The following is a 57,671-nucleotide window of genomic DNA, read 5'->3' on the forward strand; positions in this document are numbered from 1 at the left end:
ACCTTAAGGCTAGCCTTAAAGCTAGATCCTCGTCGGATACCTGCAACTCAACAAGGCGGCCCACCCCGGAGGAATACTAACGAGCGTTTCGCCCGCGCAACGCATGCCGAAATGATTCGGAGTCACCGGCGTGACAATCGATTGATTGGAGAGATTGCGCTTTGGCAATCTAATCCGCGCGATGTTACTCACCGCGAAGCGTGCGGCGTTGTGCTCCATCGTCCAGCTAAAGCACTTCGTTTCGAGTAGGCCTGGTAGCGTAGCCTGCCCGAACTGTTTCGCGCTTCCTGTCCAGCTCAAGAGCCTGCTTTTGCAAGCATGCCTTGCATGCTCACCGCTAGTCGGCCGGCGAGCCCCACCTTGGCCTTGCTCATGTTGGCGATCCGCACCGGCCCAGCTCTTCAGTTGTGAACAGCCCCTGAGCGGCTTGGTAGCATGATATGGGCAACATCGTAGAGTGCCATGCGCAACGAACCATTGCCCAGCTTGCTGATCCGGCCCGTGTAGTCCGATCTCGCTGGACTGATGCTATTCCGGTGCTCAGGACAACCTCTTGACCCTAGTGGCGTTTGCATCTGCGCGCCGAGCGCATCGTGCAAGGCCTCGAAGGACGAAGGCACAGAAGCGCTTCGCTGGAAACGAATGTTGATGCGACCCGCTTCGCCGCAACTGACCGCGCGACGCTGGATCCCAGCACCTCAGGCGGTAGTTCGCCCTCGTGCATAAGGATCTCGGATCTTCTCCGGCAGCATCGCCGAGAAGATCCGCTTTGTCGGCGGGAGGCCTGATCGACCAGGTGCGCAGGGCGTGACCAAAGCGGCAGCTGATTGTTTCACCACGCGCCGCCGCCAGAAGGATACGACACGTCGGTCGGCAGGCGCGGAGTGACTCTCTCAATCGGTCAACGCCAGCGCCCTCGCTATCGCCCGCGCGATCGTGAACGGCGGCTTCCACGCTCGACTCGGGAACGAGCGAGTTGGAGTAGGCGCTGATCGCACAACGACTGACGCACCACGATCCTGGTTGCTCATCGGCTTGCCACTGTACAAAGGGCGGACCATACCGTCGTCATGGAAAGGGCCGCATCGTAGAACAGGTATGCATTCTGACCTCGCGCAAGGCACGTCTCTACGCTCTGCAATTCAGCCGCTGTCACGGAGAGGACCGCAAAGCCGCCTCGCTGATAGTTGCACCAGAACGGGCGTGCGGTTTTCCGAAATGGACGCAGGCGGGCCAGTTGTAAGCTGGCTCAGGCGGCACCCGACCATAACCGGACCTCATGCAAACTATAACTAATACGAGCGCGAATGCGTGATGAGCTACGACGGTCGAGGGACGGTCAGGAGAGATTGAGATGGACGATCTGGACGTACCAGCGAGTTGGCAAGCAAGGCATCGGCCACACGGAAACGTCAGTAGCAGACGTTTGTGTGTGGACGTAGTGCCGGGGGAACGAGCATTGACGCCGCCCAACGGGACGTTCGCTGCGGACGATCACAATTGTGCGGCCGAAGCTTACGAGCGTCATTTCCACGGCTGTCTTGAGCGCCTGCACGGGGAGCAACGTTATCGCGTCTTCGCCGACATCGAACGGATCTCCGGCCGCTTCCCAGCCGCGAAATGGCGCCGGTCTGACGGAACTGTTAGGGAAATCACGGTTTGGTGCTCGAATGACTATCTCGGTATGGGACAGCACCCGGAAGTCGTGAGTGCACTGACCGCAGCGGCACACCGCTGCGGCGCAGGAGCGGGTGGAACGCGCAACATCGCCGGCAATAATTCCCCCTTGGTTGATTTGGAGGGCGAGCTCGCTGATCTGCATGGCAAGGAGGCGAGCCTCGTCTTTACCTCCGGGTACGTATCGAATCAGGCCAGCATCTCGACGATCGGTAAGCTGATCCCAGGCTGCGTGGTCTTATCTGATGCAGATAACCACAATTCGATTATCGAAGGCGTCCGCCAATCAAATTGCGAAAAGCGGATTTTCCGGCACAACGATCTCGGTCACCTTGAGTCGTTGCTGCGCGAGGCAGGAGACCGCCCCAAGCTTGTCGTGTTCGAGTCCGTATACTCGATGGATGGCGATGTGGCGCCGATCGGCGCCATCTGCGACCTCGCGGACCGGTATGGCGCGATGACCTACCTCGATGAGGTTCACGCGGTTGGCCTCTATGGCGGTCACGGTGCCGGGATCAGCGAGCGTGATGGCGTGATGCACCGCGTGACCGTGATCGAGGGTACCCTCGCCAAGGGATTCGGCTGCGTTGGCGGCTATATCGCGGCGTCGCGATCGATTTGCGACGCGGTGCGCAGCTTCGCGCCCGGATTCATCTTCACGACGGCACTCCCTCCACCAATTGCCGCCGCAGCCCGTGCGTCCGTTCGTTACCTGAAGCACTCGTCTGCCGAGCGCGAAGCACACCAACGGCAAGCCGCTGCAACGAAGCGGGCGCTCAAATCCGCCGGGCTTCCAGTCTTCCCGACCGACACCCACATCGTGCCTGTGATTGTCGGCGATGCGGAATTGTGTAAGGCGGCAGCCGATCGTCTTCTAGAGCGCCACGCCATTTACATCCAGCCGATCAACTATCCGACCGTTCCCCGTGGGACCGAGCGTCTCCGCATCACGCCCTCGCCATATCACGGCGATAGCCACATAGCGGAACTCGCAGCTGCGCTCGCTGAGACTTGGGAGACCCTCTCTCTTGCCTGAGACCCGTGCTTGGGAGCGCCCCCTTCGCAACCGCCTCCCCCAACATTGTGCATCGGAGGGGCATCGGCTACCCGGCGGGCGCGGACCGCGCTGGGAAGGCCTCGCGCCTCCCAGGTTGCGGCCGAGGCCGCCAAGTTGGGGCGACGGACCAGCCAAAGAAAGCCGTTTGAGGAGAGACCCGCCCCTTTTCGACACGCTTTCGGTTAAAAGATGTGATGCGACCCAATCCACTCCTTCTATCACGCTGCTACGTTGCGTGGGTCATCGCGTGGCAGATCTTGCTGCTTACGATCACAATAGGGCTCGCATTCTTCTAATGGGCAGCCCCGAAGAATTGACCTTCGTCATCCTGTTGGGCGGTTCTCCCCAACGGCGCCGCCCTTCGTTCGAACATGCTGATCCAGAATCGTTCATTTCGATAAGCCCTCCAACCCGGCGTTCGAAAGCGATCCGAGCGAGACAACGGGCAACCGGAAATAAAAATGGATATCACGCAGCGGTGTCATCTCTTGATCGAGGATCTGTCCGTCGCGCGCGGCGAGCGCGTGGTGTTAGGCGGAGTGTATTTGCAACTTGGCTCGAGCCAACTCGCCGAGGTGACGGGTCCCAATGGCGTGGGCAAATCCACTCTTTTGCGCGCTATCGCCGGTTTCTTGCCATTGGGATCTGGTCGCATGTCACTGGTGGAGTCCGAAGCCATGGATTCAGCGCCCTTGGCAGAGCGCCTCCACTACGTGGGTCATCTCGACGGGCTGAAATCAGCGTTGACCGCTCGCGAAAACCTCGAGATCGGCCTGGGAATTTTGGGCCAAGGTCGGCTAACCCCGTTAGACGCGCTGGAGCGTCTGGAGTTAGCCCACGTTCTCGATCTGCCCGTTGGCTATCTCTCCGCGGGGCAGCGTCGCCGTGTCGCATTGGCCCGGCTCCTGGTTGCCGATCGCCCTCTATGGCTGCTCGACGAGCCGCTAACCGCGCTAGACCGGCACGCACGAGCCTTGCTCAAGACTATTGTCGCCGACCATCTCGGAAGCGGAGGATTGATGCTCGCCGCGACCCACGAACCACTCGGTCTGCCGGGGACAATCCAAGTCAGGCTCGGAGCGAGGTGAGTGTCTTCCCGCTGAGGGGCGGCCGGCATCCTTATAGCCGTCTGTCTCAAGGTCGGGGGAGAAGAGGTCACGCCGCTTTTCCGAGTTCCCCGGAATGGTCTCGACGCAATGGCGACGCCGGATCGGGGCCATGATCCGTATTCTCCTCGTCGTCTTTCTTCGCGACGTCACGCTGGCGCGTCGCATCGGCGGAGGCGGAGTTCTTGGCCTGGTCTTCTTCCTCAGTCTCGTAACTGTGGTACCTTTCGCGATTGGACCTGACCTGCGCTTGCTATCGCGCATCGGTCCAGCCATTCTGTGGATAGCGGCGCTCCTCGCGAGTCTATTGGGCCTTGACCGTCTGTTCCAGGCGGATCACGAGGACGGTTCGCTGGAGCAGATGTTGTTGTCGCCGACGCCGCTAGAACTCATTGTTCTGGTGAAGTGCGTGGCCCACTGGTTTGTTACAGGGCTACCGCTCGTTCTGCTCTCGCCTTTGTTTGGCCTGATGTTGGACTTGGACGGCTCGGCGCTCTGGGCGGTAGCAGCGACCTTGTTGGTGGGTACGCCAACTTTCACCTTCCTGGGAGCGATCGGTGCAGCGCTTACCGTCACGCTGCGGCGGGGTGGTCTTCTGCTTTCGATCCTCGTTGTACCGCTAGCCGTACCAGTGCTGATCTTCGGTGTCTCCGCCGCGCAGAGTGGCACAGCGCCCGTTCTGACACCCTTCCTGGTTCTCTGCGCTCTGGGACTTGCATCCATCGCCCTCGCCCCAATCGCCGCAGCCGCGGCACTTCGCGGGGCGGGAGAATGACAAGCGCATGCAGCGGAAGGGTTTGCTTGGGAGCTCCCCGTCGCGGAGCGACTCCGCACGCTTCCCAAGCTAAGACGACTTGATCATCGGGCAATGCCTATAGCGGAGTATCCGCGTCTAACAAGGCCGCGAGCCGATCCCGCTCGGCTTGGCTCAAGGGCGCCGCCGGCGTAGGTTGCAGGCGTCGCAATCTGAACAGGAGAGCGATCCCGCCCGCTGCGAGCACCAAAGCCGGCATTCCCCAGAGGAAGGTGGTTTCCAAGTCGAGCGGTGGTCTCAGCAGGATAAAGTTCCCATAACGCTTCACCAGAAAGTCGCGGACCTGCTCGTCGCTCTCGCCGAGGTTAAGGCGTTCGCGCACCAGCAGTCGGAGGTCCCGCGCGAACTCTGCTTTCGAATCGTCGATCGACTGGTTTTGGCAGACCAGGCAGCGCAGTCCGGCGGAAATATCGCGCGCGCGCGCCTCAAGGTAGGGGTTGGGCAGGACCTCGTCTGGCTGCACCGCCCTGGCCAAGCCAGGCGCGAGGCCTGCGAATACGATCGAAAGCAGAAGAATGCGACGAAGCGAAGTCATTCCGCGGCCTGCGGCGCTGCTGCGGGGTTAGCTGGGGCGCGGACGCGAACCGCGCGGCGCGCAAAGCCGATTCTGAGGCGTCTATCAGACAACGACACGATCCCTCCAAACGCCATGATGACACCGCCTATCCAGATGGCCGTCACGAGCGGCTTCCAGAACATGCGCGCATCGATCGAACCATCCGCGTGCTGGTCCCCAATCGAAATGTAGATTTGGCCAAAACCCAGCGTCACGATGCCTGCCTCGCTGACGGTAGTCTGTCGTACGGGAAAACTGCGCTTGGCGGGCTCGACGGTGGCCACGGCCGCGCCGCCCCGGCTTATGACCGTGTAGGCCAGGACTTCGGAGTAGTTCGGGCCCTGTCGCGATTGTAGATTTTCGATAGTCGCTTGATAAGGCCCGAGATCGATCCCCTGACCTAGCTTGACGGTCGCGATCCGCTCCACGCCCCAACCGGTCGCCGCCAAGCCCATAAGTGTCACGCCAAGGCCAGCGTGAGCGATAGCAGCACCCCAGGCGGAGCGCGGCAGCCCGACCGCGCGGGCCAGCATCACTCGAATGGGCTGCCCACGTGCCCAGATACGCGACATCACATCGGCGAACGAACCGACTATGAGATAGACGGCGAGGCCGAGGCCAACCGTGGCGAGGACAGGGCCGCCTCGGATGACGGCAACGAGCACAAGTGCGACCACGAGGCCCCCCAAGGCTGCAACCGTCGCCCGTTGCGCCGCGCCGAGCAGGTCGCCACGCTTCCAGGCGAGCGACTGACCGATCGGCATTAGCAGAACGATCAACGCTAGTAGCGGACCGAGGGTCAAATTGAAAAACGGTGCACCGACCGAAATCTTGTCCCCGGTCAGAGCCTCAAGCGCGAGCGGATAGAGCGTGCCGGTCAGGACCGTAGCGCAGCAGGCGGTGAGCAGCAGGTTGTTGACTGCGAGCGCGCTCTCGCGTGACACGGGCGCGAACAGACCACGTTGGCTCAGGGAAGGCGCACGCCAAGCATAAAGCGCGAGGGAACCGCCGATGAACATAGTCAGGATGATCAGGATGAAGACGCCGCGCGTCGGGTCGCTGGCAAACGAATGAACGGAGGTCAGCACCCCTGAACGCACCAGGAAGGTGCCGAGCAGCGATAGCGAGAATGTAAGTATCGCCAGGAACAGTGTCCAGATCTTGAGGGCTTCGCGTTTCTCCATAACGGCGGCCGAATGCAGGAGCGCGGTACCCGCAAGCCAGGGCATGAGTGACGCGTTTTCGACCGGATCCCAGAACCAGAACCCGCCCCAGCCGAGGGTGTAATAGGCCCAGTACGAGCCCATGGCTATGCCAAGCGTTAGAAAGATCCAGGCAATCAGTATCCAAGGCCGAACGTAGCGGGCCCAAGCGGCGTCCAACCGTCCGCTGATCAGCGCCGCCACCGCGAACGAGAACACGATCGAGGAGCCGACATAGCCGAGGTAAAGGAGCGGTGGGTGTATTGCAAGGCCCGCATCTTGAAGCAGCGGGTTGAGATCCTGGCCTTCAAAGGGCGCCGGAAACCGTCGCACGAAGGGATCGGAGGTGAACAGGATGAAGCAGAGGAAGGCAAAAGAGATCCAGCCTTGGACCGTTAGTGTATTGGCGCGCAATTCCTTTGCCATGCCGCGCCCGAGAATCGCAACTGCCGCTCCGAAGGCCGCGAGAATCAGAACCCAAAGCAGCATGGATCCTTCGTGGTTGCCCCAGACGCCGGCGAGTTTGTACACGAGTGGTTTGGTCGTGAGCGAGTTCTCGGCGACTGTCACGAGACTGAAGTCGGACACCACATGAGCGTAAGTCAGGGCCGCGAAGGCATAGCCCAACAGCAGGAACTGGGTGATTGCAGCCGGGACCGCAATGGAAGTCAGCCCAGAATCGCCACTGCGGGTCCCCCAGAGCGGCAGAACTGACTGAAGCAGCGCGACGGCGAGAGCCAGAGCGAGCGCGTAATGTCCGGTTTCGACGATCATCCTTTCGGTCCGTCCCGTTGTGGTGTTTCGTGGAAGGCCGCGCTATTGCGCCCACGCGGATTTTCGTTCCGCCAAATGCCTGATTGCTTGAGTTTGTCGGCTACGTCCTTGGGCATGTATCGCTCGTCGTGTTTGGCGAACACGGTATCGGCATGAAAGACGCCCGGTCCCTCCACCGTGCCCTCGGCTACGACGCCTTGTCCTTCACGGAAGAGATCCGGCAGCAATCCGGTGTAGCTGACCTGGATGTCGTACTTCAGGTCGGTCACCGCGAAGACGACAGTCGACGATCCACCATAGGTAAGTGAGCCACGTTTCACCAGGCCGCCGATGCGCAGACGGGTTCCTCGCGGCGGCGCCTTTTCGGCCATCTCGGTCGGCCCGTAGAAGAAGACGATACTGTCACGCAACGCAAACAGGACGAGCCCAACCGCGATGGCCAAGGTGAAGCCTGCTGCGCTGATGATAGCGATGCGCCTGCCCTTTCTGGTCAAAGTCTACCTCTTCAAACCAAGCTGACTGACGAGTTCATCGATGCGCTCTGGCGCTTGCGCATCTTCTGCTAACTGGGCGCGCGCACTTGCGACGGCCGCCTCGGCCTTCTGGCGTTCACCCAATACGACGTAGGACCTAATCAGTTGCAGCCATCCCTGAAGGTCATGGCCATCCTTCGAAAGCTTCTCGGCCAGTCCTCCCACCATCCCGCGGATCGCGTCTCTCCGCTGCTCCGGTGGAAGCGCCGCGACTTCAGCCCGGCTTCGGCCGGCTTCTGCTTTTGATTGAGTTGGCCTAGAAGACTTATCCAGGTGTTGGCGGACGGCATCCATCCACGGGGCGCCGGCTGGCGTATCGGCCTCCAGCGCCTCCCAAAGTTGTCTCGCCCGATCTGTGTCGCCATCTTGCTCTACTGCGAGCGCATGGAAGAATCGGGCCAGAGGCTGTTTGGGATCATCCACGAGCGCTTGGTCAATGGCACCGCGTGCTTCTGCAGTCACAACGCCGTCGGCAGCCATCGTCAGGGCCTGCCCAAGAGACGCACGCTCCTCCGCATTTTCGCCGAGCAGCCGTAGCGCCGCCCTATACGCATGCGCCGCATCCTGAAACCTTCCCATGCGCAGGTAAATTGGCGCGACAACCTGGAATCCGCGGCCATCATTGGGGTGGCCCTTCAGACGCGTCTCGACTTCGGAAATCGCGGCAGCGAGAGTGAAGTCCTCACCCGTGCGCCTCGATGCGATCGGCATATCAGGCTGGTTGGGAGCGCCGACCTTGAGATACGACGCGAGAGCCACGAGTGGCAGCACTAGGGCGATCGCCAAGGCCGCGGCAGTGCGTCTCGGCTGCCAGCGCGGCCACGCATGCGGCCGGCTCTCCGACGCGGAGTCGAGTGACGCAAGCAGCCGGCGCCCGATCTCGGCACGCGTGGCCATGGCATCCTCGGGCCCTACGAGTCCGCAGCGGACGTCATCATCCGCCTCGGCCAGAAGGCCGCGATAGAAGGCCACGTCGGAATCGTGATCGCCAAAGCTCTCACGCCGCTCGGAGAGCGACCGGGCCAGCGCCAGCACGATTGCAAAGGTCATCATTGCGAAGACGGCCCAGAGCACGTTCAAGGCCTCCGTCCGTTTTCGCCAATCCGTAACGTACCACGTTTTCGGGCATCCGGCGCGCTTGAAAATCGGACTGCTTCTATGTGTGCCGCTCCCATGGTCCGATCGGCCACTCCCGAATGATGTAAATGGACTTGCAAGGCAGTCGTCATGGACGCTCTGCCCCGGCAATTGCCGCCATCAAAGCAGGTCGACTTGCGTCCGAGATGCCTCCAACCAGCTTGTAGGCGATTGTGCCATCCCCCTTGACCACATAGGTCTCGGGGACGCCATAGACGCCGAAATCGATGCCCGTTCGGCCGGACAGGTCAGTGCCGACTTGTGCGAAGGGGTTCCCGTTCGCGGCGAGATAGGCTAGCGCGTTTCTGGGATCGTCTTTGTAGACGATGCCGGTAAGCGTCACCCCCTGCCGCTGCAGCATCCGGTCGCTCGCCAACGCCATCAGAGCCCCTTGTTCTTCCCGGCACTCGATACACCATGATGCGAACACGTTCACAATTGTCACGTGCCCCTTCCGCAGATCGGCGCTCGACAAGCCGGGTGGACCAGGCGTGCGAAGCCCCTCGAGCGGCTCCAGTGCAAACTGCGGTGCCGGCTTGCCGATCACAGCGGAGGGCACGAGCGACGGGTCTCCGGCGCCGAGCCGCACCAGGAATAATACCGCGATTCCGAAGAAGACTAGAAGCGGGATAATCACCCACAGGCGGGCCAGCGCGCGTTGACGGGCCGTGGTGCTCGCAGGGAGGTGAATCGAAGGTGTGATGTTGCTCATACGCGGCCGCGCGGATCCGAGTGACCAAGTCGCAGACGACGCAGGGTACGGCGCTGAACGCGATAGTCGATGAGGACCGCCGCGATCATCCCGGCAAGCACGGTGCCCGTCACCAGAAAAGTCATTGTGATGAATCCGCTATGCTGCATCACAATCTGCTCAGGACGCCATTTCGACAGGCAGTATGCAAGCCATGGCAGGTTCACCCGCAGCCGCCATCGTGATCGCAAGCCGCCGGATACGGCGTCGCATGATTTCGTTACGGACTGCCATTACGTGGAGAGTCACGAACAAAAGCGAGTATGCGAGCGCCATCACAATCAGCGGCCATAACATCGTGCCGGCAATCGCCGAGCCCTCCATGCGAAATACCGATGCCGGTTGGTGGAGAGTGTTCCACCAATCAACCGAAAACTTCACGATTGGGATGTTGATGAACCCAACCAAGGTCATGATCGAAACTGCTCGTGCCGCCCGGTTCGGGTCCTCGATCGTCTGCCAGAGCGCGATTAGACCGAGATAGATCAGAAACAGAACCAACACGGAGGTGAGCCGGGCGTCCCAAACCCAATATGCGCCCCACATCGGTTTACCCCAGAGGGAGCCTGTGACGAGGCAGATAAAGGTGAAAGCCGCGCCAAGCGGCGCAGCCGCCTTTTGTGCTGCATCGGAAAGTGGATGACGCCAAACTAAGGATCCGAGCGCAAACACCGCCATGAACGTGTAGGCAAGCATCGCTGTCCACGCTGCGGGAACGTGGATGTACATGATGCGCACCGTCTCGCCTTGCTGGTAGTCGGGTGGCGCGGCGAATGTTCCAAGCAGACCAACTGCGAAGGCGAACGCCGTCCAACCCCAAAGCCAAGGCAGCAGCCTTGCGGCGATACGCACGAAATTACCAGGATTGCTGTACGCAGTGAAGTTCAGACTCAAATTCCGATCTCCTCGAACTCAACCTGCAGGCCGGGATTGCTCGCGCTCCCGACGAAAGTTCGTGCCACTCGGGCGTCTACAAGCCGATGAGCATCGCATCACACCGGAGACGATTTCACAAATTACCTCCAGTTATTGTTTTGATGCCCGCTAGGCGCCCAGAGCTGAGCGGCTCCGATTTGTATACTTGGAGTGCCGAAATCGTCCCGTGCAGACGGCACAGCAATTCGAGAGACCGATAGTAGGTGGGAGCCGCGCGCTATTCGATCGCGTGCGACGTCGAGATAGCGGTTAATGCCGCGCTCGATGCTCGGCGTAATGAGCTAAAAGTGACGGCGCTCGTCTCGTGTAAGCGGTCCGCTTCAAAGGGCGCCTTCTTCGTATAGGTCCCTTACTCCGTTTGGATGCCCGACCCGTACGTAGGGTCAATTGAGCAACAATCGCGATCGTCGTATCTATAACGCGTGCGGTGGCCCTCCCAGCTATCGCTGCCCACCTTGGGCGTTTCCTCCCTAGACTTAGGCCGCTTGTGGCAACGCAGGCGGCCCTTTTTTTGTGTGCACTCATTTGGAATTGAACCGAGGTCTGGTCGACCTATACCTCGGCAGGGTCACTTCATACCCTCGCGCAATGGCAACAACTAAGCGCTCGGTGCTACCAGATGATACGGAGCGAGCAGCAACGGAACCGGCCCGCGAGCAGGCAGTTGCAGGACAAGGTCGGCCACGTAATGCTCGACCGGTCTTTCCCATCATCGAGCCGTATGTTGCCAGTAATTACTGTTTACTTCCATGGTTGCGGAGAGCCCCCCAATGATAAGCATCGCCGATCTCTTAATCCGGTTCCGGCAAGGGAGCCGGCCCGCGTCCAATGCTCAAGTTGCGGTTGTGACCGATCGGGATCGATCCAGCATGGCCGAGTTTGTCCGCATCCTGCAGGCCTACGATCAAGGCCGGTACGGCAGGAGTTAGAGGGCGACCGCGTCTCAAGCAGCGAAGAAAATCCGGGACACGGGACCGTCCACACTTGACTTCAATCAGTCATTTCGGTTTCGCAATGCAGGTGCCATCAGTTGCTAATCGGCGATCCGCTTTCGAGGCCATGATCGAATTCGTGACAAAGGATCGTCGCCCAACCACGATGAGCCGCGGCTAACGTTGTTGTGACCACGACAGCTCGGCGACGCGTTTCAGTCGCCCGGGTAGTAACTCGCAAGGCGAGCTGCTGAGGTGCCGTCGCCGCCGGATAATGGGAAATGCCCTGCGACTATCTATCCGATAGCCATTTATCATAAGCTTAATTCAGACGCGATCTTATCACGGCGGCGTTTGGCTGCCCTCACCACCTCGCCGTATGTTCAATCGGAGTTCTGTCCATCACCCTCAGATTCTTCCGGAACGTATCCATGCACTTGGCGAAAGGCACGGAGAAAGCTACTGTAGCTCCTGTAACCGACCGCCCGCGCGATCTGCTCAACTGAAAATGTCCTCGCGGCGAGCATATCGGCTGCACGCTTCATCCGTATTTGCCGGAGCGCTACCATTGGCGAACATCCTATCGTGCGCACAAAGCGCGCCATGAATGCGGATCGGCTCAAGCCGGCCTTTTGCGCCAAGGCCATGACAGAGTGATCGGCCGCCGGCCGCGCTAGCATATCGGCGAACGCAAGAGCGATTTGACGGTCACTCAAAATAGAGAAGCGTTCGAGCCAAACGCTGGTCGAATTGAGACTGCGACGGACGAGCGTGACGAGCACCTGCTTGAGAATGGCGGTTGTCATCGCCTGCATTCCAACCCGCCGGCCGCTGATTTCTGCCAACGCGGCCTGCAACTTTGACCCCACTTCATCGGCTGGTTCGAAGCGCTCGACAATCGGCGTGGAAAGGCCTGCAAAGAGGTCGATCGACGAGCCGTAGGTAGCGCGAAAGTACCCGCAGATCAGCATGACCATCGGGTCCAGGTCCCCGGCGACGAATCGCTGGATTCGCTCGCCGAAGCGCGGATCCCATTGCGCTTCGACCACATTCACTCTCTTGGCCGCTGTGCGGTCATCGACCTCGATGTGAAACGGCTTCTTGGCCGGTGTGATGACAAGGGTGTGAGGTACTAGAGGAAATGCGGAGAAGCCACCCACGACCATTCGTCCGGTCCCGGAAAGATTGTAGTGGATAGCCGGCGCCTCCGCGCTTCCGAATGACAGGCGCCAGCCTGGGCTAACCAAACACTCGATGAGCCCAATGACGTCGACATCCAAAGTTGCCATCAGCACATCGAGATGGGATCGAAGCAATGTAAGATTTGGACGATCGGACATGTGTTTCGGACTCTCGGATTGAGCTGATGTCCTAGTCTTAGGACAGGACAATTGCAAATCGTGGAACTGCATTATGGCTAGGATGATGCGCATCTGCTCGCCATGACCAACTGCCTAAGCGAAGTTGGGAACCTCTTCGACGAGCGTGAGCGTGCCGCGCTTCCCGCGGCCCTCATTTCACTGTCCAGAACTGACGCCTTAGGAGATCCCCAAATACAAAAAGCACTTAATGGAAAGGTAGGCGAGGCGATCCCAATGCAAACCTGACATTAAACTGGTCTCGCGTACGATGTTCTAGCAACCGCGACCTCAATAGGAAACAGCATCGATGCGAACGCTTTCAGCAAGACGCGGCCGGCAATTCCGAGCCGGCGCACAATACCTGTTTCCTCGGAAGCTCCGCGAGCAACCGCTTGATCATCACCCCTGCCTACTATGGCAACGAACCGAACGGCCCGTACCGCGGCAAATGTTTCGAGTATGACTATGCAGCTGCAACTTTATCAGGTGCGATATTTCTTAGCCCTAGCAAAGACGCTAAATTTTACGCGAGCTGCGGAGCAATGCAATGTGACGCAGCCGGCGCTGACAAAGGCGATACAAAAGCTGGAGCAAGAACTCGGTGGCGCGCTGATTCACCGTGAACGTCATCTCACCCAGCTCACCGATCTGGGCAAGATGATTTTGCCCACGCTGGAGAAAATATTTTCCGCCGCCGAGGCCGTACGGCTTCAGGCACGAGGCTATCAAAAGAAGACAATAGCCCCGCTTAAGATCGGACTGGTGCCGTCAGTCTCCGCCGCACTCATTACGGAATTGCTCGTGGAGCTCGCCAGGATCATCCCCGATCTTCGAGTCGATCTGCGCGAGGCCGATGCCAACGGGCTGGTTGCGATGCTTTTGGATGGCGAGATCAATGCCGCACTTGTCGGTGACGCCATGGAGCTGCCTGAGCGTATCGACCGCTGGCGCCTGTTCGAGGAACGCTGCGTGCTCATCTTGTCTCGGAAACATCCGATGGCCAGGCAAACCGTCATCCTGCTCGAAGACTTGCATGAGTTGGTCTTTCTCGAAAGGGTCGGATGCGACGTCGCAGACCGATTTAAGCGGGCTTGTTTTGCCGGCCACCCAGGCCCCAAGGTTGTGCACAGGAGCGATCAGGAAAGGCATCTTCAGCAAATGGCATTCGCCGGTTTGGGGGCCATCTTGGCGCCAGAGCACGCTCCCAGACTACCGTCGCTCGCCACTGTCGGAATTGAGGGCGACCCCGTCCGGCGCGAGGTGCAGCTTTTGGCCGTGGCGGGGAGGCAGTATTCGCCGGCGCTTGACGCCTTCATCAAGGTTGCTCGTGTTCGCGACTGGACGAGTGCGTTGGACAAACTCCGCCGCGCATCTGCCCCTGACTCGAACAAGGACAATGTTTGCACCGCTGATGCACAAGGTGCAGGTTCCTTGATCCAAATCACGGGCCCCGGCCCCGCCTCCTCATGCCCGAGCTTGGCACGGGCATCCAACCGTCGTTGCTGAAGTGACGCGAAGTCGTGGATGGCCAGGACAAGCCGGGCTATGACGCAGTTGCAGTGGCCCATGCGCAGCCTCTTGAATTGACTTGTCTCATTCCGGTCGGCCTCGAAGGACGAGGCTTAGGCCCATCCTATTTCGGACAGGGCAGCAAGTAAGGTTTCGGTCTGCGCTCCCGTGATGGAGTCCGGGCCGACAAACGCTCGACGGATGATCCCTCGTTGGTCGAGGACATAGATGGCCGGCATCGGCAACATCCAAAAGGAGAAGCCATGGGGAGCGCAGAGATCGAGTCCGAGCCGCAAGAGATGGCTCTTTACGTCCCCCGGCACCACGGACAACAGGCCGAACGAAAGGCTCACCCCAAGATCTAGGTCGGAGAGGAGTTCCAGATCCAGTCGGTGGTCGCGTTTGAAATTGCGCAGCAAGTCCCCTGTCTCGGGCGTTATCGCAATTACTCTGGCGCCAGCAGCGCGGATACTAGGGATGGCCCCGTGAAGAGCGCGTAGACCAGCTGCGCACATTGGGGACCAAGTCCCGTAAACGAAGATGACAATTAACGGTGCAGTTTGTCGCAATTCCAAAGATGAAACGAGCTTTCCATTTGCCTCGGGCAGAAGAAAATCGGGGGCAAGTTCGTTCGCCTTCAGGGCGCCGTCAGGAATACCGGCCTCTTGCAACCATGACGAAAGCAGGCGGTCGGTCCGGATGTCCAGCATGCGTAAACCGCTCAAGGTCTCCGCAGAGGGTTCGACCTGCGTACTAGCCGGGCGCCCCTTTGAAACTTCATCGCCCATTCTGGTCCTCCCCGGTGCGCCCACGGTACTTGGCAGCGGATGTTTCTTCCATGGTGACCGAGCGTTTTGGAAAGCGAAAATTCAACTTTGGAATGGTAACCGTCCACGAATAATCGTTAGGAATAGTCGCCGCCCCCAGTATCGCGATGCGCGCGGGCAGACGAACAAGTAGGCAGCAGCTTCCGTTGAGGAGGTCACGACCCTTTCACCGCGCCAGGGCTCCTGCATACCGAGCGACACGATCGAGGAGAGACAATAGCCAAGCATCGAGCTGGACGAGCTGGTACACCAAGAGTGTCCTTCGAACCGATACCTGATCGCTGCACGACGCATTGGGTCCCATTAGCGCGTGCCCTATTCGGCATTTTGTCAGGAGTGCTTCTGCAAGATGCAGCCGCGAGCCACGACAATCGGTGAGCAAGCCAACCTCCTCAGTCGAACATCTGTTGCTGATAACGTATGCCCCGACCGACAGAGGCGCCTTCTAGCCCGCACGGCGTTGAGGGAGACAGACGTAACCAAATTGAGGTTTGCTTGCCCGCCGCTTCAAAAATCAGAGTCGGTGAAGTGACGCCGCGCGCCAAATAGGTCGGAGCCGGGATATCCAAAAGTCGCAGCCCTGCTCCGCCAAAAGTCTAATCCCGTTTTGCCCTTTCTGTCAGACATGCAAACGCGAGTGCAATTGGCGACTTCCGTGTCGCAGGGCAGGCTCACCTCGCATCCCTTGTAGCAGCTTTCGGGGAGGATCTGCCGCTCGGCCCGGCGCGACGCCCTACTCCCAAAGCAGGCACCGCGATCGCGCAACGGTATGGATGAATGCAGTCCTGAATCGGAGTTCGAATTCCATGCGTCCAGCCAATGATGACCAGTTGATGCCACGAGTCAAATTCCAGCAGACGGGTGAAGCGATGTTGGAACGCCGCCGACCACTTTCGCCCTCCACGCCGCGACCCGAGCTCCAGCAAGTCCCTTTTTGCAAGGAGCTTGGAAAGCCACGCGATTGGCGCCACGGCCCTGAAGATCGGCAACAACTTTCAAGATCACGAATGTTGCTGCCGATAGCTCAATCTCCGATCATTGTTTGCGACCATGAGCCACTCATTTTCGATCCAACTCGCCAATTGGATGATCAGGTGCCGGCGGACTTGATCCATCCCGTTGTCGAAATTTCTCCTCGCGAGGCTGTGGCACGCCTCACCATAACGGGGCACGGCATGACGGCCGAATCTGTGCGATCCACAAATCGAGGCAAAATCCAACATCAGTATCGGGCTCCAATGCATATGCTCGTCATGTACGAGAAGGGGGAGCGCCGCGATGGAGAAACATTTGTGGAAGGTCTGCCGCCATCAGCCCTCCGGAACCTCGAGCGGAAGCTGACATTCGTTCCTGCTGGCCGCGAGTTTTACGATTGCCACGAGCCGCGCGGATCGCAGATGCGGCTCATGTACTTCTACTTCGACCCTGAGAGGCTGAGGGCTCTTTCTAAACGTGGCATCACCGGCCTGCCGGACTCCCCACGCCTACTGTTCGAAGACGAAACGCTATGGAACACCGCGCTCAAGCTGAAGACGTTCGTCGATAGCTCTGCAGGAGACCCGGTCTACTTCGAGAGTCTCGGTAGTTTGCTCATGCATGAAGTCGTGCGTTTCACTTGCGGGATGCCCAGCATTCAACGTCAACTCCAAGGTGGTCTTGCACAGTGGCAGCAACGGCTCGTCACAGCCTACATCCAGGAGCATCTCAATGAGCGGATACCGATTGGCACGTTGGCGCAGCTCGTTCGTCTTAGCCCGTATCATTTCTGCCGGGTGTTCAAGCAATCTCTCGGAATGCCGCCTCATCGGTACCAGACCAAACGTCGCGTTGAGCAGGCCAAATTACTGCTGGCAAACCGCGCAGGCTCTATGACGGAAATCGGTCGGGCGGTCGGCTTCAGCAGTCGTAACGCGTTCGCCACAGCGTTTCGGAAGGCGACGGGAATTGCTCCCGCGGAGTACCGCCGAAGCGTGGCTCCTCCGATAACCGTATGAATGAATTGCGCCGTCGCGCTCAACTTTGCCATTCGAAGGTAGCGTCTCGGTGTCACATTGCGATGAGGACGATCGGGCGTTGGATGCCCGTCAAGAAAGCAGGTTACGGACCTTAAGAAGGCATGCATCTGCCGCTGGTGGCGAAGAGAGGCAGAAAGCCTATCGCGGGACTTGGACAAAGCGACCGAAAGCAAGCGGCGCCGGGAAAAGGACCCGCCCAGAGCGATCCTAGGGACGTTTCGCAAATCTGTAGCTGCTGATAGGCTGGGCGCGAGACTAGGTCGATTGTAGTCATCACCCCTATTTTGGTCCGACCGATGAAAGGTCAGATCATCTTCACGCGCAAACGATCGCGTTCCACGCTGGAACTCGCGGAGTGTCATTTGTTGAATGGTCTTCGTGAAGATGATAGTTTTACACGGAATCGTCGGTTTTGGCGGAGTATCCCGTGGCGCAGCATTCAATTCAAAAGCGTGCGGTAGCTGAGGAGCCAACTATCGTCGTGGTTGACGACGACAACGACTTCCGCGCCTCACTCGGGGACCTGTTCAACTCGGTTGGCTTCAAGGTCAAGATGTTTGGCTCGGCAGCGGAGCTGCTGCAAGGCGAATTGTTGCCCGACGCGGTGAGCTGCCTCGTACTTGACGTCAGATTGCCGGGCCTAGGCGGTCTCGACGTCCAAGCCGAGCTGTCGAAAGTGAACGCTTCCATTCCCATTATCTTCATGACCGGCCACGGCGACATTCCGATGTCGGTCAGGGCCATGAAGGCAGGCGCTGTGGATTTTCTAACCAAGCCATTCCGCGATCAAGACATGCTGGATGCAGTCACGATCGCGCTCGAGCGCGATCGGACGCGGCGGAAGACCCAGCAGTGGCTCACGGAATTGAACTCGCGTCTTGAGCGATTAAGCGCGCGCGAGCGAGAGGTGCTGGCTCTCGTGACGACTGGCTTAAAGAACAAGCAGATCGCTTTTAAGCTGGAGATAGCTGAGATTACTGTAAAGGCGCACCGCGGTCATGTTATGCAGAAGATGGGTGCGCAATCGCTGGCCGAGCTTGTCAAAATGGCGGAGACGCTCGGTATAAAGTCGCCCCGGTCTTAATCGCTTCCTGCTTGCACGTGGGTCCATCAGCTAAGAGGGTTATTATTTGGGCAAATCAACTGACGGCTTAATCGCTTGCCGCCAGGCCCTGCTGCCGCGTCAAGCGCGACGGCCCGACATCAGCGCACGCGTTCGGACGCGGCCCAAACTGGGCTGAACTATTCACATGGTCTGCATCGATTATTCCTAAGTATAGCATCGGTTGTTCCAAAGTGTAGCACCGCCCGTCCGCCGTACAATCGCCAATTCAGACCCTTGTCGTTAGGGTCCAATGGTGTCCGCGCAGTGCGCTTCCTGAGATGGACACGGAACGCGAGATGCGGCGGGCCACCTCCCCAGTGATGAAGGCGGGGATATGTCTAGCGAGAGTCAAATTTCGATCATCGATGATGATGAACAATCTCGCTCAGCCTTAGCGGGTCTCCTGCAAGCGATGGGATTTACGACTGAGACCTACTCGTCCGCAGTGGAGTTTCTGGCGTCTCCAAACGTGCGCGATAGCTCCTGTTTGATCGTTGATGTCCACATGCCGCGCATGACCGGGACTGAGTTGCATAGCCGCTTGGTAGGATCCGGCTATAATATACCAACGATTCTGATCACCGCTTACCCCGACGACAGCGCGCGAACTCGGGCTCTGGATCAAGGCGTCGTTGGCTACCTGACCAAACCCATCGACGAAAAGGTTCTATTCGGATGCGTCGAATCGGCTCTACAGCGCGCGAAATCAGATGAAAATCCCTAATCAGCAATCGATCGGCTGCCGCGCAGGAAACGTACCCTTCAGCTCGAAAATCGTTGCTCTTTGAACGGGTCCCCGTAAATGTGAAATCCGTTAAATTCCCACAAGCCCGGCGATTCGCGATCCAAGAACTGGATCCCGCGCACCCATTTCACGCTCTTATAACCATAGAGGTTTGGAACCACGAGCCGGAGCGGGTAGCCATGTTCGGCCGTAAGGGGTTCGCCGTCATGCCGCAAGGCGAAAACCGTCGTCGGGAGCAGAAAGTCCGAGATTGGCAGGTTCGCCGTGTAGTTGTTCTCGCCATGGATCATCACGTGCCGCGCCTCTGGCCGCAACGTTACTCGCTTCATCAATTCTGCGGCGAGAATCCCTCCCCAATGGTTGTTGAACCGGCTCCAGCGCGAGACGGAGTGCAAGTCAGCAAACACTTCACTTTGCGGCAGTTTGCAGAGCGCTTCCCAGGAAAGCCGCAGCTGCTCCTCTACCAGGCCGAACACGCGAAAATCCCACGTCGTGGGAGCAAAGACCGGCACCGAGCCCACATGCAGCACCGGCCACTTGAGGGTCAGCGACTGCCCTGGGGGCAGCCGCCCAGCGTCACGCATCTCACGCTCCCGTTCGCGTCGCTCGTTCGGTTGCACGAATAGCTCCTCCGCAAAGTATGGCGCGGCCTAGTTGGCGCACGCGGTGATCTCCGGGGCATGAAGAGCGGTCACCCGGGTTGCGTCGGGCATCACGGAACATAGGTTCTTGGTACCCTACATTCCGAGAACCGAACTACCAAGGCTCTAGTCCAGCCCAAAGTGGCGAAGGAGGAGGCTCACTCCTCCCCGTCACCGATCTTGGAGTTAGAAATACTTGCAGGCTCGGAGAGTAAGCCAGGAACAGTCTTGCTGGTGTTGTGACGGAAAATGTTGACGGCTCCGATCACCTCGTCCTCGTCGTCGCGAATCGGAAAGACATTAACGAGGGCCAGAAGACGATTACCGTTGGGCTGTTCGCAGATGACATCGGCGTTCCGAACGGTGCCGCCGTTGTTGATCACCACGGAGGGGGGTGCAAGTTCGTGCGGCATCACTTCTCCCGAGGGGTAACGAAGAAGGTGTGACCCGCAATACTTTTCTGAGGTTCCCAGAGAAGGCGAGCGTCCCCAACCCGCGATTGCAGCTTTGTTGCACTTGACGACGGTGGCATCCTTTTCGAGAACGTACATCCCGACTGGGATAGAATCCATTGCCGCTTGGTCCGCAAGAATCCCTTTTGCGACGAGATGTCCGTCGACCAGTTCTCCTCGGAAGTCGATTTTGTCGAAGTCGCCATCCAAAATCATCTTGCTTGTTGCCATGTTCAACCTCCTTCTGCGAAAAAAAGCTCCAGTGCATTTAACGGAGTTTCCATTTCGCGGCCGTTGACTCAACCCCAACATGCTAACTTGCACAGCCGGCCGTCGGTACCTACCATTTTGTAGTCGCAGATAAACAATGAGAGGGCAGTCCTTTCGTTTCGTTTAGGCCAACTACGATCGGGTTCAGAACCCGGCCTCTTCGCTTATGCGACATTAGAAAAACGCCCGCTTCAGTTCATGAGCCCGCGCGGACCCGTGGGGCCTGGCAGCGGACTCATTGGGAGCGCAGATGGTGGAGCCATCCAAGTCTTGTGGTGGGGTCCAGATGAACGCCCGCATCACGCCCAATGGGTTCCTCGAAGATGGTCAAAGAGTCACTTCGTTATATCGCCGCGCCCCTTCTGTTTCCCTGTGACGTGCTTCGCCGTGCGGCTCATGCGAGGCAGTCCTTCCGGGTCCGCGGGGTTTTCGTCATCCGCCTTGAGCCGATCCGCAATTCGTACCAAATCCGCCAGCGAGCGCGCGTCCATTTTTTGCATAATTTGGCTACGATGAACGCGGACAGTTACTTCGCTGACGCCAAGTTGGCCGGCAATCTGCTTGCTTACGCGCCCCTTTGCAAGCAAAGTCATGATTTCCGTTTCTCGATCGGTCAGGCGCGCAAATCGCTCGTGGATTTGCGCCCGAGCGCGTCCTTGCGCGGCGAGCGCACGGTGGCGTTCAATCCCTTGGCGTACCGCATCGAGCAGCTCTTGCTCCCGGAAAGGCTTTGACAGGAACTCTATTGCACCTGCTTTCATGGCCCGCACTGACATCGCGATATCGCCATGGCCGGTAATGAAAACAATAGGCGTATCGACGTGAGCCGCGACTAGTTGTTTTTGCAACTCAAAGCCGCTTGCACCTGGAAGTCTCACATCCAGAACGATGCAGCTCGGTAGTACCGGAGGGTTGGTGCCCAAAAACGCCTCAACTGACTTGAAGAGCGCGACCTTCACTGAGATCGTCTCCAGAAGGGCACCCAAACTTTCGCGGACGAATTCGTCATCGTCTATGACGGCAACGACGGGCTGGTCACTCTCGTTCATGGTGCATCTGCAATGGGTAAGCTGAATTGAAAAACTGCTCCAAATGGAGCGCCTGGGGTCACCGAAATCTGTCCATCGTGGGCTTCGATTATCGAACGACAAATTGCCAAGCCCATACCCGTTCCGTTGTGTTTTGTCGTGAAGAACGCGTCGAAGAGTCGATCGATCACCGTGGAATCGAATCCAACGCCGGTGTCGTGGAATGAGATCTCAACCATTCTGTCATCCAGCACCCGAGACCTTATCGAAAGGGTCCTTGGACGATCCTTCACAAGCATCATTGATTCGATGCTGTTCAGTACGAGATTCAGAATGACTTGCTCCAATTGGACGCGGTCGCCGTTGATCCGCGGAACCGACTCGTGCAGATCAGCAAGCGTCGTTATACGGTGCTTGCGAAATTCCTCTTGCGTTAGCTTCATGACATCACGAATCGCCTCAATAATATCGAGCGGGGCCTTTCCAACCGGGGTTTTGTTCATCAACGCCTTAATGCGGGCGATTATATCGCTCGCGCGTCGCGCGTCCTTGGCCAACCGCTGGGCAGCCGCCCTCGCTCTGGTGAGATCCGGCTCCTCCGTGCTCAACCAGTGGAGGCACGTATCGCTATTGGCTGCAATGGCCGTCAGAGGTTGGTTGATCTCGTGAGCGATGGACGCAGACAGCTGCGCCATCGCAGTAAGACGGGTCACCCGGGTCAGCTCTTCCCGCGCTCCGCGTAGCGCCTCCTCCACTCGTCTCTGATCTGTCAAATCGCGCACAAACGCGGTGAAGTGCCAGGTTTCCAGCCGAATAGCAGTGACAGTCAGTTCGACGGGGAATTCATGTCCAGCGCTGTGGAGCGCCGTTATGTCGATGCGTCTGTTTAGTATCGGGCCTTGCCCGGTTGCGAGAAAATGCTCACACCCTCGCGAATGAGCCTCGCGATACTGCATGGGGATAATCGTATCCACGATCCGCCTGCCGACCGCTTCATCGCAGGACCATCCAAACATGTGTTCGGCGCTTTTGCTCCAGCCCGTAATTATATCACGCGCGTCAATCGTGATGACAGCGTCGAGGGAGGAATCCAAGATCAATCGCGTTTGGTCCTCGGCCAGACGAAGGTGTTCCGCCGCGCTTTTGCGTAGTGTGACCTCCGTCGTGATGTGGGCGGTCGCATAGATTCGACCGTCCGCATCGACGATTGGGAACTTCTGAACTGCGCCCCAGCGCGGACCTATATCGGTCGTAGCAAGCTCCTCAAGCATCACTTCGCCCGAACGAGGCACTTCTCGATCGTTCGTTCGAAGTGCGCCCGCTCCGCGCAATTTAGATAGGTCATCCTCGGTTTTACCAATAATTTGATTGCGGAAGACACCGGTGACCTTTTCAAATTCGCTGTTGACCAGCAAAAAGCGACCATCAGGGTCCTTAAGAAAGATCGGGTTGGGGCTACCATCGATGATTGCGAGAAGCCGTCTCTCCCTATCCACCAGCGCGTCCCTCTCCGACCTCAACTCCTGAATATCCGAACTAGAGCCGACGAACCGGAGTACCTTGCCCCGGGCGTCTCGCACCGGGACCGCACGATCAAAGTGCCAACGATAGGAACCGTCTGCATAGCGAAACGGTGCCTCAAACGTCCAGCCTCCGCCAGATCGGACACCGTCCCAAAATATGCGGGACACACGTTCCTTATGGTCCGGATGCAAAGCGGAAAGAAAGGGCGGAAGATCGCTTGGACTCTTTCTCCACGTTTTTAGCGGCGCCGTGCAATAATCCGCCGATAGGCCGGTCGCATCCAGATAGAATTGATTGACAAAGTCACAACTGCCATGCCGCGTAACTGTCCACGCGACCGCGGGCAATTTATGCAAGACCTCGAGTTGCAACCGTGATCGATCGAGGACTTGCTTATACTGGTCTATTTCGTACGAAAGGGCTTCCGAAGCGGTTTTAACCTCGCCCATGCGACGGCGTTGGGCTCGTCGTTGAGCCATGATGTTCTTCTTTACGCTGCGGATCTGCTCGGGCGTTAAACTGCCTTCCTCCCAAGGCTGCCCTTGACCCTGCCCACTTCCGCTCGGTTTCGAGGAACCGACGTGGCGATCATCGACAGCAATCTTCTTGGAAGGTCGCGCCCGTTGGCGCGTTGCATTTGCGCGTCCGATTACCGTCCGCGTTTTCTTCCTCGACTTGGACTTCAAACGAGTCATTTGTAGCTGATCTCGTGTCCAGTATCCGCGCAGGGCTATTTTGCCGTCACGCTTGCACTCAAGTTACACACTAATCTCTTTTCGGCGCGCCGGCTCTGTCCCGGGCGACCTACCATGAACCTGCCGAGGAGCAGGCGCAAATCCGAAGGGCCTTGTTGCGGGCATTGCCCTTAAACGGCAGCGATGGATCATAACAGATCGCCCATCAAGATGAATTGAAGCGCCGGATCAAACTGCCGAAAGCCTACATATAACCGCTGGAAAGTCGATACGGGATGCGCCAGTTGCTCGCCTATTCCTATCTCATGGAACCGATATTTGGCCAATCTGCAGCAGTCTCGCTGGGATGCCAGTCCCATTCGAACTGGTAGCTAGTGGCGCAGGCTGCGACGCGGTGGGGCACAGAATGCGAGGCCCGCAAGCGCAGATTCTTCCATCGCCGCGCCCTTCAGGTCTCGTCGCGCGATTCCGGCGGACTCGTTGGGATTTCCCGCGGACGGGCGGCTTTGCTGTATCGAGCTACACCACCACCGGGGACACGACCTCGCCACGGATGATCATCTGGTCACCATGAGCCTGTGAAACAGCTCCATCCGCTCTTTGAGGCATTTGCAAATAGACAATCAGACGGCCGGCTTCATGTTATCGCATCTTGCCTCAGAAATGCGTTCCCTGAGCTGATCGCCGCAGTTCAGTTACCAAACGTTCAGACGAGTCACGCCGGAATGCTTGCCGGAGCTCTTCAACACTAAACCAAGTAGGTCTCCAATTGCAGGTTCAACAAGTTGCTGGAGGCGCCGCTGAGGCTATGCCGGAATATGGCCGACAAGCCACAATTCAAGAATCGGAGTTCTGTCCCGCAGCGGTGCTCCTGCTCACCAGGCAAGTGCGCCGGCTTCCGCCAACCCGCTGCGCAGTTGTCCGGATAAACTTCAGCCGGGCATTTGCTCATAAGACGGACCCAACTCTCGAGCAATCCCGTCGATGAAGAGACTCTTTTCAGCTCTTAGAAAGTTCCAGTTCGTTAGAAAGCTTGAACCAACTCTGCGGCCCCGCGGCCATTGATGTTTCTTCCCTGTTGACATCCTTTTAGCGTCCTGCCCAAATCAATGTTCCGAGGTCGTGATGCCATGGCAACAAGAATGTCACCTCTCGGGGTACGTGCTGGTGCCCCTGCGCGAAAGCGCGGAATTTACCCTTTACCGCGGCCGAAAGCACGACGACCCTTTGCCAGTCCTAGCGGTCGCACTCTTTGAACAGTCGTCGCCTCAGAGTGTCAAGCGGCTCATGCACGAATACTCATTCGCAGCCGAACTCGATCCCGCGTGGGCTGCCAAGCCTCTGGCCATTCTTCGTCACGAAGGGCGGACGATCCTCTTACTCAAGGATCCCGGCGGTCAGCCGCTGGATTGGATTCTTGAGCGTGACCATGGGCAACCGCTGGATCTGACTCGCTTCCTGAACATCGCTATTGGGCTGGCAAGAACACTGGGTCAAGTCCATCAGCAGGGCCTCATACATCGCGATATCAAGCCTTCGAATGTCCTCGTCGACGGCACCGGAAACGCATGGCTCACCGGATTCGGGATTGCGTCCCAACTTCCGCGCGAGCGCCAGTCGCCCGATCCTCCCGAGTTCATCGCAGGAACGCTCGCCTACATGGCACCCGAGCAGACGGGACGAATGAATCGTTCGATCGACTATCGGAGCGACCTTTACTCGCTTGGAGTGACTTTTTACGAAATGCTGACCGGGAGTCTTCCATTCACGGCCTCCGAACCGATGGAATGGGTGCACTGTCATATCGCGAAACAACCCGCCCCACCGAGAGCGCGGGTGGGAACCGTACCGGTCTCGGTCTCCGCGATCACGATGAAGTTGCTCTCCAAGACCGCGGAGGAGAGATATCAGACAGCGGTGGGAGTTGAGAGCGATCTTCGGCGCTGCCTATCCCAATGGGAGTCCCACGGGTCGATCGATGACTTCACTCCTGGCGCTTGCGACACCCCGGATCGCGTCATCATCCCCGAGAAGCTATATGGGAGGGACCGCGAAGTTGGCACTCTGCTGACCGCCTTCGACCGCATTGTTGGCGGTGGCCGAGCCGAACTGGTGCTGGTCTCCGGATACTCCGGCATCGGTAAATCCGCAGTCATTAATGAGCTCCATAAACCACTCGTGCCGCCACGCGGCTTGTTCGCGTCGGGCAAATCCGACCAGCACAAGCGGGATATTCCGCACGCCTCGCTGGCACATGCGTTTCAGAGCCTTGTCCGGCCGCTCCTCAGCGAGAACGAGGAAGACCTCCGCAAATGGCAAGACGCAATTCGCGAGGCGGTGGGTCCGAACGGACTGCTCCTCATCGATCTCGTCCCGGAATTGCGGCACGTCATTGGCGACCAGCCGCCAGTGCCGGAATTGCCGCCGCGGGAAGCGCAGAGACGGTTTCAGACCGTCCTTCGACGTTTCATTGGCGTGTTTGCGCGACCTGAACATCCGCTTGCGCTCTTCCTCGATGATATGCAATGGCTGGATGTCGCCACACTCGACCTCCTCGAAGATCTGCTAACACGCAACGATTTGCAGCATTTATTGCTCATTGGTGCGTATCGGACCAATGAGGTCAATGCCAACCACCCGCTGGTACGTAAGATTCAAGCGATCCGTCAGGCCGGAGCCGCAGTGCAGGACATCGTTCTCACGCCACTCAGTCGCGACGATCTAGGTAAACTGCTTGTGGACTCCCTTCACTGCCAACTGGAGCCCGCCGCCCCACTGGCAGACTTGATTTACGAAAAGACCACGGGCAATCCGTTCTTTGCAATCCAGTTTATTTCTACTCTGGCGGACGATCGCCTGCTGACATTCGATTACCGCGCGCGCCGATGGATATGGGACCTGCCCCGCATTCGTGCCAAAGGCTTCACGGACAACGTCGTAGAGCTGATGGTCGACAAGTTAAAGCGCCTTTCGCCGGAAACCCGGAAGATACTCCAGCAGTTCGCCTGCATGGGCAACACTGCAGAGTTCGAGATGCTGCGGATTGGGTATCAGGGCTCCGTCGAGGACATGCACGATCATCTCTGGGAAGCGGTGCGATCGGGCCTGATCTTCCGCACGGACAATTGCTACGGCTTCCTGCACGACCGCGTGCAGGAAGCGGCCTATTCGCTTATCCCGGCGGAGTTGCGTGCCGAGGCTCACCTCCGCATCGGAATGCTCCTCGCTGAGCATACGCCCTTAGAAAGACGTGAGAAGGCGATATTTGATATCGCCAATCAACTTAACCGTGGCTCTCACCTTATCAACGTTGTCGAGGATCGCGAGCGCGTCGCAGAATTGAATCTGATCGCAGGTCGGCGCGCGAAACTCTCGACAGCATACGACTCCGCTCTCATCTATCTCAGGGCGGGCCGCGCCCTTCTTACAGAAGAGACTTGGGAACGCAATTACCGGCTTATCTTCTCGATCGAGTATCTGACAGCCGAGTGCGAACTGCTGACCGTCACGGTTGGTCTCGCTGCCGGGGATCCACTCGCGGAAGTGCAAGAGGAATGCGAGAAGGGCTTGGCATTTGCGAGGCGGGTGCGCTTCGGTCCGCTCATCGAGCGCTGCGGAGCACAACTTGGTTTGATCCTCACCCTGCGCGGGCTGACTGAAACGTTCGGCTGCCTGGATCATGAGGGATATAGCGAAGTCGATACCGAGCGCCGTTTGGCCAACAGCCCGGATCTCGTGCTCTCGGAGTTCTATTACTGGACGCGAAAGCTGCAGGCGCATTTTTTTGCCGGAGAGCTTGCGGCGGCGGTCGATGCATCGCGGCACGCGGAGCCCCTGCTTTGGACGTCGGCGGCAACGTTCGAGTCGGCGGAGTATCGCCTCTATGCCGCGCTGGCGCATGCGGCGATGTGGGATCACGCCCCACCGGAGCAGAGACGGACGCATTTCGCATCTGTACTTCAGCACCACCGGGAACTCCTAGCATGGGCGGAGGTCAACCCCGAAACTTTCGAAGACCGCGCCGCCTTGGTCGGCGCCGAAATCGCCCGCATGGAGGGCCGAACACTGAACGCTCAGGAGCTGTACGACAAAGCGATCCGCGAGGCTCGCAAATACGGGTTCGTGCACATCCAGGCAATTGCCAACGAGATTGCCGCGGGCTTCTACGCGGAGCGCGATTACGGGAAAATCGCGGTAACCTATTTGCGCGCCGCGCAGGGCTGCTATCAGCGCTGGGGAGCCGACGGAAAGGTTTGCCAACTCGAGAAACTTTATCCGGAGCTCAAGCTGGACGAGTCGATCCCGAATTCCACGGCGACGATAGTGACACCCTTCGAGCAACTCGATTTGGCTACCGTAATCAAGGTTTCGGAAGCGGTCTCAGGCGAAATCGTCTTCGAGAAGTTAATGAACACGCTCATGAGTTCGGCAATCGAACACGCAGGCGCAGATCGAGGTCTCCTGATTCTTCCCCGAGCCGACAAATATCAAATTGAAGCAGAGGCCACAGCCAGCGGTGACAACGTGACGGTGGTCCTGAAACAGGCGCGCGTCACGACCGCAGATCTCCCAAACTCGGTGTTTCACTACGTGCTTCGCACAAAACAAAGCGTTCTGCTGCACGATGCGTCCAATCAGAAGTCGTTTTCAGGGGACGACTATATCCGTGACCGTCGCTCGCGCTCAGTGCTCTGCCTGCCGATACTTAAGCAGACCAAGTTGATTGGCCTGCTGTACTTGGAGAACAACCTTACGACTGCCGCGTTTACGCCTGCTCGAATGGTAGTCCTCACACTGCTCGCTTCCCAGGCCGCTATCTCAATAGAGAACGCCAGCCTGTATCGCGAACTAGCCGAGCGGGAGGCCAGAATCCGACGGTTAGTGGATGCCAACATCATCGGAATCTTCGTCTGGGATGCTGACGGTAGGATCATCGATGCCAACGACGCGTTTCTCCGCATCGTCGGATACAGCCGCGACGATCTGGTCTCTGGCCAACTGCGCTGGCGGGACCTGACACCCACGGAATGGAGCGATGCCGACGACCGACGACTAGCCCAGCTGGAGGCGACCGGGACCACGCCACCCTACGAGAAGGAGTACTTCGCGAAAAACGGCAGCCGCGTGCCGGTGCTGGTCGGGGCAGCGACCTTCGGAGAGCGATCCGAGCAAGGCGCGGCCTTCGTGGTAGACTTAACCGAGCGCAAGCGGGCGGAGGAGGAAATTCGCGAAAGCGAACGGCGTTACAGTGAGGTGCAGATGGAGCTCGTGCACGCGAATCGAGTTGCAACAATGGGGCATCTCTCGGCTTCGATCGCCCATGAAGTCAACCAGCCGATCGGGGCGACGCTCAACAATGCCTCTGCGGCGTTGCACTGGCTGAGCAAAGAACCAGCAGATCTGGATAAAGCTCGGGACGCTCTCAACCGGATCTTTGCTAACGGCAATCGCGTCAGCGAGGTAGTCGGCCGGATACGAGCGCTTTTCAAAAAAGCACCTCTACGGAAAGAAGACGTGGACATCAACGAAGCAATCCTTGAGGTGATCGCCCTGACCCGCGGCGAAGTCGTGAAGAATGGCATTTCGGTGCAATCACACCTCGGGGACGATTTGCCGCTCATTCAAGGAGATCGGGTCCAGCTGCAACAAGTGATAATGAACCTGATCATCAATGCCGTTGAAGCATTGAGCTCGATCAGCGGGGATCCGCGAGAACTGGTGATCACCACTGGTAAGGGCGAGCCGGACGGCGTGCTGGTAGTACTGCGGGATTCCGGGCCAGGTCTGAGTTCACTGGGTCTGGAGCGCATCTTTGACGCCTTCAACACGACAAAGCCCGGCGGCTTGGGGATGGGCCTATCGATCTGCCGCACCATTATTGAAGCGCATGGGGGCCGACTGTGGGCCACCGCCACTCAACCTCGGGGCGCGACGTTTCAATTCACGCTGCCCGCACGGTCAAATCAGGCCTCGTGAATTGAACAGTTTGCAGCGCGTCTGCAACGGAGCGGATCGCTATCGGCGTCACGAATTGTGATATCAGTCTCACGTCTGTTCTGCTGTGCGGAGATGGTGCAGCGGAGTCATCTTAGCTCGTATGTGGCGCATTAAGATGGCCAATACGCCAGGGGTGGCCAAATCACAGCGCCATGATCCCTAACGGAAGAACTCTGGGCTCGCACGCACTGGAGTTCCGCCGGCGCAGCCAGCGCGCTATTCATCATTTAGGAGGTCGTCATGTTCGTGGCTTGTTCCTTGGAACGGCTCATGTCCATGTCGTTCCACGTTCAGCGCAGCTAAGGAACGACGAGTCTGAGCACTCGGATTGCGGCGACGTCGGGTTGGCCACGGCGTTGAGAGTGGTCGCCGGGGGCGCCTCAGAAATCGTCAAGCACCTCTCCGTGACATGCCCGAGATCGACAAAGCAGAGGCGAACTTCAAGATAAATGCCGATATTGTGTCGCCGCATGGGAGCGGTGATCGGAAGCATTGACGCGCTAACCTGACCACCGTCGCCGTTCCGGGCCTCGTGCGCACTCATTGCATTCGCTAGGTCCGGTCAACGCCGGAACAAGTTCGATTTGGCAAGCGAGGAGCGCAAGGTACGTTCCTTGATTATGAGTATCAGTGGCGTGTGTCGCACCTTAGCGAACCCGTTTTAACGGGCGGTCGCGCGGCCCGAACAGCGCGACCGTTACTCACCTCTATACTACGGCGGATTGTTCGAGCCAGTTGGGTCGAGCTGGTGTCCAGACCTCTGAGTTGTCGGCACGCAACGGACGTCGGCGCCATAAAATACGCGATCAACAAACCGCAAGAATGAGAACGCCGTAACAAGAACTGCGCTTCACGCAGTGATTAGCCCGTTATATCTGTAGTCCGCAAGAGCATCAGGCTTAGCGGCGACAAGGAGAACAATGATGCCGGCGATATTCACAGCGACTAGTTGCGACGATGTGACCGTCACGTGCACCACGCGCTATGTCGACACTCACGGGCGAGGCTACCGCAACTTCAATCAACATGGGCAGAGCCATCGCCATAGACGGGATATCGGCGATGGTCGCTTTGCAACCGATCGGCAGATGGACACGACGCGTGCCGCGCAAGGCGCAAAGTCGATGCTCTGTCCGCGCGACTGGAGGTTTTTGGTGCCCGATGTGATCCGACCATTTGATCGGATCCGCCTTCAAAGGAGCTGTATATTTCTACGCTTAGCCGAACTGTAGTTCCCTATCGCAAGGATGGACGTTTCCCCGATGCCATTGCCCCTCCACGACACTCACTCTCTTCTGCTGTCAGGTCATCGAACCGGATGTGAAACGGCTTCCCGGTCGATGTGATGACAAGTGTGAGGAATGCGGAGAACCGACCCGATCCCACGACCATTTGTCCGGCCCCGGAAAGTGCAGTGGATAGGCTGTGCGTGCACGCTCCGAGTGACATATTCACACTTCAGCTGACCAAACAGGCGATGACGCCAATGACGGCGAATTCAAGGTCGTACCAGTACGTCGAGATCCGAGCGAGGCAATGCAACGTTCGTACGATTACGCGTCTTTGGGACGCTCAAAAGCGGATGGCGTGGTCCGCAACGTTAATTCAAAGCAGTGTCGGTGAGGAAACGTTCCGCAAGACGCGGGTCGAGATGCCGAGCCGGCACACAATACCTGTTTCCTGGGAGGCTCCGCGACAAACCGCTTTATCATCAGCCCTGCCCGCCCCGGCAACGAACTGGAATGGTCCGAACCACCTCAACCCTTTCGAGTATAAGTATGCAGCTGCAGTTTCATCAGGTGCGATATTTTTTAGCCCTGGCAAGGACGCTCAATTTTACGCGGGCTGCGGAGCAATGCAATGTGACTCAGCCGGCGCTGACAAAGGCGATACACAAGCTGGAGCAAGAACTCGGTGGCGCGTTGATCCACCGTGAACGTCACCTCACCCAGCTCACCGAGCTGGGCAACATGATTTTGCCAACGCTGGAGGAAATATTTGCCGCGACGGAGTCGGTACGACTTCAGGCGCGAGGCTATAAAAAGAAGACCATCGCTCCGCTGAAGATCGGGCTGGCGCCATCAATCTCCGCCGCACTCATTACGGAATTGCTCTTGGAGCTCGCCAGGATCATCCCTGATCTTCGAGTCGATCTGCGCGAGGCCGATGCCAACGGGCTCGTTGCGATGCTTTTGAATGGTAAGATCAATGCCGCACTCGTCGGCGACGCGGTGGAGGTACCTGAGCGCATCAACCGCTGGCGGCTCTTCGAGGAGCGGTATGTGCTCGTCTTGTCACGGAAACATCCGATGGCGAGTCACACAGTTATCCCGCTTCAAAACCTTCACGAGCTGGTTTTTCTCGAAAGGGTCGGGTGCGACGTCGCAGGCCGATTTAAGCAGACGTGTTTTGCCGACCATCCCGGCCCGACAGTTGTGCACAGGAGCGATCAGGAAAGGCACCTTCAGCAAATGGCATCCGCCGGTTTAGGGGCCATCCTGGCGCCAGACCATGCTCCCACGCTGCCGTCGCTCGCGGCTATCCCAATCGAGGGCGACCCTGTCCGGCGTGAGGTGCAGCTTTTGGCCGTGGCCGGGAGGCAGTATTCGCCGGCGCTCGACGCCTTTATCAAGGTTGCTCGTTTTCGCGACTGGACGAGTGCGCTGGGCAAAACGCGGGGCTCGACGGTCGCGTCCTCCGACGCGGCGTGAATACGGGGCCGGCTGCGAGGTGCGGCACATGAGCGAGTACCGCGAAACCGTGCGATTTAGGTGACGTTAAGGCCCAGAAGCACCCAGGTACGAGTTTGGGGAGCGCGTTGAGGGTTACGGATGTTCCGACAGAGCCAGATCAGGGCCAAGAACGCGAGTTCGTCGCGCGCGGGAATGAATGCCACAGCATCGTCCGCTCATCACCCCGATCCTGGAAAACCTATTGCGCTTCGGCGGCTACAGCATATCGGCAAGCTCACCCGCGTCAGCATTCACCGCCACACTTGCAACGAGAGCGCACCGATTACGGTCCGCAGGGATAGATCGCGTCGGGTGGGCAAAGCGCCGCGTGCCCACGATTCAAGACGCCGGTGAAGGATGGTGGGCACGGCGCGAGGGCGCCTTTGCCCACCCTACGGGTTGGTTCCTTCAGGATTTTGGATATGGACGTTTCAATCATTGACGATCGCAAAGCCCGCGCCCGCGCCTGGTTCGAATCCTTGCGGGACGGCATCTGCGCGAGCTTCGAGCGGCTGGAGGATGACGCGCCCCAAAGCCTCTATCCGGGCGAAGCCGGCCGCTTCGAACGCACGCCGTGGCGGCGCACCGACCACACCGGCGCGCCCGGCGGTGGCGGCGTGATGTCGATGATGTGCGGCCGCCTGTTCGAGAAGGTCGGCGTGCACTGCTCGACCGTTCACGGCGAATTCGCGCCCGAGTTTCGCGCGCAGATCCCTGGCGCGGCGGAGGATCCGCGGTTCTGGGCCTCCGGTATCTCGCTGATCGCTCACTTACGCAATCCGCAGGTGCCGGCCGTGCACATGAACACCCGCTTCGTAGTCACCACCAAGGCCTGGTTCGGCGGCGGCGCCGACCTCACTCCGGTGCTAGATCGCCGGCGCACCCAGGACGATGCCGACACCATCGCTTTCCACGCTGCGATGAAGGACGCCTGTACCGGCGCGAACGGCGTCGCCGATTACGACAAATACAAGAAATGGTGCGACGAGTATTTCTATCTGCCGCACCGGAAAGAGGCGCGCGGCGTCGGCGGCATTTTCTACGACTGGCACGACAGCGGTGATTGGGGCGCCGATCTCGCCTTCACCCACGACGTCGGCCACGCCTTCCTGAAGACCTATCCTGACATCGTGCGTCGCAATTTTGCGACGGCATGGACGGCCGAAGACCGCGAGGAGCAATTGATCCAGCGCGGACGCTATGTCGAGTTCAACCTGCTCTACGACCGCGGCACGATTTTCGGACTCAAGACCGGCGGCAATGTCGACTCGATCCTGTCGTCGCTGCCGCCGGAGGTGAAGTGGCCATGAGCGCGGGCAAGCGTCTCCCCCGCGCCATCCTGATCGACATGGACAACGGCATCCTGTCGGCCCACGGCCGGCCCGAGATCGCGTGGACCAATGCGGACGCCTCATGGCGACTGAAGCTTGCCGAAGCCCGGCATCTGACCGTCAAGGGCGGCTTTGCCGCGCTCGCGGCTGCGGGCCACCGCGCTCTGCCCGACGATCTCGCCATGAGCCCGGACGATCGCTTCACCAGCTATCGCGAAGAGGATATGTCCATCGGACCGGGCGGGCATGATGTGATCGACAGGCTGAAGGCGCTCGGCGTCAAGCTCGCGCTGGTGACCAAGGGCGCCGCGGACACGCAGCGCACTATGCTCCAGCGGTTTGAGTCTTAGCACCATACCAGCGATTATCTCCGCGCCTGGAGACAATATGCATCTCCTGAGATCGAATGGCGAAATCGAACAGACACGTCCGCCGTGGTGGTCATTTCTAAGCGAAGATCCTCATCATGAGGGTCGGCTCGCCCCTCGACCCCGACCGATCGCCGCGATTGTGGCCGACACCATCGATCCCTCGGCACGCGCTGGCCGGAGTGGTCACCGCTCACTGCTACGGCGCGGCAGGCGCAGTCAGTTCGCTTGTGTCATCGGTACCGGACCGCCGCCGACTGTCAGATAGCATTCGACTTCGGCGCGAAGGAGTTCGTTGACCTCGAGAAGGACGGCTTGGAGGGCGCCGGCGGGCCCGATCCGGTGTTTGATGTCGTCGGCGGCGACATCCAGATGCGGTCCGCAGGCGTATTCGTGCCGGAGGAACGCCGGTGACGATCGTCAGACCGGCGAGGCGCGGCCCTCTAAGACAGCGATTATCATGAAGCCGGTATTGATGCGCGGAGTTCGTGGTCAGTGTCGGAAACCCTAGCCACTCCTTCCGAACATATGAGTGTGGGAGTGTGCCTGGGTTTGGTGGCCAGCACCGTGTTGTACGGGTTACCGAACACAAATACCTTCGACGTGCGCCAAATGATTCGCTCCAGTTCCACGAATGTGCGCATCTTCAGCCGGTATTTCCACAACAGCATGTGTTGAATGAAGTTCCAGGTTACTCCCCACGCCAAGAATGGTAGGCGCCGATAGTGGATTGGACCGAAGCCAAGTCGGCGCATCTTGTAGACCAGAAGATTGGCGCCGACAAAATTGTAACGCCAATTTTCGAAGAAGGCGGTGACACTCAGGTAATCTTCGGTACGGCGACAATGATCCAGCGACCCCGGCGAATGGATCAGCAACCGTCCTCCCGGCTTGAGCATCCGCCAGCACCTAGCTAGCCACGCGTCCAGATCTTTGGTGTAGCCAATCGATTCTAGCGCATAGATGCCGTCAAAGTGTTCATTCGGGAGATCGAGGCTGTCGAAGTCGATGACTATCACCTGTCCACGTCCCCCAAGCCTCGCAAATTTGCGCCGGCAGATCTCCGCCTGGACAGAGGAATTGGTCACGCACACAACTTCGATATTGCTCCGTCTGGCGAGGTATTCCGCTGCCGCGCCGGAGCCGCATCCGAGATCGAGGAATCGCATCCCGTCTCTCGGCTTCAAAAGCGCATATTCGGCCTCGTAAGGGTGCGAAAATGCCAAGCGGGGGAACACACATGTGCTGTAGTTTGATTGTTCGTCGCGATACCTGCCGAACACGTCATCGTATGTGCGCGTTTCGTCGTCATGTTTCAGAAAATCGTTCGGCTTTGGTGTCCACTCGATCAGTTGGCGCTGCTCGAACTCATTTAGCTGGTGGCCGATTTTACTCGCGTCCTTCGGTCGGGTCACCAAAAGGAACAGTACGTAATGAAACAAGTTATATGCCACAAAGGACGCGACGATGACGCCCGCCACCAACTGAGACATTAAAGTGATATTCAAGGTGTGCTCCTGTGATAGCTGCAGAAGTTCTACGAACGGGCTGGAAATCACAGCAGTGCCGCATCATCTCAGAGGCAAATTTCCGGGTTGGGTCATTCGCGTCAGTCTGACCGTGAGCCGCCCCTGGCGCCCTTCTCCGGCAGCTGGTCGAGAGCGATTTGGAGCCAGGCCACCCAATTGCGATCACTCCGAGTTCTGAACCGGTCAACGCATTTCTTGGAGCAAAGGGGGGTTCGCCACGAGTAGTGCCGGACGAGACCAAACTTGCCGTCACAAACTGCGCATCGCGCGGCTCTGCCAGATCTAAGGCTCGGAGAGCAGTGGGGCATTGTGCCTTCCTTCTGGTACTTTCGATCGAGTGGAAAAAGCGGGCGGTGAAGTTGGGGGACTTCACCGCCCTTAGACCTTCCGCGGGAGGGGGCGTATTCCACCGGAAGGCGGGAGCGAGCTGTTTCGAGCGCCGCACCCTTTAACGCATGCAGCCTAGATAGTCGCGATCAGCGATTCAATTAGACCTAGGAAATCGTCGGGTATCCAAAGTCGCCATGGAACGATACGAAGGTTCATTGCGTTCGCCCTTAAAGCCGACCCAGTTCCGCAATGCCTCAAAGTAAACCGCTCGAGTGGTAGAGCATGAGAGCCGGCGGGGCGGCTAAGAGCATAGCGCAACGCAGCCTGCTCTCTCTTGAGTAGGGATTCGTAACCTTCTCCCTAGAGAGGAGCCGCCCATGACCAACGAGGCAGTGAGCCCGCTGCGTCGGCGTGCGCATGATCGATGAGATGACGATACGCAAGTGCGCGCCAAACACCCAACATGACCACCTTCAACTGGTCAGACAGTCGCAGCGTTCCTCAGATGGGCTTCAGCTCCGGCAACCTTCGAAGAGGTGCGCCGCTATCAGCTCCATCTGGGATCGAGCGCTCTCGGCGTCCCGATCGACCAGAGTATCTCGACCTTACGATTCTTCTTCAAGATCACCTTACGGCGTCACGATATCGTCGAACACACCCACTTCATCCAAGAGCCGCGCAGGCTGCCGGTGATGTGATGCACGATGTGAAGGCGGTCGAAGCCGTAGACACGCTTGATGGACCGGCCGTTGGTGCCAAATGCGCGAGTCGCCGGTGAACGATCGTTTCACGTGGGCCAGCGGCGGGCTTGTATTTGGGCCCCGGGCGGCATCGAGCAGCCGCGCCACTCCTCGACGCTCAGCTGCTGGTCGGCGCCGAATTGGCGGCTATCGTTCCGCGACCGCTGGCGCGTGGGCCCGAGCAAGCCCATGCGATCACGAACTATGAACTGCCTTACATCGCGAGGTCCTTGCAAGCTCGGCTGCTCTGGTACGAACACGCGCAGGACGAGCCGTCCCACGAATCGCCTTACGAGGTGCTCCGGGCGCGCCATCGAGGAACGCAGGCGCGCGCTAGCTAAGGATTGCGACTTCAACCCAAAGACCGGTGTGCAACCCATTGCGCAGCGATGGCGCGCGATATCGGAACCGCACGCTCGCCCTCGAAAGGCTGCGGCCTGCGATGCGCGCACACACTAATCGTGCGGGCTGGTGACCGTGCTGGCCCGGAAGCGCGCGGAATCGTTAGCGTGGTCGCATACTTATTCATGTTCTGCCCCGAAAGATCGTCACTGCAACGGACTAGCCCCAAATGTCAGTACAATCCTGTCCCCGAATAACGGACCGGACGTCCGTTTTCCGTGTCCGCAAGTCCACGCGCCCGATATCAGCTTTGACAGGCAACTCGCCTAGCCCCAATGGTGGAGAGGTCCGCGACAGAAGTTGCGAAATCTGGAAAGAAGGCCCACACATCCCTTCGTACAAGGTCAAGGTCGGCCGCCAAGCTTCGAATCGGTTCGTGAAAAATTGAAGGACACCGGCATGGAAAAGTCCCCCCAAATCGGCGACAGGATTACTGACAAATCAGCATCGCCCGATGATAGCACCGTTCGGGACTGGATCGGACCGGGCACGTTCAAGCATTGGGCCTCTCTGCAGAATTGGATTGAGAAAATTTACCCCGGGGTCTTCGCGCCGGAATGGCTCTATGGCGGCAAGAAGCGCGGCTGGTCCCTACGCTACAAGAAAACAAGGGCATTTTGTACCTTGCTGCCGGAATACAAGCGGTTTTCCGCCGTGGTGGTCTTGGGTGAGCAGAACGAGATAGGTTTGAGGAGCGCCGTAATGCCTGGCGCTCGCAGTTGATCAAGCTTTACGATAAAGCCAAGACATACCCGGATGGTAAATTCCTGACAATTGCCATTTCATCCGCAGATGATCGGCATGATGTGACGGAGCTTTTGACTATGAAGCGCCCTCCACGCTCGCGCGCTTGAATGTCGCGGAAGTGTTAAGTCTAACGAGGAAAGACGCTGGATAGGTGTAAAGAAACTGGCTAGCAAGTTTCGGATATTGACCATTCGGCCGACGAACCTCGCGACGTCTCGTTGCAGATGCGTTATCGTGTGAAGAGTTGCTCGGGCACACCAACTACCGTCAATATGCTCGGCCAGGAGTGTGGTTACGATCTGCCCTATATGACCAGTGCTGTCAGCGCTAACGCGCGGTTTCTATGAACAAGATGTAGGTTCTGCTCGACCGGAGCGACGCATGCGCCGCGGGCGGCGGGGTTAGTCATTGTTCCCCGATCACATCCGCAGCCCTTTGGCATCAGGTATTCCGTAGGTTGATCGACCAAGTAAATGCTGACTCCAAACGACGTCACGCTGAGCGAACGCGAGAAGCGCTCGTTCTCCCTCAGGCTGTCATCCGGCAACAGGTCTAGGCGCGCGGCGACACCGAAGCGAACACTGGCTGCGTTGATCGTCTTCTTAGCTATCCGGTTGGCGGCATTCCCCGCTGGTATGAAAACTATACATGCCGGTTATTGGAAAGCGTCGTCCCTTGTTGCGATCAATGTGTGAGCTTTGGCGGATTTCATGAGTGCTGTTGATCGACTCATGGCTGACGCCCTAGGCGGATCAAGAGGCATTCATGGCTTTCACATTAAAGATCAACGGCTCACCCCATGAGATCGATGTCGACGGCGACATCCCCTTGCTATGGGTGCTGCGCGATGTGCTCGGCATGACCGGGACCAAGTTTGGTTGCGGCCGAGCATTGTGTGGCGCCTGCACGGTGCATATCGACGGCCGACCGGCCCGCTCCTGTCAGACGTCGGTCGATAGTATCGGCGACAGCGCGGTTACCACCATCGAGGCGGTTGGGCGCACGCCGCAAGGCGCCGCCTTGCAGAAGGCCTGGCTGGATCTGGAAGTAGTGCAGTGCGGCTACTGCCAATCCGGGCAGATCATGTCGGCGGCGGCATTGCTAAAAGAGACTCCTAAACCTAGCGATGCGGATATCGACTCGGCGATGTCGGGAAATGTCTGCCGTTGCGGTACCTACCAGCGCATCCGGGCCGCGATACAGCTAGCAGCGGGAGTGTGAAGCATGGATAACCACACCGAGGGTGAAAGCGCCATGTCCCGGCGCGCCTTTTTTCAGGGAACAGGTTTGCTGCTCGGTTTTGCTATGACCGGTGCACGCGCAGAGCCCGTGTTCGCAGCGCGTGCTTCGCAGGTAACGGAAAACGAGGTCACGGGCACTTTCGCGCCGAACGGATTTATACGGATTAATCCAACCGGCGTCGTCACCCTGATTATTCCGATGATCGAAATGGGACAGGGGGTTTACACGTCGCTCTCGATGCTTCTTGCTGAGGAACTGGAAGTGAAGCTTGACCAGATTCAGGTTCAGCATGCGCCGCCGAATGATGCTCTTTACGTCAACTCGATCATAGGCATTCAAAATACTGGTGGTTCCGCGTCTGTCCGTGCCTTCTGGACACCGCTTCGTCAGGCAGGGGCAGTGGGCCGTAGTCTGCTGATCGCGGCAGCGGCAAAGCGCTGGAATGTCGATCCGGCAACTTGCCGCGCTAGGGACGGCGTGGTGTTCGATGCATCAGGCTCGAAGGATCTGAGCTACGGCGAACTTGCGACCGCCGCGGCGAAATTGACTGTGCCGCCTGCAGCAAAAGTGAAATTGAAGGATCCGAATGAGTTCACCTTGATCGGCACGCGTGCCAAGCGTCTGGATTCAGCAATAAAAGTCGATGGGCGCGCGATCTACGGCATCGATGCGCGACTGCCGGGTATGAGGGTTGCGGCGGTTGCTATTGCGCCCGTGCTCGGCGGCAAGGCGAAAGCATTGGATGAGAAGGCCGCGCTGGCGGTAAAGGGCGTCCGGCAGGTGGTCAATATAGATGAAGCCGTTGCCGTGCTGGCGGACCACATGGGTGCGGCGAAGAAGGGGCTTGAGGCCGCCGCCGTCGCCTGGGACGACGGGCCGAACGGCAAGGTCAGCAGCGCCGATATCGTGAAGCAATTGGAGGAGGAATCCAAAAACCCGGGCGCGGTTGCTCGTAAGGTGGGTGATGTAGGGAAGGCAATTGCGGAGGCAGCGCAACGGGTTGACGCCATCTATCAGGTGCCTTTCCTGGCGCATGCGGCGATGGAGCCGATGAACTGTACCGTTCATCTGCAGAAGGATCGTTGCGATATTTGGGTCGGTACACAGGCGCCTACGATCACGCAGGCTCAGGTGGCCGAGCTCACCCGCCTGCCGATGGGTGCGATCAAAATTCACAATCATCTGATTGGGGGTGGGTTCGGCCGAAGGCTGGAGGCCGATGGGACGATCCTCGCCGTCAAGATCGCCAAGCACGTCGACGGGCCGGTTAAGGTGATCTGGAGCCGCGAGGAAGACATCCAGCACGATATGTATCGGCCCTATTATCTCGATCGGTTGTCGGCTGGACTTGATGCCGCCGGCAAGCCGGTTGCCTGGATGCATCGAATTGCCGGATCCTCAGTCATGGCTCGCTATTATCCTCCGTACTTCAAGGACGGACTGGATCCCGATGCCATAGAAGCGGCGGCCGAGCCACCCTATGCGCTGCCAAATGTCCACGTCGACTTTGTCCGGGTCGAGCCACCAGGTGTCCGGACGTCTTGGTGGCGCGGAGTCGGACCAACTCACAACGTTTTTGTGGTCGAAAGCTTCATAGATGAACTTGCGCATGCCGCGAAGCAGGATCCTGTCGCTTATCGCAAGGGATTGCTTGGCCACAATCCGCGAGCACTTGCGGTTCTGTCGCTTGCCGCGGAAAAAGCGGAATGGGGAGCACCCCTCCCCGCGCGGCATGGCCGCGGGATTTCGGTGCAATTCGCATACGGAAGTTATACATCGCAGGTCGCCGAAGTCGAAGTGGCCGCGAATGGCTCTGTCAAAGTCAAGCGGATCGTCTGCGCGATTGACTGCGGCATGTACGTCAATCCAGACACGATCGAAGCACAGATTCAAGGTGGAACGCTTTTCGGTCTGACCGCCGCTCTCCATGGGTCAATCACGTTCAAAGATGGTCGGGTCGAGCAGAGCAACTTCGACAGTTATTTGCCGATGCGTATCGACGAGGTGCCGGTCGTGGACACGCACCTGGTTAAAAACGCGGAAGCTCCAGGTGGTGTCGGTGAAGCTGCGACAGCCATTGTCAGTGCTGCGGTGACCAATGCGATCTTCGCCGCGACCGGCAAGCGTCTGCGCAGCCTGCCGGTTGATACAAATTCGCTGAAATCGTCGTCTTAGTCCTTGCCCCATCATTCCGCGCGCGTCGCAGCGTGGACGGGTGACGGTGCGGTCTAAGGCTCTTGCGCGTAACGACCATGAGAGTGGCCGCCTTCTCCGCTCGGAGAAAATCACCTCTCAGAAGGAGCCCGTCGGGCTGCAAATTCGATCCGATTCAAGCTGTCGCGTCGGCTTCCTAGTAGGCCAGCAACGGAAGTACAGGACGGTCCATTCAGGGTAATATTTCGGCTCCTTAGCCTGCCGCTGTTGCCTAGCTGATTCGAATGCCGCACATACCCGCGATGGTCGCTGCCGAGATCAAGGCGCTTATTGCGATGCCCGCGCCCCAAAGACGATTTGCAGCGAACCGATCGACGCCATGCGCGATCAGTACCATCCGTAATCCCGACGCAAGGTGACTTAGGACAAAAAACACGCCCAGCGCGTAGTGAGGCAAAAGGCGGATGTTCCATGCGTCGTGAATCAGCCCGCTCGGGGCGCCGATCGCGAAATTCCAATCTGTGGGTATGCCGAGAAACCCTCTTGCGTAGATGAATACCGAGTTCATGTGCCCAAGGATATACACCGAGAGGTAGGCCCCCGAGGCGACCTGAAATGTCCGATGGAAGCCCTGCGGGGCGGCACTCCAATGCCATGCCAGAAACAGCCCGGTGCCAATCTGGAAAAGCATCGCCACGACCAACAGCGGTTCACCCACGCCAGAGCGGTAGACAAGGCGGCCGATCTTCATGACGGCCGCATGTGCGTCGGGGCCGATCAAGCCAAACAGATGATTGGCTAGATGGAAAGCCACGTATAGGCACAAGACCCCCGCCGTTATTCCGTGGACAATGCGCCAGCGCCCCACGGTTGGCCCCGTTGCCGCGGCGCGATTGCCGGCGGTCTGTGGCCAAATGGCGATCGTAAGCCAAAGCGCGCACCACACGAGTTCGTCAGGGAATGGGCTATGAATCAGGACCTGAACGACGCCAAGAAAGACGAAGAGCGTTGGGGTCGCCACGCCGGCATAGGCGAGCCGCCGCGTCACGGGATCGGCGTCAGGCCGGCAAGCGAGCGCGAACGCGAGGAACGGCACGACGAACGCCATGGCCAGAATCAAGGTCGCGCCGGCAATTGCGAATGGCGAGGGCGTTGCGGCCTGCGTGACGACGACGGCATGAAAGGCCCGGAGTAGAAAAGGGTAGCAAACGGCCGCCGCTGCGGGAGTCAGCGCCAAATGGTCAAGGCGTGGCCCGAACGCGGCGCTTCGGTCCGGCGGCTGAGCAAACGCCATCTTGAGTCTCCTGAATATCAAGCGCGCGATGCGGCCGAACCGCCCGAAGGCTTGCAAAGTGCAAGCCCCCACCATCGGCGTTATGAAGAATGACCCCAGCCCAGGTTCCAAGCGTATCGCTCTCGGGAGAATCGCTAGGGCGGCTGTGAATACCACGCTCCGCGCGGGTTCGTGACGGACTGCCGCAGACCAACACCGGCAACATTTCGACCGTCAACCACGGAGCCGCCGCCTTCACGCCGCTGTGCGCCTGCCCAATCTCGAACGGACCGTGACCGGATCCTCAGGTGCGTTCAAGACCGACGTCGTGAACAGGACAGCGGCAGCGAGGATCCAATAATACCAGGCGTCGATCCCATCGAATTTGCAGGCAAAGGGTGCGATGACAAACACCACCCCGACTGCGCGATCCACCCAAAGGTGCAGCCAGTAGGGAATGATGCGGACGAACCCGGTGGGATGGTCGGTCAGGCCGGCCAAGAGCAGCGCGGCCACACCGACGACAGCCGAAAGCCACATTGCGAGCGGTCCGCTCTGGCCGAGGTTCAGCACGAACGGCATTGCAATTAACACGATCGCGACGGGATAATCGATGAGGTAGGCGTGGATAGACTTGGTGATGAAGCGGAATGACATCGGTGTCTCCTACGTGTTTCGTTGCTACAGTGGGTCCTTGCGACGCGGAGAGTGCATCGACCCAAGCGGACCACTCGGCGGTCCTCTGCTGGCGAGCGCTCGCTAAAACAGTCACGGGACAGCTCAGCTGAGGAACGGTAAGCCAGCACGCCAACCATTAGGAATGCCGGGTCGTTATCGTTTCCATTCCACTCGCCTGGTGCAATAGAAGCGGGTTAGTCGGCAGAAGTGAACGCATCCGCTCCTCGCATGCGCTGAAAAGTTGCAGCTTCGTCGCGGATTGGCGCCACTGCCTGTCACCCTGCCCCAGCCGCGGGTATCTGAGTCGGCTTGCCTTCGTTCTTTCCTTCCGCGAGGTTGCGGACCACCACATAGAAGATGGGTGTGAAGATCAGGCCGAACAGCGTAACACCTAGCATGCCGAAAAAGACCGCAACCCCGACCGCCTGGCGCATCTCCGAGCCGGAACCGGTTGACACCACGAGCGGCAGCACGCCTAGGATGAAGGCGAACGAGGTCATCAGGATCGGCCGCAGGCGGAGCCGGCAGGCCTCGATCACCGCCTCCAGCCGCGGCTTGCCCTCGAGCTCGATATCACGCGCGAACTCGACGATCAGGATCGCGTTCTTGGCGGCCAGGCCCACCAGCACCACAAAGCCGATCTGTGTCAGGATGTTGACGTCCTGGCCCAGGATACGCACACCGATCGTCGCGGCAAACAGGCACATCGGCACGATCAGGATCACCGCAAACGGCAACGTCCAGCTGCCATATTGCGCGGCGAGCACGAGATAGACGAACAGCACGCAGATCGGGAACACATAGAGACCGGCATTGCCGCCCGTCACTTGTTGATAGGATAGATCGGTCCATTCGAGGGAAAAACCGCTCGGCAACGTTTCGTCGGCGACCTTCTGGATGGTGTCGAGCGCGGTCGTCGAGCTCACACCTGGCGCGGGCTCACCTTGTACCTCGGACGCTGAGTATAGATTGTACCGCGCGACACGGTCGGGCCCGGAAATGTCCTTGAAGTCCACGATGCTACCGAGCATCACCATGTCGCCGACAGCGTTGCGGGTGCGCAGCCGCCCAAGATCGCTGGTCTCCTTCCGGAACGGCAGGTCGGCCTGCGCCGTGACGTGGTAGGTCCGCCCGAACAGGTTAAAGTCGTTGACATAGGTCGAGCCAAAGTACGTTTCAATCGTGTCGGTGATGCTGGCGATGGGCACGCCGAGCTTCTGCGCCTTTACGCGATCGACATCGACGAACAGCTGCGGTGTGTTCGCCGAATAAGGCGAGAACACGGAGATCAGCTTTGGCGACTTCTGCGCGGCTCTGACGAGTTCGTTGGTCGCAGCCGCGAGCAGTTCGGGACCGCGCCCTTGTCGATCCTGGATGCGGATAGCGAAGCCGCCGCCGGTGCCAATGCCCGGCACCGCGGGCGGTGGAATGACGATGATGAAAGCGCCCTGGAGCGTCGACAGCCGCTTGCGCAGATCGGCCGTGATTGCAATCGCCGTCAACCCCTTCTTCTGCCGTGCCTCCGGCTCGTCGAACACCGGGAACAACGCCGCGGCGTTGCCGGCCTGCGTGCGAGTTGCGCCGGAAAAGCCGCTGAACGCCGCGACCCGGACGACACCCGGCGTATCCAGTGCAATCCGCTCGATCTCGCGCACGATCGCAGCGGTTCGCGCAAGCGACGCGGCGCCCGGCAACTGCACCGAGATGATGAGGTAACCGCGATCCTGCGCAGGGATAAAGCCCTGCGAGGTGGTCGCGAGCAGCCAGCCGGCGCTGCCGATCAACGCGACATAGAGCAACAGCATCGGCGCGGAATGCCGGATCCCCAGGAATGCCACAGCCGCATAGCCATTCGACAGCCAATCGAACACACGGTTGAAGACACCAGTGAAGGCCGACCAGCCGCGCGCGATTAGGTTCCAACGCGCAGCCGACCGCTTCTCCTCATGCGGGACCAGGATCTGCGAGGCTAGCGCGGGTGAGAGCGTCAGGGAGCAGAAGCAGGAGATCGCGGTTGCGACCGCGATGGTGACAGCGAACTGCTGGAAGAACTGCCCGGAGATGCCACCGAGGAAAGCTGTCGGCACGAACACCGCGCAGAGCACCAGTGCGATCGAAACCAGTGCGCCGCCGACCTCCCCCATGGTCTTAAGCGCCGCCTCGCGCCGGCTCATACGATTCCGGAGATGTCGCTCGACATTCTCGACCACCACGATCGCGTCATCGACCACGATGCCAACGGCGAGTACAAGCCCGAACAGCGTCAGATTGTTGATTGAGAATCCGAGCGCGGCCATTACCGCGAAGGTACCTACCAGAGACACCGGGATCGCGATAATCGGGATGATCGCAGGTCGCCAGCCCTGCAGGAATACCAGCACCACGATGACGACGAGCGCCATCGCCTCGTAGACCGTCTTGATCAGCTCGTGTACCGACTGGGCGATGAATTCGGTGGGGTTGTAGCCAATATTGTAGTCGAGCCCCTTCGGGAACCTCTCCTTCAGCTTTACCATAGTCGTAGAGATTGCCTTCGCCGTGGCAAGCGCGTTCGATCCGGGCCGTTGGGTCACTACCATTGCAACCGCCGGCTTGCGCAGGATGCGGCTGCTGGTGGCATAGGAGAGCGCACCGAGTTCGACGCGGGCAATGTCGCGCAGCCGCACCGTGCGGCCGTCCGAGCCGGCCTTCACCACGATGTCCTCGAACTGCCTGATGTCCTTGAGGCGGCCGGTGAAGACGAGATTTGGCTGGAACGCGCGATCGGCGATCGGCGGCTCCGCGATCTGGCCGCCAGCGATCTGCAGGTTCTGCGCCCGAATCGCCGCCATTACTTCGGTCGAGGTCAGGCCGAGATTGGCGATCCTCTCCGAGTCGAGCCACAGCCGCATCGAGTAGTCGCGCGCACCGAACATCTGAATGTCACCGACGCCGTCGAGCCGCAACAGCTGGTCGCGGACCTGCAGCAGCGTGTAATTTGAGATGTAGAGCTGGTCGAAACTCTCGTCGGGGGACAGCATGAACACGACCATCAGGATGTCGGGCGAGTTCTTGCGGGTGACGACGCCGTTGCGCTGGACTTCCTCCGGCAAACGGGGCTGCGCGATTGCGACCCGGTTCTGCACCAGCACCTGGGCCTTGTCGAGATCGGTGCCGAGCTTGAAGGTGACGGTAATCGTGAGCTGACCATTAGAGGTCGCCTGGCTGTAGAGATAGAGCATGTCCTCGACCCCGTTGATCTCCTGCTCGATTGGAGCAGCAACGGTGTCGGAAACGGTCTGCGCCGAGGCGCCAGGATATTGCGTGGTCACAGTGACGGTCGGTGGCACTGCTTGCGGATATTCCGACACCGGCAGCGTCTGATAGGCGATCGTGCCGACGATCAGAAGCACGATCGACAGCACCATCGCGAGGATAGGCTGGTTGATGGAAAGTCTTCCGAGATTCATGGTGTGGCACCTGGCGGAGTCTTGTCGCCCCCCAGCGTTTGCGACATGATTGGCGTCACCTTGGCGCCGACGCGGGCGCGCTGAATGCCGTTGATGATGACGTGGTCCTCCGGGTTCAGGCCCTCGCGAATCACCCGCAGGCCGTCATCTAGAGGCCCGAGCACCACCGGCCTTGCCTCCACCCTATTGTCGTCCTTGACCACGAACACGATCTTTCGCGACTGGTCGGTTGCGACCGCGACGTCCGGAATCAGCAGCGCCTCATAGGGCGCGCTGCCGATCAGGCGAACGCGGCCGAACTGGCCGGGTAGGATCGAGAGATCTTTGTTGGGGATGATGGCGCGGCTGCGCAGCGTCGCGGTGGAGACGTCGAGCCGGTTGTCCAGGAAGTCCATCTTGCCCTCATGTGAGGGTTTCGTTTCGCCGGTCAACGACACCTGCACCGGGTTCGCGGTGTCGCGCGAACTCGGCCGCCTGCCTTGAAACCACAGTTTGCTGTTGCGTTGATAGGTCGGCTCGTCGACATCGAAATAAATGTAGATCGGATCGAGCGACACGATCGAGGTCAGCAGGGTCGCGCCGCTTTCGCTCCCCTGCACCAGATTGCCCGGGGTCACTAGATGACGGCTGACGCGGCCGGTGATCGGCGCCAGCACATGGGTGAATTCGACGTTGAGCTGGGCGGCCTTCAATGTACCCTCGGCCTGCGTCTCAGCCGCATGAGCCGCCTGCAACGCCTGACGGCGCTGGTCGACGACCTGCTGCGAGACCGCGCTAGTTTGAACCAGGGTCAGGCCACGGTCGAGTTCACGCTTCGCAAGCTCTTCCTTGGCCCGCGCGTCGTCGAGTTGACCCTGGGCTTGCAACGCGACCGCCTCAAACGGGCGTGGATCGATGATGTAAAGCAGATCGCCTGCATGAACGATCGCACCATCCGTGAACGCGACCCTGTCAATGAAGCCGCCGACGCGAGCGCGGACCTGAACCTCCTCGATCGCCTCGAACCGGCCGGTGAACTCATCCCAGTCGGTGACTGTTCGTTTCACCGGTTGCGCGACTGTCACCGACGGTGGCGGAGGCGCGGCCGCCTGCGATTGCGCCTTGTCTTGGCAGCCAACGAGCGCCAACGCAAGCAGCAGAACGATCGGCGCGCCGCTGCACCGAAGGCGACGAAACGAACTACACACGGGAGGTTCCGCCGCCGCTAAGGACGGAGGTCGCAGTGTCAGCGTGCCCATGGAGCGAGGATTTCGAATACATCGTTGCTTAGCATGTCGACCCACTCTCAAAGATTCCCATGTTGGTCCGGGTGCCGAACCTCGAAACCGTAAATATCCCTCGACGATACTTTGGAGAGTGACCTTGCAACGTCGGCGACTGAAATCACCTCTTGCTATGGAGTTGATAAACGGCCGTTATTGCCGCTCGACCCGCGAGCACGACGCCTAGCGAGGGACCTCAGAAGCCGCACCGCACTCGAGGGCGCCGCGTTACTCTGCTTCCAGGCCGCGTGCAGTCATCGGGTATCGATGCCGCCGCGAAGTCGCGTCAAGGGCTCCGAGCAAAGCTCGTACGACGGGCTTCGTTGCGTCCTCCTGAGACTTAACTGGCGCAACCATCACTGAAGAAGGTCACGCATCGTTTGAGGACCGAGTGTGGAAAGCGGTGTGCTCGTCCACGTTCTGGGACTTCGGCTGACTGGAACTTAATGCATTCTTCGTGACCGGACGGACCCTAGGCCCGCCACGCGCATTGATGCAGTTGTTCACCCGGACGTCGATACGCTCGACGGAGCATTCCTGGCGATTATGGAAATGATAACTTTACCTGAAGGACCTTCGGACTTACCTGCTGAACGCGCTCGCTTGCGTGGACGCAAGGCTGGGATCTCCCACCACAGCTAACATCTATTTCCTGCGGTCACTGGCGGACAAGCTCGTCGAAGTCGATGGATCAATCATTCGAAGGATCGGGACCTAATCGTGACCAAGATTCGCGAAGTTGTTGTCGCAACCGACCCCACCAATCATAGCGCGCTGATTTGCCATGTCGGCGAATCTCGGTTTGCTGTCGGCGGCCCAGATGGCATCGGCCACAATTCTTGTGGACCCAATCCTTACGACCTTCTCAGCGCGTCTCTTGCCGCATGCAGTGCTATGAGCGTTCGTTTCCAGGCTCAGCGCCAGAAACTACCGCTGGAGCGCGTGAAGGTGGGTGTCAGCTTCCATCACGGCTTCCGAGGCAAAAAGGATTCGTTCGAGCGCACCGTGGTGCTTGAAGGAGACCTCGACGCGCAGCAGCGCACATTCTTGCTGGAAGCCGCAAACCTCTGTCCCGTAGGCCAAATTCTCGGTTCTGGTGCGGATATTACCACACGTCTGGACGTTACAACCTCCGGCCACCTAGAAAGCCCTCAGGCCAGCTACGAGGATGACGTGGCTCTGCTCCCGATTCCGAATATTACTCCGGATTGACCGTCTCTCGTGCCGTCGATCACAGCACCGGGGCATCGCAGTCTGTCATACCCGCAGGGTCTTCAATTCGCGGCGCGCGATGCCCCGCGGGGCATTCGCTCCGCCGACGCGCTCTGGGCTTTCGCGTCCATGGCATCGATTGCATAGCCACCCGTCATTAGACCATCGATTTTTCACGACCGTACTTTTGCTCGTCAGCAAGAGAACTTGAAAATGACGACACACCACACACAGGGAGGCCGATGATGAAGGCAATTGTCGTAACGGACCAGGCGGCGGGAACTGCGGGTATGAGGCTCGTGGATCGGCCCCAGCCGCGAGCGGCGATCAACGACGTCATCGTTCAAGTTCATGCGTCGGGATTCGTCCCGACTGAGCTGGAGTGGCCCTCTACATGGACCGACCGCCTCGATCGTGACCGAACACCGTCGATTCCCGGACACGAGCTGGCCGGAGTGGTCGCCGCCCTCGGCTATGGCACAACGGGGTTGTCGGTTGGACAGCGGGTGTTCGGCCTCGCCGACTGGTATCGCGATGGCACCCTGGCGGAGTATGTAGCAATGGAGGCGCGCAACCTCGCCCCGCTCCCGGGTGACGTCGACTTCATAGTAGGCGCGAGTCTGCCAATCTCGGGCCTCACGGCGTGGCAGGGGCTCTTTGTGCACGGCCGCCTTCAGGCAGGGCAGAGCGTTCTCGTGCACGGCGCGGCCGGCGCAGTCGGATCAATCGTGACACAGCTCGCACGAGAGGTCGGCGCTTACGTCATCGGCACCGGGCGTGGCGCTCATCGTCAGAAGGCGCTCGACTTCGGCGCGAATGAGTTCGTTAGCCTCGACAACGACGTCCTGGAAGACGTCGGCGGAGTCGATCTGGTGTTCGACGTAATCGGTGGCGACATCGGGAAGCGTTCCGCCCGCCTGATCCGAGCCGGAGGAACGCTGGTGTCCATCGTCGGGCCGAGCGAGGCGTCGCGCGCTGCCGACGCCTTGGCGGTCGACTTCGTCGTCGAATCCGATCGTGCCCAACTGACTGAAATCGTCCAGCGGGTGCGGGACGGGCGACTGCGGACGAACATCGGCACCGTCTCGATCCTCGATGACGCCGTCGCCGCTTTCAATCCGACCGAGCGCATCGACGGGAAGACGATCATCCGCACTCGCCCCTGAACGACGTGCGCCTTCGATGCACGTGGCCGGGCGCGTCCTATCGGAAGAGCCGGAGCAACGTGGGAAACTACCGAGCGGGCTCCGTAGCATTTCCAGTAAAAGGAGCAAAAGCCCTCATTATCTCAGCCTATTCCCGCACGCAGAACAACAACTTGAGCAACGGAATCACTATGACCAGCAGAAGAACTATGACCAATGAGGTCATCGAATGCATCCTGAGCCGCCGGGCCACGAAGTACTACGACCCTGCCGCCACGTTGAGCGACGACCAAATCCGCGAGTTGGTTCGAATCGGGACCACCGCGCCGACATCCTTCCACTTGCAGAACTGGCGCTTCATCGCGGTGCGCACGCCGGAAGCCAAGGCTCGCCTCAGTCCGATCGCTTGGAGCCAGCCCGCGATCACCGAGGCGGCTGTTACTTTCATCATCTGCGGCCAGTTGGCCGACTCTAGCGTAGTACCCGACCGTCTGGCACCGCTGGTAAAAGAGGGCATCATGCCGGCAAAGATGGTGCCGGAATGGGAGATCCCCGCACGGGACCTGTACATGGAATACCCGCAGCGCCAGCGCGACGAGGCCGTACGCACCGGCACCTTCGGCGCGGCGGCGATGATTTATGCGGCCCGCTCGCTAGGCCTGGGTTCGACCCCGATGATCGGTTTCGATGCGGAAGCAGTGCACCGCGAGTTCGCGCTTACGAAGGATGAAGTACCGGTCATGCTGTTGTCCGTAGGGGCCGAGCGTCCGGGAAACTGGCCACAGAAGCCGCGGCGGCCTTTGGCTGAAGTGTTGAATCTGGTCTGATTATTAGTGAAGCCACCGAAATACAGAGAACATGATGCCCAGGATTGCAGCTCTAAAGCCGGAACAAGTGCCACCCGAATCGAAACCGACCCTCGACATGTTCACCAAGAACATCGGGTTCACGCCGAACATGATGGCGACTTTCGCGGCAAGCCCGATCGCGTTCAACGCATGGGCCGCCCTGCTCGGCTCCTTGAGCAAGTCGCTCGACGTGAAGACGCGTGACAGCATCGGTCTCGCTGTGTCCGAAGTGAATGGCTGCGACTATTGCCTGACGGTTCATAGTTTTACGGCCGATCATATGGCCAAGCTGCCGGCCAATGAAATAATTCTCGCTCGGATGGGTCACGCCAGCGACCCGAAGCGGGACGCCGGGATCCAGTTCGCGCGCAAAGTCGCCGAGACCCGCGGCAAGATCAGCGACGCCGATCTGAAGACCGTCCGCAATGCCGGCTACACGGATGCGAATGTCATTGAGATCGTCGCGCTCGTGGCCATGTACTCCCTGACGAACTTTTTCAACAATGTGTTCGATCCCGAGAAGGACTTTCCCGCCGTTGCGCCGGCTGGCTCGGTCTAAACTCCATCCGGTCGTATCGAACACCTCCGAGAGTGCTCGGAGCGTTCATGTGATGCGAACGCAACACCACTGCCCGGATGCGCCCAGGAAAAATGGTGGGAGCGCCTCCGGGCGTTTTGGTACGTGCCGACGAGGAGTTTACGAAAAGCCAGAACGGCGATTGTCACTATGAGGGACAGCTTGGCAAGTGCGAAGGAACACAGGATCGGCGCGATACCGAGAAGAGGCCGGGCTCGCTCATAGGATCGGAATTGTTATCAGCTCGAAGCCTTAGCGAAACGGCAAACTGGCACTCGCGACATGAAGCGAAGGAACGATAGCAGAATCGGAGAAGACCGTTGATGTGAAACAGTACGTCTCGTCCGCCTCCCTCAATAGGCAATATCTTAGGCCGAGCAAGATGGGCGTAACCCTCAACAGCGGCACAAAAGCGGAAAACGCGGGAGGTGGCCGAAGGGCCGAGTGCGACGTAACGTCCGGGTCTGCTCGGATCGAGTGGTGGGTCGGGGACCTAGCTCCGTGCTACCGCTAGACCTGGGTATGAAAGAACAGCTTCATTGTTAACCGCGTCACCGCAATATGCAGAGTTAAAAATGGGACTCGATCGCGGCAATGGAAGTATTTGCAGACGCAGTCGTTGAGAGTCCTCGTTCGGGCATCATGCGGCGCGGCGGCAATAATGATCGTCTATCGACTCTATGGCCAGAGGTGATTTCCCTCGCCGGCCTTGCAACGTCATTCTTGCCGGGGGGTAGAACGAACAGGAGCTACTCATGAAGATTCAAGTCCGCAGCCTCGCGATTGCCCTCGCGATTGCTGTACCTCTTGCAGTGACCGCCACCGCCCAGTCGTCTGCTGCGCCGATTAATGGTACGTCGATTAGAGCGGCGGGACCGGCCCTGACGATGGACGTGCGCTATCAGGCGCGGCGGGGTCATCCTGATCCTTCGTACTCGGGCTATCCGACCGATGATGCGAACTGGGGTTATCCCGCCTATAGTTCGTATTGGGGCGATCCAATCTATAATTCATATTATCGAGCCTACGGCTACGGATATTACAGGTCAGGTTGTGCGCCCGGACCGCGCGTCGGCGCCTTTGCGACAGCCCCCTGGGCCGACTTGCCGACTTGTCCGCCGTATTGACAAAGTCCTCTGCGCTCCCGAGGGTTTGCGCTTGCATGTAAGGAAGTCGGCGCCGACCTCCGGACGATCCACGATCAGATCACCGCCGTCGATGACACCCCAAGGATTGGCGATGATATTGGAGCTATCCTACCATTACTGTCCGAGCTTCTCTTAGGGTCCGGCTGGCCACGCTCGTCGTGACCCCAAAGCTTGGCGGCGTGCGGCTCCTCACGCCGCCGCTGGCCAACATGTATTTGAAAGAGTTTAGCGTCCCTCGGTCATCCAGATGACTAACTAGGAAGGCAACTGCCACCCCTCTATGATCGTTCAGCATTCCCCCTGAGGATGCGATGGCGTGAGTGCATCTGCCCGTCAACGCACCGATCTTCTTGAAATCCAGCAGACCTTCCGGCCGAGGCCTGCGGCTAACGAATCCGGTAATCAAGTCCGAGGATGGCGTTCACGGCGCCAGCGTCAAAGGCTCGCGGCGTCGCGAACATCGCGATAGTCCGGCTTCCGGGCAACTCGTGTTCCAGCGCCTGGTGCGTCTGAGCCTGGATCGAGACACTCCGCTCCGAATGGCTCGGCGAACTTGAGGGCATCTGGCAAGCCAATATCGAATCTAGTTGAATTCCATGGGTCTAGACGCCTCCCGAGCCGGCCGCTTTCGTGTCGGCCGGCATGGCGATTATTGCGGCTGTAAAAGCTCCGCAGATTGAGGTCCCAGCGGCTACGGCGAGACCGATCTCGTAGCCGGAGTCGAAAGACGCGGCACCGGCGGCTAATGCCGCACCTGCAAGCTGCGCAACCCGGCTCGCTGCATTGTTGATGCCGGAGGCGAGCCCTTCATCCGTCTGGTCAACGCTCGACATGACGGACGCGGTGAGCGGTGCCACGAGCACCGCGAAGGACAGGCCAAGCAGCGTCATGGGTACGATCACGCCGAGCATCAAAGATTCTTTCTGACCGAGCGCCAACCAGACATAGGCGAGCGCGGCACCTGCCGGTCCCGCGATAAGCATGGTCCGCGTGCCAATCTTGTCGGCCAACCCGCCGAAGACATTCGACAACAGCCCCACGCCGAGCGTGAAAGGCAGGAACGCCAGCCCGGCATCGGTCGACGACAGGGCGCGGCGGTCGACGAGGTCAAAAGGTAGAAGGAAGAACACGATCGAAATCCCCATATAGATCATCAGCGTCGCAACGTTCAGCCCGAGAAAGGTGCGGTTCTCCACCAGGCGGGGTGGCGTCATCGGATGCTCGCTTCTGCGCTCCCACAACGCGTAGACGGCGAACCCGAGAACGCCGAACCCGGCGACTATCGTGAGCACCGTCACGGATTGGGCTGGTGCGTTTGCAGCGGCCCGAGCTTGACTTGGTCCGATCTGGCTCAGCGCCCAGGTGAGTGTCCCGAGCGCTAAAGCAAGGATCGCTGCGCCAATCCCGTCGAACCGGCGCTGGATAAGGTCATCTCTGCCCGCGAAGACTAGCAGAACTCCCACTGCTACGAACGCGAGCGGCGGGTTGATCCAGAACACGGATGGCCAGCCAAAGGTCTCGGTCAGCCAGCCGCCCAGGACAGGACCTCCGGCGGTGGTGAGAGCGGATGCCGCTGCCCATGCGCCGATCGCCCGGTTCCGCTCTGCGCGCGGATAGGTTGCTCCGATCAGGGCGAGACTTGCAGGTGTGACGATCGCTGCGGCCGCTCCCTGCGCCACCCGGGCAGTGATCAGCCATGCGGGCGAAGGCGCCAACGCGCAAGCCGCGGACGCCAGAGCGAACAGGACGCAACCGAGGGTGAGCATGCGCGCCTTGCCATAAACATCCGCGAGCGCCCCGCCGATCAATGTCAGGGAGGCGAGCGCCAGCATATACCCGTTGAGAACCCATTGGACGGAGACGAGGTCAGCACCGAAATCGGCGCGCAATATCGGCAGCACGACGGGCAGCGCTGTCCCATCGATGAACGCCATCGACGACGCGAGCACACAGGCCGTGAGCACCATGCGTCGGCATGGAGCCGGCGCTTTCCGCCCGAACTCTCGAGGGCAGGGGTCTGGATCGATAACGCCGCAGCTGCGGCACTCTACATGTTTTTGCGCCATTCATTCACCTTCGCCATAGTTTGCCGCTGCTCCTCACTAGTTTTGCCGAAGGCTTGAGGTCGCGGGCCAGACCCAGACGGCCGAATAGACGGAGTCACGATCCGGCTCTTGGGATTGAGAACAAAGCTGGTTGCCTGGAGATAGAGGGATCGTCATTGGCGATGCTCCGGTGACTACGGAGACCACCGGCGCATCGGAGCCGTAGGCGATCATGAAGCTGAGCTTTTCAACAAGCGCCTCCGTGTTTTCCCGACCGTCCAACGATACTGCTTCGATTTGCCCCGGCCGCATTGTCCACCGTCGCAAAAAACTGCAGGCGGTTACACAGGATGGCGCCGACCCGCTCGCCTGATCGCTAAGCAAATGGATTTAGCCGCCACAGCGCATGCAAAAGCAAGAGAGACGTCGCTAGTCTGCAGCCTCAGTATCGCACTCCTCATTCCGGTATCTGGCGATCAAAGCGCCGGACGATCCTCCACTGCCTTTGCCGCAAATGCGGTCTCACACGATGGCGGTCGCCCAGCGGTGAGGGAAATCATCTCGCGGCATAGAGTTGATAGACCATGGTTATTGCGGTTCTGCGGGCAGCGTGCTGCAGCAACGGACTGCGCAACTCGCCTCGACCTAGAATGGATTGAGGAACGGCACCGTGCCATTCCCAGTTTCCATGCTATACGCATGTGCAATTGGCAATGTTCGTCCAGCGTTGGGATTGCAGCGCGGGCCGGAAGCGATAGCGGTTTAGGAAGAGTCTGCTTGAGGTTGCATTGATGCCGAGAGAGTGATTTGTCAAGGGATGCGGCGGCCCGGCTTCAAGCTGTTGGCCAATGAATTCGCGCCCGCGAAGCGCTCGACTTAAACCTGAAGGATTACGTCGTGAGCAGCGCGTCCCTGATGCCGGCCGACCACCGCCTGCCGCTCTAAAAGCCTAGGCCGTCGGGCACAGCACAAACGTGCTCTCCGCATGCAGCGTGGGCAACTGCCTTATGTTCGTCAGGAGCGCCGTCATCATGGTCCCCTCGCGGCGATTGGCGGACATGGCCCTGTCGCCGTTCCAAGTGCACTGGTTGATGAACGCCGAACTGCGCGGGCCGTCCTCGCGGGGCCGATCTCCACGCCTCGGCGCCACCGTGGTTGGCTCCGCGCCGGCTCATCGTCGGCCGGTCACTGCAAGGTTTGGGCGAAGGCTTGATCCTGCCTGACGGCCTTTCGGTGCACGAGCAGCGATTGCCCACTGACAAGAGAGTCCGTGCGGTAGGCATCTGGTCCGGCGCCACGGCTGTCGCTAGCGGCGTTGCGCCCGCGGTGGCCGGTGTGGCATGCGGCTGACCCGCTGGTTGCCTCGAGCAAGTTGCAGTTCACGCGATGTTTTCAGATCGACGATGGCGGCGCCCGGAGTAACTGACCGGTGACAAAAAGAGTGCGACTTTGGATCAACTGTGAACACGCGTTCAGAACGAGATTTGCTCAAAATCGATGGGATGGAAGGCCCCTGCCCCGCCGGTGCTACGTTCGCACGACTTAGCGTGGCAACCCGGGAGCGTTCGAGCGGAAGAGATTTCTACTCGAGCGCTGGTCTAACCGACCGCGCGGGGCGCCCTGGCGTCTGAAAGCTTTAGAGCGGGCGGCTGGAGATAATGAAAACGATAACGATCCGACATTTCTAACCTCGCGCGGACGGGAATACGCTCTTTATACGCCTTATCGATATTTGGTGGCAGCACGGGTCGCCCAGATCACAAGCCCCTATTTTCGATGTCCCGACAACTCGATCTAGCAGCCCAGCATGCAGGAGTTCCGCCATGTCATTCCGCTTCATCACAAAATCTATCCGCACGTACCTAATCGACTGTCCTGTCGCCGTCGTTTTAATTGTTGCGCCATTCCTGCTCAAGCTAGGCAAGAGCAGTCCCGTCGCGCTGTGGCTTTCGGTGGTGACCCGCGTCTCACTGCTGCTGTCGGCATTCACGGACCACTCGACGGCGCTCGTCCGAGTCCTCCGTGCCTCGCTACAATGGGTGGACCGCGCATTGGGTGTGATCTCCATCAATGCCCCCTCCGCTTTCCATGTCACTGGGCCAGACGCCGGCTATTTCTGGGTTTTCGCCGCAGCAGTCTTGCTGACGACCTCAGCTCTCAACGCGCCCGAGGTGAGCGCCGCCCAGAGAGCGAACCTCAACATGCGGACCCGCAGGCGGGGATCGGTTCGTCTTACCGGGTCAAAAGAGCAAACCCAATGACAGACTATGCTCGATGTTCTGTGCTGGGGGGCAAGCTACTTGCGGAGCTCGAACTGCCGCGATCGGCGGGATGACAGACTGTCGCGCGGGCTACGCCAGCAGGCGCTCAAGATGCAAGAGTGGCGCTGTGGTGCCGTAGATGCTCGCGTTCGAGATCAACGATTCGCGGCTCAACATCCGGCACTGTGGCCGCTGTTTGAGCGGTTATTCGGCGATGCGCAGCAGTTTGGAAGCAATAACCCCCGTTGGAGACCCCACACACCTTCTTTAATGTTGATCGAAACCCGTGCTGCAAATCGATTGGTGTGGTCCCGGCATCCCTATCCAGCACGGCGAGCCCTTCGAAGTGGAAATACGATCCGCTACGATGCCGCGCAACGCAATGTGCCCATTGCGTCCCGTGGTGTGGTTTAGCTGGCGGCGGATCACCGCGTTTCCGGCGAGAGCCGGGCAGGTCAGCTGGCGAGAGCCGTGAGGCTGACGCTCGAATCATCGCGCAACGGCGACTGCTTCCATTGTCATAACGGGCACAGTGAACCGCCCATTCTTCGTTT

The 57,671-nt window shown here is 59.3% G+C and carries 37 protein-coding genes and 3 pseudogenes (1 of these 40 running past the window's edge); 20 read left to right on the forward strand and 20 right to left on the reverse strand.

Features of this window, described 5'->3' with window-relative positions; all coding sequences use genetic code 11:
- The first annotated feature begins 1,354 nt into the window (after nt 1–1,354).
- The 3 genes from hemA (at nt 1,355) to ccmB (ending at nt 4,615) form a co-directional block, all read left to right on the forward strand.
- Nucleotides 1,355–2,713 (forward strand): 5-aminolevulinate synthase, encoded by a 1,359-nt coding sequence (hemA, locus tag AC0L30_RS17615; RefSeq protein ID WP_009859364.1) that lies wholly within the window; start codon nt 1,355–1,357, stop codon nt 2,711–2,713.
- Nucleotides 2,714–3,195: 482 nt separating this feature from the next.
- Nucleotides 3,196–3,822: a heme ABC exporter ATP-binding protein CcmA gene (gene ccmA, locus AC0L30_RS17620; RefSeq protein ID WP_009859365.1), complete on the forward strand. Its 627-nt coding sequence runs from the start codon at nt 3,196–3,198 to the stop codon at nt 3,820–3,822.
- A gap of 130 nt (nt 3,823–3,952) precedes the next feature.
- Entirely contained in the window at nt 3,953–4,615 is a 663-nt protein-coding gene (gene ccmB, locus AC0L30_RS17625; protein ID WP_009859366.1) for a heme exporter protein CcmB, read from the forward strand.
- A 97-nt stretch (nt 4,616–4,712) separates the two neighbouring features.
- On the opposite strand, the gene AC0L30_RS17630 is transcribed toward ccmB, so the two are convergent.
- The 8 genes from AC0L30_RS17630 to AC0L30_RS17665 all read right to left on the reverse strand — a co-directional run bounded on the left by AC0L30_RS17630 (nt 4,713) and on the right by AC0L30_RS17665 (nt 12,815).
- On the reverse strand, nt 4,713–5,189 hold the full coding sequence (locus AC0L30_RS17630; RefSeq protein WP_009859367.1) for a cytochrome c-type biogenesis protein: 477 nt from the start codon (nt 5,187–5,189) through the stop codon (nt 4,713–4,715).
- Nucleotides 5,186–7,186 (reverse strand): heme lyase CcmF/NrfE family subunit, encoded by a 2,001-nt coding sequence (locus AC0L30_RS17635; RefSeq protein ID WP_009859368.1) that lies wholly within the window; start codon nt 7,184–7,186, stop codon nt 5,186–5,188. Before AC0L30_RS17635 ends, AC0L30_RS17630 begins: the two co-directional genes overlap by 4 nt.
- Nucleotides 7,183–7,680 carry a cytochrome c maturation protein CcmE gene (ccmE, locus tag AC0L30_RS17640; protein ID WP_009859369.1) on the reverse strand — a complete coding sequence of 166 codons (498 nt, stop codon included), beginning with the start codon at nt 7,678–7,680 and terminating at the stop codon, nt 7,183–7,185. The genes AC0L30_RS17635 and ccmE overlap by 4 nt, the downstream gene beginning before the upstream one ends.
- A 3-nt stretch (nt 7,681–7,683) precedes the next feature.
- Nucleotides 7,684–8,793 carry a c-type cytochrome biogenesis protein CcmI gene (gene ccmI, locus AC0L30_RS17645; protein WP_009859370.1) on the reverse strand — a complete coding sequence of 370 codons (1,110 nt, stop codon included), beginning with the start codon at nt 8,791–8,793 and terminating at the stop codon, nt 7,684–7,686.
- Between the two features lie 151 nt (nt 8,794–8,944).
- The gene (locus tag AC0L30_RS17650; RefSeq protein WP_009859371.1) at nt 8,945–9,568 is read right to left on the reverse strand and encodes a DsbE family thiol:disulfide interchange protein; all 624 of its coding nucleotides are present in this window, start codon (nt 9,566–9,568) and stop codon (nt 8,945–8,947) included.
- Nucleotides 9,565–9,717, reverse strand: coding sequence for a heme exporter protein CcmD (ccmD, locus tag AC0L30_RS17655; RefSeq protein ID WP_083869754.1), 153 nt, complete (start codon nt 9,715–9,717; stop codon nt 9,565–9,567). The genes AC0L30_RS17650 and ccmD overlap by 4 nt, the downstream gene beginning before the upstream one ends.
- 10 nt (nt 9,718–9,727) lie before the next feature.
- Complete coding sequence (locus AC0L30_RS17660; RefSeq protein WP_009859373.1) at nt 9,728–10,501, reverse strand: heme ABC transporter permease; 774 nt, start codon at nt 10,499–10,501, stop codon at nt 9,728–9,730.
- A gap of 1,357 nt (nt 10,502–11,858) precedes the next feature.
- Nucleotides 11,859–12,815, reverse strand: coding sequence for a helix-turn-helix domain-containing protein (locus tag AC0L30_RS17665; protein WP_009859375.1), 957 nt, complete (start codon nt 12,813–12,815; stop codon nt 11,859–11,861).
- A gap of 486 nt (nt 12,816–13,301) precedes the next feature.
- On the opposite strand from AC0L30_RS17665, the gene AC0L30_RS17670 reads away from it, so the two are divergent.
- Nucleotides 13,302–14,342, forward strand: a complete 1,041-nt coding sequence (locus AC0L30_RS17670) for a LysR family transcriptional regulator (protein ID WP_009859376.1) — start codon at nt 13,302–13,304, stop codon at nt 14,340–14,342.
- A 116-nt stretch (nt 14,343–14,458) separates the two neighbouring features.
- On the opposite strand, the gene AC0L30_RS17675 is transcribed toward AC0L30_RS17670, so the two are convergent.
- Nucleotides 14,459–15,133 carry a redoxin domain-containing protein gene (locus AC0L30_RS17675; protein WP_009859377.1) on the reverse strand — a complete coding sequence of 225 codons (675 nt, stop codon included), beginning with the start codon at nt 15,131–15,133 and terminating at the stop codon, nt 14,459–14,461.
- Nucleotides 15,134–15,978: 845 nt separating this feature from the next.
- Between AC0L30_RS17675 and AC0L30_RS17680 the strand changes: the two genes are divergently transcribed.
- From AC0L30_RS17680 to AC0L30_RS17690, 3 genes are all read left to right on the forward strand, one after another.
- Nucleotides 15,979–17,166, forward strand: coding sequence for an AraC family transcriptional regulator (locus AC0L30_RS17680; protein ID WP_009859378.1), 1,188 nt, complete (start codon nt 15,979–15,981; stop codon nt 17,164–17,166).
- Nucleotides 17,167–17,614: 448 nt separating this feature from the next.
- Nucleotides 17,615–18,271 (forward strand): response regulator transcription factor, encoded by a 657-nt coding sequence (locus AC0L30_RS17685; RefSeq protein ID WP_009859379.1) that lies wholly within the window; start codon nt 17,615–17,617, stop codon nt 18,269–18,271.
- A 355-nt stretch (nt 18,272–18,626) separates the two neighbouring features.
- Nucleotides 18,627–19,016 carry a response regulator transcription factor gene (locus AC0L30_RS17690; protein ID WP_009859380.1) on the forward strand — a complete coding sequence of 130 codons (390 nt, stop codon included), beginning with the start codon at nt 18,627–18,629 and terminating at the stop codon, nt 19,014–19,016.
- A gap of 38 nt (nt 19,017–19,054) precedes the next feature.
- Here AC0L30_RS17690 and AC0L30_RS17695 read toward each other — a convergent pair whose 3' ends face one another.
- The 4 genes from AC0L30_RS17695 to AC0L30_RS17710 all read right to left on the reverse strand — a co-directional run bounded on the left by AC0L30_RS17695 (nt 19,055) and on the right by AC0L30_RS17710 (nt 23,647).
- Nucleotides 19,055–19,657 (reverse strand): molybdopterin-dependent oxidoreductase, encoded by a 603-nt coding sequence (locus AC0L30_RS17695; RefSeq protein ID WP_009859381.1) that lies wholly within the window; start codon nt 19,655–19,657, stop codon nt 19,055–19,057.
- 179 nt (nt 19,658–19,836) lie between these two features.
- Nucleotides 19,837–20,361, reverse strand: a complete 525-nt coding sequence (locus AC0L30_RS17700; protein WP_009859382.1) for a PAS domain-containing protein — start codon at nt 20,359–20,361, stop codon at nt 19,837–19,839.
- Between the two features lie 374 nt (nt 20,362–20,735).
- Entirely contained in the window at nt 20,736–21,449 is a 714-nt protein-coding gene (locus AC0L30_RS17705; protein WP_009859383.1) for a response regulator transcription factor, read from the reverse strand.
- Complete coding sequence (locus AC0L30_RS17710; RefSeq protein ID WP_009859384.1) at nt 21,446–23,647, reverse strand: PAS domain-containing sensor histidine kinase; 2,202 nt, start codon at nt 23,645–23,647, stop codon at nt 21,446–21,448. Before AC0L30_RS17710 ends, AC0L30_RS17705 begins: the two co-directional genes overlap by 4 nt.
- Before the next feature lie 1,125 nt (nt 23,648–24,772).
- On the opposite strand from AC0L30_RS17710, the gene AC0L30_RS17715 reads away from it, so the two are divergent.
- From AC0L30_RS17715 to AC0L30_RS17730, 4 genes and pseudogenes are all read left to right on the forward strand, one after another.
- Entirely contained in the window at nt 24,773–29,623 is a 4,851-nt protein-coding gene (locus AC0L30_RS17715; RefSeq protein ID WP_009859385.1) for a trifunctional serine/threonine-protein kinase/ATP-binding protein/sensor histidine kinase, read from the forward strand.
- A gap of 1,799 nt (nt 29,624–31,422) precedes the next feature.
- Nucleotides 31,423–32,355 (forward strand): LysR family transcriptional regulator, encoded by a 933-nt coding sequence (locus AC0L30_RS17720; protein WP_009859387.1) that lies wholly within the window; start codon nt 31,423–31,425, stop codon nt 32,353–32,355.
- 443 nt (nt 32,356–32,798) lie between these two features.
- On the forward strand, nt 32,799–33,686 hold the full coding sequence (hemF, locus tag AC0L30_RS17725; RefSeq protein WP_009859388.1) for an oxygen-dependent coproporphyrinogen oxidase: 888 nt from the start codon (nt 32,799–32,801) through the stop codon (nt 33,684–33,686).
- Nucleotides 33,683–34,051, forward strand: a pseudogene (locus AC0L30_RS17730) (HAD family hydrolase); the annotation flags it as partial. The gene hemF and the pseudogene AC0L30_RS17730, both read left to right, overlap by 4 nt.
- 482 nt (nt 34,052–34,533) lie before the next feature.
- On the opposite strand, the gene AC0L30_RS17735 reads toward AC0L30_RS17730, so the two are convergent.
- Nucleotides 34,534–35,583, reverse strand: coding sequence for an SAM-dependent methyltransferase (locus AC0L30_RS17735; protein WP_009859390.1), 1,050 nt, complete (start codon nt 35,581–35,583; stop codon nt 34,534–34,536).
- A 1,892-nt stretch (nt 35,584–37,475) separates the two neighbouring features.
- Here AC0L30_RS17735 and AC0L30_RS17740 point away from each other — a divergent pair.
- The 3 genes and pseudogenes from AC0L30_RS17740 (at nt 37,476) to AC0L30_RS17750 (ending at nt 41,240) form a co-directional block, all read left to right on the forward strand.
- A pseudogene (locus tag AC0L30_RS17740) lies at nt 37,476–37,930 on the forward strand (DUF3788 domain-containing protein).
- 658 nt (nt 37,931–38,588) lie between these two features.
- Complete coding sequence (locus AC0L30_RS17745) at nt 38,589–39,044, forward strand: (2Fe-2S)-binding protein (RefSeq protein WP_009859391.1); 456 nt, start codon at nt 38,589–38,591, stop codon at nt 39,042–39,044.
- A gap of 3 nt (nt 39,045–39,047) precedes the next feature.
- Complete coding sequence (locus tag AC0L30_RS17750; protein WP_354167156.1) at nt 39,048–41,240, forward strand: xanthine dehydrogenase family protein molybdopterin-binding subunit; 2,193 nt, start codon at nt 39,048–39,050, stop codon at nt 41,238–41,240.
- Nucleotides 41,241–41,490: 250 nt separating this feature from the next.
- On the opposite strand, the gene AC0L30_RS17755 is transcribed toward AC0L30_RS17750, so the two are convergent.
- The 4 genes from AC0L30_RS17755 to AC0L30_RS17770 all read right to left on the reverse strand — a co-directional run bounded on the left by AC0L30_RS17755 (nt 41,491) and on the right by AC0L30_RS17770 (nt 47,857).
- Entirely contained in the window at nt 41,491–42,513 is a 1,023-nt protein-coding gene (locus AC0L30_RS17755; protein ID WP_354167159.1) for a hypothetical protein, read from the reverse strand.
- 234 nt (nt 42,514–42,747) lie between these two features.
- Nucleotides 42,748–43,149, reverse strand: coding sequence for an SPW repeat domain-containing protein (locus AC0L30_RS17760; protein ID WP_009859394.1), 402 nt, complete (start codon nt 43,147–43,149; stop codon nt 42,748–42,750).
- Nucleotides 43,150–43,445: 296 nt separating this feature from the next.
- Nucleotides 43,446–46,619 (reverse strand): efflux RND transporter permease subunit, encoded by a 3,174-nt coding sequence (locus tag AC0L30_RS17765; protein ID WP_473404827.1) that lies wholly within the window; start codon nt 46,617–46,619, stop codon nt 43,446–43,448.
- Nucleotides 46,616–47,857, reverse strand: a complete 1,242-nt coding sequence (locus AC0L30_RS17770) for an efflux RND transporter periplasmic adaptor subunit (RefSeq protein WP_009859396.1) — start codon at nt 47,855–47,857, stop codon at nt 46,616–46,618. The genes AC0L30_RS17765 and AC0L30_RS17770 overlap by 4 nt, the downstream gene beginning before the upstream one ends.
- 744 nt (nt 47,858–48,601) lie before the next feature.
- On the opposite strand from AC0L30_RS17770, the gene AC0L30_RS17775 reads away from it, so the two are divergent.
- The 5 genes from AC0L30_RS17775 (at nt 48,602) to AC0L30_RS17795 (ending at nt 52,790) form a co-directional block, all read left to right on the forward strand.
- Entirely contained in the window at nt 48,602–49,093 is a 492-nt protein-coding gene (locus AC0L30_RS17775) for an OsmC family protein (RefSeq protein WP_473404828.1), read from the forward strand.
- A gap of 245 nt (nt 49,094–49,338) precedes the next feature.
- Nucleotides 49,339–50,259: an NADP-dependent oxidoreductase gene (locus AC0L30_RS17780; RefSeq protein WP_473404829.1), complete on the forward strand. Its 921-nt coding sequence runs from the start codon at nt 49,339–49,341 to the stop codon at nt 50,257–50,259.
- Nucleotides 50,260–50,447: 188 nt separating this feature from the next.
- On the forward strand, nt 50,448–51,065 hold the full coding sequence (locus AC0L30_RS17785; RefSeq protein WP_009859398.1) for a nitroreductase family protein: 618 nt from the start codon (nt 50,448–50,450) through the stop codon (nt 51,063–51,065).
- 34 nt (nt 51,066–51,099) lie between these two features.
- Nucleotides 51,100–51,645: a carboxymuconolactone decarboxylase family protein gene (locus tag AC0L30_RS17790; RefSeq protein ID WP_009859399.1), complete on the forward strand. Its 546-nt coding sequence runs from the start codon at nt 51,100–51,102 to the stop codon at nt 51,643–51,645.
- 773 nt (nt 51,646–52,418) lie between these two features.
- On the forward strand, nt 52,419–52,790 hold the full coding sequence (locus tag AC0L30_RS17795; protein WP_009859400.1) for a hypothetical protein: 372 nt from the start codon (nt 52,419–52,421) through the stop codon (nt 52,788–52,790).
- Between the two features lie 623 nt (nt 52,791–53,413).
- On the opposite strand, the gene AC0L30_RS17800 is transcribed toward AC0L30_RS17795, so the two are convergent.
- A complete protein-coding gene (locus AC0L30_RS17800) occupies nt 53,414–54,778 on the reverse strand; it encodes an MFS transporter (RefSeq protein WP_157158508.1) in 1,365 nt (454 codons plus the stop codon).
- A 1,901-nt stretch (nt 54,779–56,679) separates the two neighbouring features.
- On the opposite strand from AC0L30_RS17800, the gene AC0L30_RS17805 reads away from it, so the two are divergent.
- The gene (locus tag AC0L30_RS17805; RefSeq protein ID WP_009859402.1) at nt 56,680–57,117 is read left to right on the forward strand and encodes a hypothetical protein; all 438 of its coding nucleotides are present in this window, start codon (nt 56,680–56,682) and stop codon (nt 57,115–57,117) included.
- A 106-nt stretch (nt 57,118–57,223) separates the two neighbouring features.
- On the opposite strand, the pseudogene AC0L30_RS17810 reads toward AC0L30_RS17805, so the two are convergent.
- A pseudogene (locus AC0L30_RS17810) lies at nt 57,224–57,671 on the reverse strand (transposase) (it continues 394 nt past the right edge of the window).

The organism is Bradyrhizobium sp. MI1.11, from assembly GCF_055811255.1.

Coding starts and splice junctions, on each gene's coding strand:
- AC0L30_RS17755 (WP_354167159.1), bottom strand. CDS start 42,513: ATGGCGTTTGCTCAGCCGCCGGACCGAAGCGCCGCGTTCGGGCCACGC.
- AC0L30_RS17665 (WP_009859375.1), bottom strand. CDS start 12,815: ATGTCCGATCGTCCAAATCTTACATTGCTTCGATCCCATCTCGATGTG.
- AC0L30_RS17750 (WP_354167156.1), top strand. CDS start 39,048: ATGGATAACCACACCGAGGGTGAAAGCGCCATGTCCCGGCGCGCCTTT.
- AC0L30_RS17700 (WP_009859382.1), bottom strand. CDS start 20,361: ATGGCAACAAGCAAGATGATTTTGGATGGCGACTTCGACAAAATCGAC.
- AC0L30_RS17670 (WP_009859376.1), top strand. CDS start 13,302: ATGCAGCTGCAACTTTATCAGGTGCGATATTTCTTAGCCCTAGCAAAG.
- AC0L30_RS17765 (WP_473404827.1), bottom strand. CDS start 46,619: ATGAATCTCGGAAGACTTTCCATCAACCAGCCTATCCTCGCGATGGTG.
- hemA (WP_009859364.1), top strand. CDS start 1,355: ATGGACGATCTGGACGTACCAGCGAGTTGGCAAGCAAGGCATCGGCCA.
- AC0L30_RS17675 (WP_009859377.1), bottom strand. CDS start 15,133: ATGGGCGATGAAGTTTCAAAGGGGCGCCCGGCTAGTACGCAGGTCGAA.
- AC0L30_RS17710 (WP_009859384.1), bottom strand. CDS start 23,647: ATGACTCGTTTGAAGTCCAAGTCGAGGAAGAAAACGCGGACGGTAATC.
- AC0L30_RS17760 (WP_009859394.1), bottom strand. CDS start 43,149: ATGTCATTCCGCTTCATCACCAAGTCTATCCACGCCTACCTCATCGAT.
- AC0L30_RS17630 (WP_009859367.1), bottom strand. CDS start 5,189: ATGACTTCGCTTCGTCGCATTCTTCTGCTTTCGATCGTATTCGCAGGC.
- AC0L30_RS17795 (WP_009859400.1), top strand. CDS start 52,419: ATGAAGATTCAAGTCCGCAGCCTCGCGATTGCCCTCGCGATTGCTGTA.
- AC0L30_RS17785 (WP_009859398.1), top strand. CDS start 50,448: ATGACCAATGAGGTCATCGAATGCATCCTGAGCCGCCGGGCCACGAAG.
- AC0L30_RS17690 (WP_009859380.1), top strand. CDS start 18,627: ATGTCTAGCGAGAGTCAAATTTCGATCATCGATGATGATGAACAATCT.
- AC0L30_RS17680 (WP_009859378.1), top strand. CDS start 15,979: ATGCGTCCAGCCAATGATGACCAGTTGATGCCACGAGTCAAATTCCAG.
- AC0L30_RS17745 (WP_009859391.1), top strand. CDS start 38,589: ATGGCTTTCACATTAAAGATCAACGGCTCACCCCATGAGATCGATGTC.
- hemF (WP_009859388.1), top strand. CDS start 32,799: ATGGACGTTTCAATCATTGACGATCGCAAAGCCCGCGCCCGCGCCTGG.
- AC0L30_RS17650 (WP_009859371.1), bottom strand. CDS start 9,568: ATGAGCAACATCACACCTTCGATTCACCTCCCTGCGAGCACCACGGCC.
- AC0L30_RS17720 (WP_009859387.1), top strand. CDS start 31,423: ATGCAGCTGCAGTTTCATCAGGTGCGATATTTTTTAGCCCTGGCAAGG.
- AC0L30_RS17790 (WP_009859399.1), top strand. CDS start 51,100: ATGCCCAGGATTGCAGCTCTAAAGCCGGAACAAGTGCCACCCGAATCG.
- AC0L30_RS17635 (WP_009859368.1), bottom strand. CDS start 7,186: ATGATCGTCGAAACCGGACATTACGCGCTCGCTCTGGCTCTCGCCGTC.
- AC0L30_RS17770 (WP_009859396.1), bottom strand. CDS start 47,857: ATGGGCACGCTGACACTGCGACCTCCGTCCTTAGCGGCGGCGGAACCT.
- ccmA (WP_009859365.1), top strand. CDS start 3,196: ATGGATATCACGCAGCGGTGTCATCTCTTGATCGAGGATCTGTCCGTC.
- ccmB (WP_009859366.1), top strand. CDS start 3,953: ATGATCCGTATTCTCCTCGTCGTCTTTCTTCGCGACGTCACGCTGGCG.
- AC0L30_RS17800 (WP_157158508.1), bottom strand. CDS start 54,778: ATGGTGCTCACGGCCTGTGTGCTCGCGTCGTCGATGGCGTTCATCGAT.
- ccmD (WP_083869754.1), bottom strand. CDS start 9,717: ATGCAGCATAGCGGATTCATCACAATGACTTTTCTGGTGACGGGCACC.
- AC0L30_RS17715 (WP_009859385.1), top strand. CDS start 24,773: ATGCCATGGCAACAAGAATGTCACCTCTCGGGGTACGTGCTGGTGCCC.
- AC0L30_RS17705 (WP_009859383.1), bottom strand. CDS start 21,449: ATGAACGAGAGTGACCAGCCCGTCGTTGCCGTCATAGACGATGACGAA.
- AC0L30_RS17780 (WP_473404829.1), top strand. CDS start 49,339: ATGAAGGCAATTGTCGTAACGGACCAGGCGGCGGGAACTGCGGGTATG.
- AC0L30_RS17805 (WP_009859402.1), top strand. CDS start 56,680: ATGTCATTCCGCTTCATCACAAAATCTATCCGCACGTACCTAATCGAC.